Origin of the sequence: Paenibacillus sp. CF095 (assembly GCF_900101225.1) — a bacterium.
Classification (GTDB): domain Bacteria; phylum Bacillota; class Bacilli; order Paenibacillales; family Paenibacillaceae; genus Paenibacillus.
The window spans coordinates 1-57,671 of the sequence record NZ_FMZN01000001.1 but is presented as its reverse complement, the minus strand read 5'-3'; the positions used below and the strand labels follow the sequence as shown (position 1 = coordinate 57,671).

Here is a 57,671-nt window from a genome sequence, read left to right as displayed (position 1 = left end):
AGTCCATAGGCCTGTCCACCGATATAAACGGCATCTGCACCGTAATGGATCGCAAATTTCAGTTTTTCCAGATTACCCGCCGGAGCTAGCAACTCCGGTTTGTCCAGACGGTTACGTTTACCCGAGAACTTCCGCTGTACCGCCACTGTTTCCATTCTGTTCACCTCGTCTATTAATACACTTGTTCTTTATAGAAAAATCCAAACGACAATTCACGTTCAGGGTCCTGTAACTTCCGTACCTCAGCGAGCCACTCTTCAGAGAACGCATATGCATCAGCATCGGCTACATAACTGTCAATCGCTGTCCGATATGCACGTACAACAGCTTCATTGTAGGTAAGTGATTTTAACATACCTTCAATTTTGAAACTGTGCACACCCGCTTCCATCAACAGATGAAGATCTTCGAGGATACATATATCCTCAGAACTCATAATGTGCGTGCCGTTAATGTCCTCATAGATCGGAAACTTCTCATCCCGGCGTTCAGCCTCGATCAGGAACAATCCCCGTTCTTTGCCCAGATGTCCCTCAACCGGCCGCCCTTGATGAGCCATGTAACTTTGCACCAGACTGCGCTTGGAATGATAAATATTCGTCATACCATGCACCTGAACCTGAGCTTCCACCTTCAAAAAAGGAACCATTTCGGTCAACTCGTCCATATTCAACTCACGGGCAAGCACAACACGACTCGCTCCCTTAGTTCCCCAATAGTTGGCTGTCGCATAGTTCGTTGAAGTCATCTCCGCATTCCAGTGCAGCTTCACATGTGGCGCGTATTCCTTCATGGTAGCCAGCACGGATGGATCATTAAACTCCACACCATCAATACCGATTCTGCCAAGTGCTTGAACATATTCAGGCAATTCTTTTAACAATTCGTTGGACATCAGATTAGTCATGGATACATACACACGCGCCTGATGTTTGGCTGCAATGGCAACCACCTCTGCTGTCTCTTCCACGCTAAAGCTGCCTGGAAGACGCATGCCGAATCGATCATCTCCAATAACCAGAGCATCTGCTCCCGCCTGGAGCAGCACTTCTGCCTCTTTCACATTCGCCGCTGTAACAAGCAGTTCATGTTTCTTACTCATATAATCCCCTCCGCTTATTGCGCAGCCTTACTTTTGGCTATATTTTGCTGGTGTTCCTTATACGTTTTGGCAAATAGATGTCCAGATGAGCCATCCTTTTTTGTCACATAGAACAGATACTCCGAAGCTTCCGGATTTAGCGCTGCCTCAATGGACGGAAGACTTGGACTGGCAATTGGACCTGGTGGCAAGCCTTTGTTCAGATACGTATTATAGGGACTTTTCACCTTTAGATCCTTGAAAAACAATCGTTCCTTCGGTTTGTCGAGCAGATATTGCACAGTAGCATCAATCTCCAGCTTCATATCCTGATTGATCCGATTGTAGATTACACCTGCAACCAGAGCACGTTCCTCATCCACCACAACTTCTTTCTCCACAAGTGACGCAATCGTCAGCAGTTCATGCAGAGAAAGGTTCTTTTCCTTAAGCTTGGCTTCCAAATCAGGAATGGAATTAATCTTGGTCTGGAATTCTTCCAGCATCCGTTGCATCACATCATGTGTGGAACTTCCCTTTTTCAGCTCGTAGGTCTCCGGGAATAGATACCCTTCCAATCCGTAGCGAAGTTCTTCATCCACTGGAATATCTTTGATGATATCTACATCAAAGGCCGAAGGATCATTGGCCAACTTGATGAATTCATCCCGATCTACAACATGCTCATAAGAAAGCTTACCCGCCATTTGCAGAACGTTATAACCCTCCGGAATCGTAAATTTCACCATTTCCTCCGGTACAACTTCTCCACTGCTCAGCTTGCTAACAATCTCGTCATATGTCACGCCAGGATTCATAGAATATGTACCCGCCATGAAATTAGAACCTAGTTTCTTCCACTTTAAATACCCTTTGAAGGTTAACCCACTTCGAATAAGGCCTTCTTCTTGAAGCTGATCCGCGATTTTCGAAGTTCCCGATCCGCTCTTAATCTCGAATACGACAGGTTCTGTAGAAGCTTCCACAGGACGCATCATACTCCATACGTAACCGCCTGCGCCTCCGACAAGAACTACAATGATAAGCAGTATGACTACTATTGCTTTCCCTTTCAAAAAAGAAACAACTCCTTTACACAACCAAAAAGAGCGGACTTCTCCGCCCTCCCGGTTTTTTCAATTTGAAGCTGATTTAATCTTCGTCAATGGGGAGAGTACATTCATCATACAGTTCCGAGATGTTCTCCCACTCATCATCATCGTCGATCGTAACTAACTCTGGCATGATCTGGTCTTCACTTCCAGGCGATACTCGCAGAAGTTCAACCTCGTCATAAGGTCGCAACGAACTGCGGAGCACCGCGTACTGCTGACCGTTCACTTCGAACTCAGCCAACAAGTCATACGGTTGTGATTTACCGTTCTCTTCCTCGAGCTCAACATGAGCACCGAATGCCAGACGCAGTGAATCTGTCCATTTCAGGTCTTTGCGGCTATATTCCGTCATTTAGTTCGCTTCCTCTTCATCTTCAGCAAGAAATGTATTAAACGTCTCCTCGACGATATCCCATTCGGCATCATCTTGGATGACGAAAAGTTTAATATCGTCGCCCTCTTCTTCATAACGGAATGCATATACATCCGTTTCGCCATCTTCAGGTTCAACCGGAGCAACCATCATGTACTTGGCCTCCGAACCATCTACTTCAAACTTCATGATGACTTCAAATTCCTCTTCATTACCCTCGTCATCCGCAATGTAAATAATTTCCGCTTCTTCTTCCATACCCAGTTGATCTTCAGCCATTGTTGATCCCCCTCACCTTCTACTATTGGCATCCAAATAATTTTGCAAAATCAAGCTTGCGGCCATTTTGTCCACAACCTGCTTGCGTTTTTTCCGACTGACATCCGCTTCGATCAGCGTACGTTCTGCTGCCATGGTTGTCAGCCGTTCATCCCAAAGGTGAACAGGTAAATTCAGTTCATCCCGCAGGCGTTCGGCAAAAGCAATGCATATCTCACCGCGCGGTCCTACGGTGCCGTTCATGTTTTTGGGAAGTCCGACTACGATCTCACTAATCTCATGCTCACGCACAAGTTCGGCAATCCGAGCGAACTCGCCTTCATCACGGCGGCGTTCTAGCACTTCCAATCCCTGGGCAGTCCAACCGAAGGCGTCACTCGCGGCAACTCCGATTCTTCGGTCCCCATAGTCCAAACCTAATATTTTCATCCATGCTCTCCCATCCTGGGGCCTGCTCAGGTCGACTCAACATCGCCTTCTCAAGCTTCAGGCTGTCTTCTGTCGGTTCATTTCCCGCTGCCTGCATGGCTGCAACACAGCGGAAGCGGCGTACATTACCGATGATTGGCCAGATAGGAACGTACAAGCTCTTCAATCAGCTCATCGCGCTCCTTTTTACGGACCAGACTACGTGCGTTGTTGTGACGAGGAATGTATGCCGGGTCTCCGGAAATCAGATACCCAACAATCTGGTTGATCGGATTATACTCCTTATCGACCAATGCATCATATACCGTGAGAAGAATCTCTTTGGATGATGCTTCCTGTTCGTCACCTTTCACATTAAATTTAACCGTCTTATCCATGGAGTCCATTGATGACACCTCGCTCCTGCATGAACATGGGGACCATGTCCTGCCGAATTGATTTCTGTTTATATAATAACATATTCTGACTGCCACAAGTAAACAAAGGATAAGGCAATTGTGTTTTTTGCTTGTCCTTTACTGGCTTCAGCATATTGCATCAGTCGATTCCACTCGCTCTCAGGTACAAAAGTTGGACGGGAAGAAGCATCCCGATCCAACCTCCGTATAAAGAACAGAACCTTTCGAACTATATTTTGGCCTTTGAAAGCCCTCGTTCGATTTATGCAGTATGCCCGCTAACCAGCGAAACCGCCAGTTTCAGCGCTTCATCCAGCTTGGTCGCATCCTTGCCTCCGGCTTGCGCCATATCTGGACGTCCACCGCCACCGCCGCCGCATACTGCTGCGACTTCTTTGACGATTTTACCAGCGTGCAGTCCTTGTTTTACTTGTTCAGCAGGTACAGCTACAACAAAATTCACTTTGCCGTCCGCTGGAGCACCCAATACGAGTACCGCGTTAGGCAATTTTACTTTCAACTCATCTGCCACTGTACGCAGCGCATCCATGTTCGGAGCATCTACGCGTGCTGCAAGCAATTGTGTATTTCCTGCTTGTACCACTTGATCGGTCAATTGACCAGCTTCCATAGCACTCAGCTTGCTTTGCAGGGATTCAGTCTCTCTGGCTGCTTCTTTCAGTTGTTGGTTCAGACCTTCAATCCGTTTAGGTACATCAGCCACATTTGCTTTGAGCAGTGCTGCTGATTGTTTGAGCAGTTCCAACTGGCTTTCCACATACAGATATGCGCCGCGGCCAGTTACAGCTTCGATCCGGCGTACGCCGGAGCCAATTCCGCTCTCGCTCACCAGTTTGAAGATTCCAATCTCTGAAGTATTATTTACGTGACAGCCGCCACAAAGTTCCAAACTGTAGTCTCCGACTTGAACAACACGTACAATATCTCCATATTTTTCGCCAAACAGGGCCATTGCACCCATTTCTTTAGCTTCATCAATAGCTTTCAGCTCGATGTTCACGTTCAGACGATTCCAGATCTGTTCGTTCACCTGACGCTCAATTTCTGTCAACTCTTCCGGCGTAATGCTGCCGAAGTGAGAGAAGTCAAACCGCAGACGCTGTGGCTCTACGAGCGATCCTGCCTGGTTTACGTGTGTGCCGAGCACATCTTTGAGTGCCTTGTGCAGCAAGTGGGTTGCCGTATGGTTTTTGATAATGTCGCCACGTTTCGCTGAGTCTACTTCGGCGTTGATCACATCACCTACACGCAGTTCACCGGACTCCACAGTCACCAGATGTACATGTTGTCCGAGTGGAGCTTTGAACAAACCTTGTACTTTCGCTGTTACACCAGCACCGCGCAGCAAGCCTTGATCACTCACTTGACCGCCACTTTCCGCGTAGAACGGAGTCTTGTCCAAAACAACCTGACACGTCTGTCCTTCGCCTACAGATTCAACAAGGGCGTCACCAGCTACGATGGCTACCACTTTTGCTTCCGTCAACAGGTCAGTATAACCAACAAACTCGCTTTTAACCTCCAGATCAGCAAGTGGTCCGCCTTGAACTTTCATACTCTCGTTCTCTTGACGCCCAGCCCGTCCAAGCTCACGTTGTTTCTGCATGGAAGCATCAAAACCTTCACGGTCCACAGTCAGACCATGCTCTGCAGCATAATCTTCTGTCAGGTCAAACGGGAAACCGTACGTATCATATAGTTTGAAAGCTTCAGGTCCGCTAATAACCGTGCGTCCTTCGGATTTGGCTGTGCCGCTGATATCAGCCAGAATAGCCAGACCATCTGTGAGTGTCTCGTGGAAACGCTCTTCTTCAGTTTTAATCACTTTGGCGATGAATTCCTGTTTGTCCACTACCTCAGGGTAGTACATTCCCATCACTTCACCAACGGTTGTAGTCAGTTCATACAAGAATGGACGGTCAAGTCCAAGCACTTTTCCATATCGAACTGCACGACGAAGCAAGCGACGGATGACATATCCACGTCCTTCATTACTTGGCAGAACGCCATCACCTACTGCAAAGGCAACCGTACGAATATGATCGGCAATGACTTTCAGTGCAACATCAATCTCTACGCTGTCGTTATATTTCACACCCGCAAGAGCGGCTGTTCTTTGAATCATCGGTTGGAACAGGTCTGTGTCGAAGTTGGAATCCACATTTTGCAGAATGGAAGCAAAACGCTCCAAACCTGCACCTGTATCAATGTTTTTGTTAGGAAGCGGTGTGTAGCTGCCATCTTTGTTATGGTTGAACTGGGAGAATACCAGATTCCATACTTCCAGATAACGTTCGTTTTCCCCACCTGGATACATTTCAGGATCACTCATGTCGTTTCCATAAGCTTCGCCGCGGTCATAGAAGATCTCGGTACAAGGTCCACATGGGCCTTCGCCGATATCCCAGAAGTTTTCATCCAATTTAATGATACGCTCAGCAGGTAGCCCCACTTTTTCGTTCCACAGTTTGAATGCTTCTTCATCTTCCGGATATACCGTTACGGAAAGACGCTCCGGATCGAATCCGATCCACTCTTTGCTGGTCAAGAATTCCCACGCCCATGTTACGGTCTCTTCCTTGAAGTAATCTCCAATAGAGAAGTTGCCGAGCATTTCGAAGAACGTATGGTGACGACGCGTTTTACCAACATTCTCAATATCATTGGTACGGATACATTTTTGGGAGTTCGCAAGACGCGGGTTCTCCGGCTTTTCACGTCCGTCAAAATATGGTTTGAGCGGTGCCATACCCGCATTGATCCACAGAAGGGAAGGATCGTTGTGAGGTACGAGCGATGCGCTCGGCTCGATTTTGTGACCTTTACTTGCAAAAAACTCTATCCATTTGGACCGGATTTCACTGGCTTTCATACTGGATGCCCCCATTAAATTATAATAGTCCGTTGCGTATTCGCTCCGGTTGGTCAACATTGATTTTGTAAAAATAAACACAAAAAACGCCCCTGAATAATCAGGGACGATGTTATCGCGGTACCACCCTGGTTATTGCTGTTCATCCCTTGCTGCCCGGACAAACAAACAATCTCCTCGTTCATGCGAAATAACGGTCGCTCCCGGCAGGGTTGTCCTGCACTCCGAAATTAGCTTTCCGCCGCTTCATCTTTCAAGACTCTTCCAGCCATCAGTTCAGGCTCACCCTGATCCGAAGAAGTCTATTCTCTGAGGAAAGGAACCCTCGGCGTACTTTATTTCATCATCGATTTCATGTTCTAAACATACACACTCATTATATCGGTAGCACAAGCGGGTGTCAACGCGGCCGCGTTGATGTTTTAACCCTGTTATTTAGTCGGTCCTTCGTTTGATATAATAGGCGAAAAAGTGTTGCACAATCACCTTCAGCACGGCAAAAACAGGTACTGCCAGAATTAAACCTACAATGCCTGCCAGTTCACCTCCGACGAGCAGTGCAAATATAATCGACAGTGGATGCAGATGCAACGTACGTCCCACCACCTGAGGAGAAATAACGTTACTCTCCAACACCTGGCACAGTGTGTTCACAATGACAACAAGTAGCACCATTTTAAACGATACGGTTGATGCCATGACCACAGCAGGAGCAGCTCCAAGGAACGGCCCCAAGTAGGGCACAATGTTAAACACTGCTACAATGCTTGCAAGCAGCAGGGCATACGGCATATCAATGATGATATAACCAATGTAGGCAAAGATACCAACAATGACACAGACAATAAACTGTCCCCGAATGTAGTTCCCCAGTGCAGTATCGATCTCTTTCATCACCGAGACAATCGCTTTACGACGTGAACGCGGAAGATACGCCACAATGGTGCGCTCGAATACCTCAAAGTCTTTTAACATGTAAAAGATCAGAAATGGCACGATAAACACATTGAATAACACATTAATGGTCGCCCCGATATTGTCCATGAGCACGGTAATTCCCTGAGTTAGTCGATCCTCCATCTGAAAAAACCAACTGTTCATGCCTGTTCGCACACTTGGCGGCATTAATTTGTGATCCATATTGTTCATCAGGCTCTGGGCACGCATGGACAGTTCCGGCATATGCTCGTTGAGTTCCCCCAGCTGTTCAATCAATACCGGAATGACATTCATCAGAATGACACCAAGGCAGGTCAGGAAAAAGGCATATATGAGTAGTACCGCAATCGTACGCGGCACCTTGCGCCCTCCCAACATGCTGACAATCGGATTGAGTACATAAGATATGATAAGAGCTACGATAAAGGGCGCCAACACTGTTTTCAGGAACGCATATATGTGAAGCAGTAAAGGCCGCAGCAGCCATATAAAATATAAAATAATCAATCCGAGCAGCAGCCAGATCGCGTAACGGAACAGCTTGTTTTTGGTTAATTGCTCCACTTGCATCTCTCCTTTTGGACTGGCTCTGAGAGTCAGTATATGTAGGAAAGGTAATATTTATTAACACAGCGCAGAAGTGGAAAGAGCAATCCTAACTTTTTTTCTTAAACCCAAAAAACGCCTCCTTCATCAGAGAAGGAAGCGCATTTTGCAGTACAGGTTAGCATATAATCATACATACACCAGCCGAACCACTATGTAACCGCATCTATATACATCTGCCAACAATTAACGACAGCCTCCCATGACAGACATTGTCATGAAACCGCATATAGAGGAAGTTATTCTGCTTATTAAGAAGAAGCGTGAATATGAGGGAAGTCTTGTGGCAGCTCGTCCCCGAAGAACAAATCATCCAGGGAGCTCAGCGTACCGTCTTCTTCCACCTGATATACAGACATTTTCTCACCGTTCACCGTTAATTCGATAAAGCATCCCCAGCAATAAAACTGGTGGGAACCAATTTTCCCGATATCTTTGGAACTACAGTTTGGACATTTCATATTCATTCACCTATCCATTAACAGAATGAATGGCATTTTCCAAGCGTTGTTCACTCAGAGACGGCACCATAATGGCACTTTCCCCGATGGACATATCGCTTGTACATGGCAGCCATTTGCGGCCCTCGATCAGATCGGACACAAAACCGTCCGTAATTTCAATCCCTATTATTGTATTTCCCAACTCTTGGTCAAAATAAACATCGGAGACACGCCCAAGCAGCAAACCTTCTTCGGTGAGCACGGACATCTCCTTCAATTTAGACCGACCGAGGAGGTACGTGTATTTTATGTCGTCGGCTCCCGTCTTGCGGACAGCCTGTTGATTACGGATCATGACGGCATCTTCGCCGTAGGCAACGATATCTTGCCACTGCACGATTTTGACATGATTGGTAAACAGACCTTTGTTCTCAAGCTCAATGCCTTCGATCTCCCAATCATCATTCACAATGAAATCCTGGATTTTACCGACCTGCTTCCCGTCCTCAACATCAAAAACGGCAAGTCCGATCATTTCCTGAAGCTTCATCGCTGGGTCCCCCTCATCTTCTTATCATTAAATAGGCGCGGCGCTATTGCTAGGTATGCCCAAAGTTGATGAGTGGCAATCAGACGCCGATCATCAAAACCGCTTCTATCCAACCGATGAAATGGAACTTCTTCCCTCCTTCTGTTCCATGTGTAAAGTTCCCCTTAGGGTCTATTACGCAGTCGTCCAAGAATGGTTCCAATTTTTTCGGCGGTTATCATGATTTCTTCCGTAGTATTACCCAATCCCCAGCTAAATCGAATCGCAGAGTGTAAAAATGTTTCAGGCAATTTCATCGCTTTGAGCACATGAGAGACTTCAAGTGAACCGGAAGTGCAGGCAGAACCGCTTGCAACAGCAATCCCTTCCATATCCAGATTCATTAACATCGTCTCTGTGGACACTTCCGGAAAGCTGATATTCAGGATGTTTGGCAGCGTATGCTCCAGGTGTCCATTCACGTGAAAGTGCTCCGTCCCCACATGAATTTCAAGCTGTTCCAACAAAAGTTTACGCAATTCCAAATCATGCTGCCAATGCGCCTCCGTTTGTGCTGATGCAATCTTGAGCGCCTCTGCAAATCCGGTAATACCTGCGATATTTTCCGTACCAGCGCGACGCTGACGCTCTTGCAACCCACCGTGAGCTCTTGCTTCCAGCACAATTCCTCGCCGTACATAGAGTGCACCCACGCCCTGAGGTCCATTGATTTTATGCGCTGAGAAGCTGATCAGGTCCACAGGCAGTTCCTTACAGGAAATATTCTGGCTGCCCAGAGCCTGAACTGCATCGGTATGGAAAAGGATATTATGCTGACGGGCAAGCTCACCTACCTCGCGGATCGGCTGAATCGTGCCTACTTCATTGTTGGCATACATCATGGTGATTAACACCGTATCCGGTCGAATGGCCTCTTGCAACTCATCCAAATTTATTCGTCCATAACGATCCACAGATAGATAGGTTACTTCATAACCTTGCCGCTCCAATTCCTGACACGTATGCAAGACAGCATGGTGCTCAATTGCAGTCGTAATGACGTGTTTCCCCTTATCCTGCCTGGATGAGACTACTCCAAAGATTGCCAGATTGTCGCTCTCCGTGCCGCCTCCGGTGAATACCAATTCGTCCGGGAAACAGCCCAAAGACGCCGCAATGACATCCCTTGCTCCGCTGACAGTCCGTTTGGCCTCACGCCCAAAGGCATGGATACTTGATGCATTGCCAAATTGTCCTGTCATGACGTTCATCATCGCTTCTGCGACTTGTGGATGCATAGGTGTCGATGCGGCGTGATCCAAATAAATTCGTTTCATTTATCTTCACCCCGTTATATGTTAAATTTCTATCTGATGGCAAACTGTCAAAATTGGAAACTGAAACGGATGCTCTGTTGTCACATCTTCGTGTATAATGTTATATATCCATTTCAAAAAGGAGAGAGACATGAGTGATCCCATTCTCGGGCAGATTCTGAATCAGCTTCAACAAATGGACAAACGATTCGACAGTATCGACGTACGTCTTGAAAAGATGGAAGACAGACTGAATACCATGGATAGCAGACTGGACACCATAGAGGAACAAACTAAAAACATTCCGCTTCTTCAAGAAGCTGTTCTGGAAACATTGACCGTTACGAAACGTCTTGACGCTTCCCAATCCGCCTCTGAACGCAAAGTAACTACCGAATTGAATACCCATCAGCACAGCATTGATATTTTGAATCGCCGTCAGTTACGCATGGAAGCTGATATAGAAACCTTAAAAAGTCGCTGATTTACAAGTGATCCAGTTAAGTTCACACTTGACCAGCTTGTAAATCCCGCGGCTGAATACATAGCCCTGCTCAATTAAAATAATCCGTAGAAATTGAAGAACAGAACAAAGTATCCATTGGATGTCTAAAGCCCCCAAGTTGGGGGCTTTATTGTGTCTTCTGTGATGCGAATTAATGATCTTAAATGTAAAACATGTAGCTATCTTTTTTGTCCTGATCCTGAAAGGTAATCAGGTCTTTCAGTGTTGTAGAATCCAACACTTCCGCAATCCCGTCACGAATACGCAACCACAGATCACGTTTCGCCGGATCATCTTCCTCCGTGAAGTCTACTGGAGAGATTGGCCCTTCCAGTACACGGATTACATCGCCTGCAGTCACGGTTGCAGGATCACCCGCAAGGATATAACCGCCGTAAGCACCTCTAATGCTCTTCACCAGTCCTGCATTACGTAGTGGAGCAATCAGCTGCTCCAGGTAATGCTCCGAGAGCTGGTTGCGCTCGGCAATGCTTTTAAGTGATGTAGGGCCTTCGCCTGTTCTGGCAGCAAGCTCCATCATGATTGTGAGGCCGTAACGGCCTTTTGTCGATATTTTCAAAGGAGTCACCTCTTTCAATTTTCAGAAACGATTGGAAACTTTATATTTTATCCTGTGGTCCACGACCTTTTCTTTCACGATCTGTCCACAGCAGAGATTCATAGAACTAATCTTTAACCTTCTAATCCTCCGTATTCCGATCATAACCCTCAGCTAATGTTAACATATCTGCATGCTTTATGGAAAAGAAAGATTGACGATATTCAAAAATGTGCGTCTGTGGTGGACACTATCCAAAATTGGCCGGGTGTATCGTATCTTGAGTCCGGTTATGCTAGAATAAGAAACGAAACACATTTATATATAGAAATGGTGATAACGATGTCCAAAACAATTGAAAATACACGGGTCGTCGTTGGCATGTCCGGAGGTGTCGATTCTTCCGTTACCGCACTGCTGCTGAAAGAGCAAGGGTACGATGTCATCGGCATTTTCATGAAAAACTGGGATGACACCGACGAGTTCGGCCACTGTACCGCTGAAGAAGATTCAGAGGATGTACGCCGCGTATGTGAACAGATCGGCATTCCTTACTACACTGTCAACTTCGAGAAAGAGTATTTTGATAAAGTATTTACCTATTTCCTTGATGAATATAAGTCGGGTCGCACGCCAAATCCGGATGTCATGTGTAATCGTGAGATCAAATTTGGTGAATTCCTGAACAAAGCTCTGGATCTCGGCGCAGATTATGTAGCTACAGGACACTATGCTCGTCTGATTGAAGAAGATGGCACACTTAAGTTGCTTCGTGGTGTGGATAACAATAAGGATCAAACGTATTTCCTTAACGCACTCAATCAGAACCAGCTGTCCAAAGCCATGTTCCCGATTGGTCATCTGCCCAAACCGGAAGTACGCAAAATCGCAGAAGCGGCTGGTTTGTATACTGCCAAGAAAAAAGACAGCACAGGTGTCTGCTTCATCGGTGAGCGTAATTTCAAAGAGTTCCTGAGTAACTATCTGCCTGCCAAAGGTGGAGACATGGTTGATATCGCAACTGGTGAAGTCAAAGGTCGTCATGATGGTCTGATGTACTACACACTTGGACAACGCCAAGGTCTTGGCATTGGCGGTTCCGGCAATGGTGAACCCTGGTTCGTTGCAGACAAGAATCTGGAGAAGAATCAACTGCTTGTTGTTCAGGGCGATGCCCATGCAAGCTTGTACTCCACGGGTCTAATCGCAACGGGTGTGAACTGGATTGCTGGTGAAGAGCACATGCCTAATGTGCCATTCCGTTGTACTGCCAAATTCCGCTATCGTCAGCCGGATCAAGGTGTTACATTGACCTGGCAGGAAGATGGAAGTGTAGATGTACAATTTGATCAGCAGCAAAAAGCCATTACGCCAGGACAAGCCGTTGTTTTCTACGACGGAGAGGTCTGCCTGGGTGGGGGTACGATCGATCAGGTGCAAAAAGTACCTGTACCTGCAATGCAATAATAGAGCTTGTCCATTAAAATGCGGATTATACACAATACCGTGTATCCCTATTAAAAAAGCCGTCTTTCATGTATACCATGAAGGATGGCTTTTTTCCTGCTTTTCTTTGCAAAAAAAATAAAATTAGTTCGTTATGCAGTCAACCAGACTCCTGCCAAGGAGGCCAACACCCCAACTACAACCGAACTGACGACGTAGAGCGCCGCGCTTGCGTATCGTTGTCGACCCATAAGTCCTAACGTTTCATAGCCAAAGGTGGAGAACGTGGTGTACGCACCGCAGAACCCGGTTCCCCAGATCACCCAGATTCCATCTGAGATCATTGCAGATTGATGCCACCCGTATAACAGCCCAAGCAGCAGTGAACCACTGATGTTGATGATCCATGTTCCCCATGGAAAAGCCGTTCCCAGCAAGCCAGAGACCCATTTTCCCAGACTGAAACGCAGTACCGCACCCAGCACACCTGCAAAACCAATCCACAGGATCATGAGGCATCACCCTCTTGTCTTGGTGCTCCCAACATACGATGTCCAAGGCTCATTCCCAGCGCACAGAGCAACAACCCTGCCAACAGACTTACGATCATATAAGTAGCGGCACTGATCCATTCGCCCCCTTCGGATAAACGAACAATATCCAGTGTAAACGTGGAGAATGTTGTAAATGCGCCAGTAAAACCTGTGCCAATCGCCAGTCGAAGTTGTGGTGTTATTTTGCCTGGAACAGCTATGGTAAAGAACCACCCTAAAAAAAGACTGCCCATCGCATTGATTAACAGCACTGCCCAAGGGACCCCCCCATGGACAGTTGGTATCGCCAACTGTATGGAATATCGGGTCACTGTTCCGAGAAATCCACCTGCCCCTATATACAAAAGCTCTTTCATGTTATGTGCATCTCCCGAGTGATCTGACTGATCTTACAAATCCCTACGCCGCTGTTGGTTTAACCTAATCTTCGATTCGTTCCCTTGCTCCGTGGCCTCATAGAATACTCTCCGTGAGAGCTGCTTCGGCAAATATTCTTGTTTCACGTAATGCCCCGGATAGTTGTGTGGATATTGATAACCCTCATGTCCAAGCTTCACGGCACCCGAGTAATGCGTATCTCGCAAGTGAAGCGGAACTTCTGCCGATTTTACCTCATCAATGGCGTTCATGGCTTTGGAAATGGCGGTATACACCGCATTGGATTTTGGACTTTCGACCGCAAACAGAATCGCTTGTGCAATGTTCAGCTTGGCTTCGGGCCAGCCGTTATTTCGGTACGCATCAAGTGCTCCAATTGCCTGAGTCATAGCTTGCGGGTTCGCAAGTCCAATATCTTCACTGCTCGCTGCAATCAGACGCCGAATGAAGGTCATCGGGTCCATGCCGAGCTTCTCCACCGCGTATAGAAACCAGAACAAAGCCGCATCACTGGAACCCCGAATACTCTTGTGAAATGCAGACAGCACATCATACTGTGTGGATTCATCTGCCTTCACAATGGGGCGCCGAATAGACTCTTCTGCTACACCAAGCGTAATATGAATGGATCCATCCTTCTCCGGTGGCGTCGTCAACGCAGCCAGTTCAAGCGCGTTAAGCGCACGTCGAATATCCCCATTGGCCATCGTAGCAATATGCTCAAGCGCCTCATCGTCCGCCTGCAGTTCCATGAACCCCAGACCTTTGTCCGCATCACTCAATGCTCTGCGCATTGCAATTAGGGAATGATCCTTATTTAGCGATTCTAGCTGGAACAGAGTGGATCGGCTCATCAAGGCTCCATTGACATAATGAAAGGGATTCTCTGTTGTCGCGCCGATAAAAATAATCGTGCCCTTCTCTACCGCTGGTAATAGCGCGTCCTGACGTGAACTGTTAAACCGGTGTACCTCATCGAGGAACAGAATAGTTTTGGTTCCATACAGCTGTTTGTTCGTTTGCGCCTGTTCGATGACTTCACGCACATCCTTGACGGAAGCTTCTACTGCATTCAGACGTACGAACTGTCCTTGCGTTTGCTGGGAAATAATATGTGCCAAGGTTGTCTTGCCGCATCCTGGAGGGCCGTATAACAAGATCGACGAAATCTGATCGGCCTCGATGGCGCGCCGGAGTAATTTCCCCGGTCCAATAATATGTTCCTGTCCAATATATTCATCCAGATGCTCTGGCCGCATGCGGTCCGCGAGCAATCTAGCTTGTGGTTTTGAGTCTTGTTGAAACGAAAATAAATCCATTGCTCATCACTTCCTTAACGGATTGCCTTGCCTTGAATACAATTACACTTCTGATGGTTCTCCACTCTCTATCATATCATACTCTCGCGGTAACATAGTCATAAATGCATGAAGTGCACTGCTGACAAAGGCATCCTTGCGAGTAATAAAATGAGTCATCATGCGATTCATACCTACGGGGAGTGTATGCGTGCGCAGTAATCCATTTTTGATCTGATGTCTAATCACAATCTCTGGTAATAAGGAAATTCCCATGCCTGATGTAACCCCACTAATAATCGCTTCAAGGGTTCCAAATTCCATAATTACTGGGCGGGTAACACCACCCACCTCTAACCATTCCTCCAAAATCTGACGATAGGAACACCCCATACTGTATACAAGAATGGGTTTACTCTTAAGATCTTCTTCCGTAGGACCCATACCAGAATAGACAACAAATAGTTCTTCATCAAATATGGGAATAGAAACGATGTCGGGATGATCACAGGGACAACCAATGAAAGCCCCTTCCAATTCATACCCAATCACCTGATCCATAAGCATCTGCGAATTGCCAGTAACCAGTGACAAGGAGACATCTGGATACTGTTTATAATATCTGACGAAAAGTTCAGGTAGTCGCACGGCCGCAGCGGTTTGTGTAGACCCTATTCGCATTGGACCCGATGGTGTGCTCGTCGCCCGAAGCGCCTTGGAAGCATCATTCAGCAAACCGATAATTTTATCTGCATAGGTCAGCAACATTTCTCCGGCTGGAGATAACGTCATGCCTCGGTTATGACGAATGAACAACGTTGTACCTACTTCTGCTTCCAGATGCCGGATTCGTGCCGTTACGTTCGATTGAACATACCCCAGTTTAGAAGCAGCTTTGGTCAGATTCCCTTCCTGTGCAACACACTGAAATATTCTAAGATCCCCGCTCTCCATGGTCCCCCCACTCTGACATCATTCAAAATGATATCCGTTTCATTACCAATCATTATACTTCATGTGTAAACCGGACTACAATTCATGTAGATCCCAAACCAGTCATCTGACTGGATGATGATAAGGAGTGTTCAGCATGACATACTGGAAAAATAGAGTTGCTCTGATCACAGGTGGTGGAACAGGTATAGGACGTGCTGTAAGTGAGATGCTCGCTGAACGCGGAGCCTTGGTCGCTGTTAACTATTCCCGCTCACAAGAGGCAGCAAGAGAGACTGTTCAACACATTTTGGATACGGGAGGCCATGCAATCGCCGTTCAAGCCAATGTTGCCAATGATCTTGATGTCCGGCGGATGGTCACTACAATAACTGAAACCTATGGCCCGATCACTGCACTTGTAAATAACGCCGGAATCACGCGTCATATCCCCATGCACGATCTGGAGTCTGTTAAAGATGACGTCTGGAATGAGCTGCTTGATGTGAATGTGAAAGGCATGTTTCATTGCGCTCGTGCAGTGACGGAAGGCATGAGACAGGCTGGCGGTGGTTCTATCGTAAATCTGGGCAGCATCGCAGGCAGTACGGGCTCGGGCTCCTCCCTCCCTTACGCCGTCTCCAAAGCGGCAGTTCATGGTCTGACCTTGTCACTTGCGCACGCACTCTCACCACACATTCGGGTGAATGCTATCGTCCCGGGCGCAGTTGCTACAAGGTGGTGGGCTGGAAACGAGGAGCGAATGTATCGTCTCGGCGGAGAAGTGTTATTACAACATATTGCCTCACCTGAAGATATCGCACACATGATCTGTGCTGCGCTGGAACAGCAATCCATGACCGGGCAGCTAATTACTGTAGATAGCGGACAGACGTTATGAGCTCCAGTCATGATAAAGATACCCGGGTCATCAAACCACTGAAATATACACTATTGATCATTTTGACAACGCTAATCATGGGTACTTCTTTTCCAGTTGGCAAGATCGGCATGTTATATGCCCCACCTTTCCTGCTCATGGGCATACGTTATATACTGGCAGGTGGCTTGATGGCCTTGTTCCTTCGTAAACGTCCTTTACCTAATGGATGGCAGTCATGGTTGAAAATAACCCTCATTGGCTTGTTCCAATCCGCAGGAGTGATGGGCTGTGCCTACTACAGCATGAACTGGATTACATCCGGTGAATCCGCCATTATTACGTTTACCAATCCGCTACTGGTCATTATCCTCAGTGCTCTCTTATATAGAGTGACCTACCGTTTCAGTCAGTGGATCGGTGTTATACTCGGTTTCATCGGGATAATGTTAACTTTTGGGTGGCAGATGAGCTTTAGCCCCGGAACCTGGATTGGATTTGGTGGAGCGATTTCCTTTGCCGTGTCCACATTGCTCATCAAACGCTGGGGTAATGGCTATGATACTTTTGTCTTAACAGCCTATCAGATGCTTGCTGGAGGTGCTGCGTTGCTTCTGCTGAGCGTATGGACTGAACAGCCTCACTTTATGGTCAATACCACCTCGGTTATGGCGCTGCTCTGGTTAACGCTTGTTTGCTCCATCATTCAGTTTTCACTCTGGTTTTACCTGCTGCAGAATAGTGACCCAGCCCAAACCAGTTCGTATCTGTTTCTGGCACCATTCTTTGGTGTACTATCGAGTTGGATTTTGCTGGGAGAGCACGTTCAGTGGTTTGCATTAGCAGGCGGTTTATTTATTGGTGTTGGTATATTCCTGGTGAACCGTCGCTCATCCAGAATGAGAAATAGAGTAACATAAACTTGAACTCCCCGCGTTCTTCCTTAGGAGATTAATCATTTCACGTACAAAAGCAAAAAAGGCATGCGCTTATGGGACTTTCCCATGAACGTCATGCCTTTTGTTGTATAGCAAACTTTATCTAGCCAAGCTCTGGCCAACCCTGAATGGTTACCGGCTCGCCTTCGGGATTATGTGTTGCAGCCGCATAGATCGGCAGTTCACCATCATGGAACAACCACAATTCGTGTAAGGCCCGTGTACAACCAACGTACAACAGCTTTGCATCACCTGCATTCGGCAGATAATGCTTCTGGTCTACGTCTGCCACAATAACAGCATCAAACTCCAACCCTTTGGACAGATAGACAGGCAAAACGGAGTGCCCACCTGTGTACTGCTTTTTGCCACCATCAATCAGGTTTAAATCCCAGCCCGCGGCCTGAAGTTCACCGTGAAGTTCCTCTGCTTCATGCAGTGTACGGGTCAGGATGGAGACGGTTCGGTAGTCTTTGACCGTTAACACCTTCAAAGCCTGCTCCAGACTCGCCGTCCGCCCTTCTCCTCCATAAGCCAACGTCCGAACCGGATCACCACTCCGGAAAACAGGAATCGCCGTAATCCCGCTCTTGACGCCACGTTCCAGAATTGTATTGGCATAATCGATAATTTCCATCGTTGAACGATAACTTCGGGTCAATGCAAAGTATGCATTCTGTTCCTCAGGAAATAGAGAACTCATCTCTTCCCACGCATGAACACCACGGTACTCATGAATGCCTTGAGACAAGTCGCCCAGTATGGTGAAGGAATGCCCTTTGACGAACTGATCCAATAACGCCACATGAAAAGGAGAAAAGTCCTGTGCTTCATCAATCACGACATGATCGAACCGCTCCGAACCCTCAATATCATGGACCAATGTATGAATGTATACCAATGCAGGCAGATCCTCTTCACGGACGATATCCTGCTTCAGATCTGCTGCCGTTTGTTTCATGACTAGTTTTGGAATAAGCCCGCTGAGCGAGGCTGGCACAGAGCCACCCTTTGCAGCTTTGAACAGCTGTTTGTATAACGTAAGCGGCTCGTATTGAGGCCATTTTTTGGCATAGGCTTTCTCACGAGTAGACGCTTTTTTCTTGCGTTCTTTGCGCACAGCTTCTGGCATCGGTTTCTTAAGTTCCATCTCAATCCAGCGATGAACTCGCGCCATGACCCGTTCTTTGCGTTTGGCCAGCGGATAATGTTTGTATTCCTCACCGAACCAGTTCTCGATCTCCGTCTTGCTGAGCACCTTACCATCCCATGGACTGAAGTCCATATCCGGTACGGAATCCGCTTCCATCCCCGAGAGCCACTCTCGAATAAGCTCCATGAAACGGATCGATCCTTTGTAACGTCCAGGTACATCATCATTCAACTCAGGTCGTGCATCAGGTGTTTCAAACCATGTGTTCAATGTATCCGACGTATTCGCCAAAGGCATTTCCAGCCCCAGCAGATTCATCGCCCAATCCGGGAATGTCCGCTGCTGAATATCCCCTACTCCGAGTTCCGGAAGCACATCCGAGATGTAATCCAGGAACATGTGGTTGGGCGCAAAAATAACCATTTTTTCCGCAGATACCTGCTCCTTGTACTGATACAGCAAAAAGGCAAGCCGATGCAGGGCAACCGTTGTTTTCCCGGATCCAGCTACACCCTGAATGATCAATGCGGTGTTTCTCGCCGCACGAATGATCAGATCCTGCTCCGCCTGAATCGTCGATACGATGTCACGGAGTTTGTTATCCTTGTTCTCTCCCAGACGATAAACGAGGAATTCATCAGATACCGCTGGCTGGTCGCTGTCACGGTTATATGTATCCGCCACACGTTCCAATATCCGCTGCCGAATGACAACGTTTCGTTTCAGGTACACCAGACCTTCAATAAGCCCTTCCGGGGCTTCATACGTAGCGGAGGCTTCGCCTCCGGTAAATGAGTAAAACAGGCTGGCGACAGGAGCACGCCAATCGATGACGAGCGGATGCTCTCCCACCTCTTCGCGGTCTACGCCGATTTTGCCAATATACAGCGGTTTCCGTGCACCACTGCCCTGTTCTTCGAAATCCAAGCGTCCGAAATAGGGTTGCTGCGCGCTCTTGGATAAGGCGGTGCGGCGCTCTTCGCGTCCAGCTTCCAGCACTTGTTCTGTGAAGTCGTGGCCGGTATACACCGGAATGTTCTGCAGTCGTTCCAGCTGACTGTCCACTTCCTCCATCGTTCGCTCTAACCTGTACTCTTCTTCTTGATAGGCACTTTGAAAGCTGTCTGACATGTTTCAGTTACCTCCTAAGAATATGTTTTGCTCTGCATCACCTAGATCTGGAAATACAAAAGGATACTTACTATATCACATAGGGCAATTGAAAGCCACATCCGTTTTGTTGGCTTACTTTTGTAAGACATGAGCTCATCTGAATTGATAATTAATGATGGCACTTACAAGCGCACAACAACCAAACAAAATAAACCACCAGGCCCACTTGTTTCTGGCCTGCCTGCGCCTGCCGTTCAATGCGCCGTAAATCCCAATTAGCAGTACGATGGAGGAAAAGCTAATTCCTACGATCCAACCAGCCATGATATCTGCCCCCTTTGTTTTCAGTACACGATCGGTGTCTCATTTCCTGGATTTCAGATGAAAAGCTCCTCCTCGAATATCCACTTGGAATTCACTTTTTCCACTTTTGTGTATTAGATTATTGCTGTCCCCATGAAGGGGAGTCAGATCAAATTCACTTTTTAATGCTCCTGATCTTTCTTTAAGTATAATTTGGAAACCTTCGTTATCTGGGATGGAAACCACTGCCTTTGCCCCTGTGGATACGGAATGTAATTTCTCTGGCATCTTGAGACAGTCCATATTTAATTTTCTGCCTATTGTGGTAATTTGCAAGTGACTAAACTCCCCCGAAATGTCGATCTTGGCTGAATGGGATTGAAGATTGAATTTATCTGCACTAAGGTGCTGCCCTTTCACTACGGATGCCAATGCGCACAGTTCAAGCTCATCCATCCTCCCTGATAGATCTACACGACCTGAGGTGACCTTACATTGACAGCGAGTGGCCAGAAGCCGATTCAACCGGAGGTGTCCTCCTGTCGAGATCAGCGAAATACTGTTAAAAACCCGAGCTGGTACATGAATCTTCAATGCTGTTCTACCTACATTTAACCCGATGAGTCCTCCCCTTTTTCTCCCGTCCACAATGCTTAAGGTATCCCCTCGTATGTTAACTTGCATCAGCCTTCGCTTGGAAAACCACGCATCCGCATATTGCATAACGTGAATGTGTTCATCCACACTCGGAAGAACTCTGATATCTCCTGACAACCAATTTAACTGTATATCATGAATGGGTTGATCAATGTCTATGCTCTTGCATATGGCAGGCTCACTACTTTTCAACATCTTCTCCCTCTCCATTTCAAACAATCAGGTATATGTTTGTTCCGCCTCCGCATAGCCTCCTGTGCTGGCATGGCGATTCGTAATTCGCTGAATGAGCTGTTCGCTAACGATATCTGCTCCCAAGAGCTTCATCATGTGTTGCAAAAACTTAAGCCTTTCCAATGTCTGCTCCTGATCTCTGCCAAATAGAAGAGGGTTGATCCAGATGTTGACGAGCAGCATGAAGATTTCAGCACACTCCAGCGGATATTCGACTGAAATGGACCCATCTTCCTTGCCTTGCTCCATAATGTCGGCAATAATTTGAGCATCCTTCAGAATACCTTTTCTTATGCCGCCAAGAACAAACTGCGGATTCTTGATCTGAGTGCTAAGAATCTGATCAATTGAGTTGGACTGAATTCCAGGATCAACGATAACATTTTCCAAAATACTGATGAGCTTCTGTCTGGCATTTGGAGCATGCGTGTTCTGGATGAGTTCCATAAACATGTCTTCTGCCCGCCCAAGCTCCTTCTCCATCACTGCACTAAGGATATCCTCCTTGGATTTGAAATGATGATATATTGCACCTTTGGACATACCTAATTCATCTATAATGTCTTGAATACTGGTCTTTTCATATCCCTTTTCGGTAAACATTTGAGTTGAGACTGTCAGAATCAGGTCCAGTGTCTGCTCAGGGTATTTATTTCTGGCCATAAGTCCCTCCTTATACATACCAACGGTCGGTATCTATAATATAGAGTATGTTGGTCTTATTGTAAATATTATGAATTTATAGAACTAGAAAAAGGATCCCCGTTAAATACCTCATGGGTATAACGGAGACCCTGCATTAATGAGAATTACTCTTCGTTTTGTACCGTAGCTGCATTTCCTTCCTGTGCCACAAACTGTTTTTGAGCTAATTCACGGTATACCGGATGATTGCTAATTAATTCCTTATGAGTTCCTGTTCCGGTAACATGTCCATGCTCCAATACAACAATCTGATCGGAGTCCACTACTGTGGACAACCGATGTGCTATCACAATCGTGGTTCTGCCTTCCATCAGGTTGGACAAAGCCTGTTGTACTTCATATTCCGAGGTACTGTCCAAACTGGATGTGGCTTCATCCAACATAAGAATATCCGGACTGCGCAGTAAGGCACGAGCAATAGCAATCCGCTGACGTTGGCCCCCGGATAACTTAATTCCTCTCTCGCCCACTTCCGTGTCATAACCCTGTGGCAGCTTGTCGATAAAGTCGGCAGAATAGGCCATCTCAGCAGCTCGCCGGATCTCATCCATCGTGGCCTCACGATCCAATCCGTACGTGATGTTGTCTTTGATCGTGCCCGCCATAAGTGGACTTTCCTGAGATACATACCCAATCTTGCTACGCCAGGAGGCCAAAGAATAATCTGTTATGGCTTGTCCCCCATACGAAATGTGGCCTGAATCGGGCATATAAAACTGCTCCATCAAAGAAAACAGTGTTGATTTACCGCTACCGCTTGGACCCACAATGGCTGTCACCTTGCGCGTGGGAACCGTCAGATTGATCCCGTGCAGCACTTCCTCACCTGTGACATAGGAAAAGTGCACATCATGGAATGTAATCGTCTCATTTCCTTTTGGCGCTACCTTGGTGCTGTCATGTGGCTCTTCCTCATCGGCAAGGATCGCTTGTATGCGCTCCGTTGCACCTACAACTTTTTGCAAACGGGAGTATAACGTCGTGAATTGTCCCATTGGCATAATGACCTGGAACAACAGCAAAATGAACGCAACCAGTTCACCAGGCGACAACAGTCCAGACGCTACACGCATTCCCCCCACACCCAGAATAACGACCAACACGGCAGTCATGACAAATGTAAACAAGGGACCGATCAGAGCGAGGATGCGTGCTTCCTGCAAGCCAAAAGCAAACATTTTACGAATCCGGGAATCTCCTGCTTCTGATTCCTGTTTCTCTGTTCCGTAGGCCTTCACCAAGCGGATCTCACCGATAACCTGACTAAGTACAGACGTAAGACCTGCCATCTCGTCCTGTTGTTTCTTGGAGATCTTGTACATCTTCTTACCCACCGGCAACAGGATCAACAGCGTAAGTGGCACCAGACTCAGAATAATGAGCGACATCACCCAGTCCAAATAGAACAGTAACGCCACGCCACCCACAACGGCAACGATGTTTGACACAAAAGAAACCAGATAATCCGCGATCAACGTCATGATCTGGCTTGTATCATTCGTAATTCGGCTCATGGTATCGCCAGTGCGGTTGCGATCGAAATACGGCATTCGCAGCGACAATACCTTGTTCCACAGCTTCGTGCGAAGCGTTGCGACCACACGTTGTCCTGCGTAATTTAACATATAAATGCTGATACCTGAGGCAATCGCCTGAATCACAAATGCCCCAAGCAATAACAAAATAACAGATTTGTTCAGTGCCGAAGTGGTAAGTCCATCAATCAGACCTTTGGTCATCAGTGGCACAATTAGTCCGGCCGTCGTTTGAATCAGGGTTAAAATGAGGGCCAGAATCAGGATCAATTTTGGCGGGTTCGTGGAAGCGATAAGCTTGACGAAATCCTTAAATCCCTTTTTTCCTACCTTCGGTTCATTCTGCCCTGCTTGTTGCTGCTCTTCCATTCCCGTTCCTCCCGTTCTCCATCTGCTCACCAGAGATCATACGTATGGACTTACACGACGTTGCCTTTTCTTATTACAAAACTCCATGCAACACAAAATTGGCTAAAAAGAGGATCGAAATGCCATACATGACCACAGGCACCTGTTTACCTTGACCTGCTGCCAGCTTCGCTAATGGATAGGCAATAAACCCAAACGCCATACCGTCCACAATGCTATATGTAAATGGAATCATGACCATGATTAGAAATGCTGGGAATGCCTCTGTGAAGTCACCAAAATCCATATCTTTCACACCTTGCACCATCAGGCCACCAATAATGATCAAAATGGGAGCAATGGCACTGTCCGGAATGTAACCGAGTAGCGGGATGAAGAAGAAAGTAGCCCCGAATAACACAGCTGTAACGAGTGGAGTCAAACCTGTGCGTCCACCTGCGGCAATTCCGGCTGTAGTCTCTGCTGCGGCAACTGGAGGACTGCTTCCGAATACACCTGCCAACACGGTGCTAATGGATAGGGCGCGCAGACTTCCTTTGAACCGCTCTGGACGACCAATCATCTGTGTCTGAGCGGTAATTAATCCGATATTTTCGAACACCACAATTAGCAGTAGCAAAAATACTGCGATCCAGAAGGCGACATCAGCCAGCTTCATCAAAGACAATTCGCCAAACAACCCACCGTATTGACGCAGCGCATCCATCGCTGATACGGATTCCCCCGGGTTCACTGCTCCAAGTACATAGGCAAGACCTGTCCCGACCAGAATACTGATCAGAAGTCCACCCTGTACGTTCCGTATAAATAAAATCAAGGCAAGCACCAGCGTAACGCAGGCTGTAATGACATTTGGATCATTGAAATGCCCAATCGCAACAAACGTGGTCTGGTGTGCGATAACGATTCCACTTTTTTGCAAACCGATAAATGTCAGAAACAAACCTATCCCGACCGTAATGCCATGCTGCAAATTTTTTGGAATTGCTTCGCTGATCATTTTGTATAGTGACGTAAACGCAACAATGGCAAACAGTATACCTGTAACGGTTACAACGGCCAGTGCTTCTTGCCAGCTTAATTTCATGGAATGTACGAGTGTATACGTAAAAAATGCATTAATCCCCATTCCGGGTACCACGATAATCGGTGATTTTCCGCCAAATGCCATGAGCAAACAGCCTGCAATAGATGTCAGCAAGGTTCCAACCATAGCTGCCTGCAATGGCATTCCGGCATCGGAAAGAATTGTAGCATTGACCATAACGATATAGACCACGGCAAAATAGGAAATGGCTCCCGCCACAACTTCCTTTTTCCACTGGTCTCCTGGTTCCATGCCAAGACGTTTGGTCATCCATCCGTGTTTCATTTCGTTTTATTCCCCTCTCTCTATATAGGCTGAATAACTGAGTATTTACACTCCACCACTACGCGGACAGAACAACCTTCCGATCGCTGTTATCCCCAGATTTTTTTGCATTTCCTTCTCCAAAGGGAAAATCCGGTGATAGCGTATGCTTCCGATGTAGCTTTCTTTCAGAAAGCTTTTAGGCGAACGCTCTGCTTCTTCAGGTTTCTTCTGTCCTCTTCGTTCTTGTGTAAATCTTATTCAGCTTATATGGCCGCAAAATCTTTATGTATGTATCATCATTTCGCGCAGCAGTGAATATCATACACGGTTTTGACTTTGAAGTACATGACGTAACTCTGACATTTGTCCGGGTATGCAGTTCGTCTATCATAGACGATTGACGTCCCATCCGCTCCGTCTTGCGAAGTATGATCACACCAAAAAGCGCAGATGCCTTATCAGCATCCACGCTTCTTCAGTTGGCAGCAAGTTACTGCTGCTTGTTCTCTGCAATTTCTAACAAATCCTTAATCGCAACACTGACCATAATCAGTCCGGCTACCGGAGGTACAAATGAGTTACTCGCAGGTGGCTGTTTAGCCTTGCGAATTTCCGGAGCATTCTCGGGAACGATTTTTTGTGTTACGTCCTCACGCGGTTTCATCGGCTTTTCAGTCGAGAAGACCACTTTCACACCTTTTTTGATGCCGTCTTTACGAAGTGTGGTACGCACAACACGGGCAATCGGGTCCATGGTCGTTTTCGAAATATCCGCAACCTGGAATTTCGTAGGGTCCATTTTATTCGCCGCACCCATGCTGGAAATCATCGGTATTTTACGTTTCAGGCACTCTTTAATGAGATGGATTTTGTAGATAATCGTGTCGGATGCATCCAGCACATAATCCAGTTCATATTTGAACAATTCCTCATACGTTTCTTCCGTGTAAAACATATTTAATGCAATTGCATCACATTCCGGATTGATCAGTTTCACACGTTCCACCATCAGGTCCGCTTTTTTCTGTCCCACTGTCGTGGTCAGCGCATGAATCTGGCGGTTTATGTTAGTGATGTCCACTACGTCTTTATCAATCAGGATGATGCGCCCAACGCCGCTACGGGCAAGAGCTTCTACAGCAATACCACCTACGCCGCCAATACCAAGCACAGCGACTGTACTATTCTTCAATGCGTCCAGACCTTCAGGTCCGATCGCAAGTTCTGTTCTTGAAAATTGATGGAGCATTGAGAATCGATGCCTCCTTTATTTCTTTTCCGCTACCGGTTTACGGGCTACGCGGATATGAAGTTGTTCCAATTGCGAGTCATCCACTTCGGAAGGTGCATTCATGAGCAGATCCGTTGCACTTGCCGTTTTCGGGAAAGCAATCGTTTCACGCAGATTCGTGCGGCCCGCCAGCAACATCACGAGGCGGTCCAGACCAAAGGCAATACCACCATGCGGTGGAGTTCCATATTCGAATGCTTCCAACAGATAGCCGAATTTCTCATTCGCTACTTCTGGTGAGAGTCCAAGGGCAGCAAACATTTTCTCCTGAACATCACGTTTGTAGATACGCATCGAACCGCCACCTACTTCATAACCATTGAGAACAAGGTCATAGGCTTGAGCGCGGATTGCACCCGGATCAGTGTCGAAGAGATGTACATCTTCATCTTTTGGACGTGTGAACGGATGGTGTTCTGCCACATAACGTTTCGCATCTTCATCATATCCGAGGAGTGGGAAGTCCACAACCCAAGCAAATTTAAATTTGCTGTCATCGATCAATCCAAGTTGACGGCCGATTTTCAGACGCAATGCGCCCAGAACGTCAGCAACCACTTTTTTCGTGTCTGCGGAGAAGAGCAACAAGTCGCCATCCTCAGCACCTGTACGTTCTTTGACAGCTTCGATTTCTTCAGGCGTGAAGAACTTCACGATTGGCCCTTTGAACTCGCCGTCTTTCACTTGAATCCAAGCCAGACCTTTCGCACCGTAACGTGCAGCAAATGGTCCAAGATCATCGATCTCTTTACGGCTCCATGTGCCACAGCCTTTAGCGTTCAGCACTTTCACTTCTCCACCTTTTTCGATGACAGAAGCAAATACTTTTACACCACTGTTTGCTACGATATCGTTCATTTCAACCAGTTCCATACCAAAGCGCAGATCTGGTTTGTCTGAACCGTATTTACCCATTGCATCTGCATACGTAATCCGTTGGAAAGGCAGTTCCAGCTCAATGCCTTTGGTTTCACGCAGCAATTTGGCCATCAGTTCTTCCATCATTGGCAGCAGGTCATCCTGTTGTAGGAAAGAAGTCTCGATGTCGACTTGAGTGAATTCTGGTTGACGGTCTGCACGCAGATCCTCATCCCGGAAACAACGAGCGATCTGATAATAACGCTCAAGTCCGCCGACCATCAGCAATTGTTTGTAAATTTGTGGGGATTGCGGCAGGGCGAAGAATTCACCTTCATGCACACGGCTTGGTACGAGATAATCACGCGCACCTTCCGGGGAGCTCTTAGTCAGGATCGGTGTTTCCACTTCAACGAACTCTTCTCCATCCAGGTAGTCACGGAACACTTTGGATGCTTTGGAACGCAGTTTCAGTGTTTCGAACATTTCCGGCCGACGCAGGTCCAGGTAACGATATTTCAAACGAAGGGATTCATCAACTTCGACACCATCTTCAATGAAGAATGGAGGTGTTTTTGCCGCGTTCAGCACTTCGATTTCAGTGATTTGAACTTCAATCTCGCCAGTAGGCAGGTTTTTATTAACTGTTTCTGCATCACGTTTAACAACTTTACCTGTTACAGCGATAACATACTCGCTACGTACGCGATCTGCGATTTGCAGAGCTTCACCGGAATAAGCCGGGTTAAAGACAACTTGTACAATCCCGCTGCGGTCACGCAGATCGATGAAGAGTACGCCCCCCAAGTCACGACGGGTCTGAACCCAACCGTTCAATGTTACTGTTTCACCGATGTGTGCGGGTGTTAATGCGCCGCAATGATGACTTCTTTTCATAACCAAACTCCTCATTATGTGAATTTCCGTTCTGTATGGGCAGTTAGTACCTGCTCTTCAACAGTCCGGTTACGTGTAGACCATGTATTCGAAAAGGCATGTTACCTCAGGCTCGCCAACTTCCGGTTAATTGGAATCGTCGGTGAACCTCAGTAATTTTGCCGGATCAATTGTTTTACTTGAATGTTTAAGACTTAAGGTAACAATTGGTGCTTATTTACCTTCGCGAATTGCTGTTACCAGATCATCAAGCTTCACGGTTTGTTGCTCACCCGTATCCATCGACTTGAGGGCGATCTCACCACGCTCCAGCTCGTCATCACCAAGGATGGCAGTATAGCGGGATTTGAAACGGTCAGCTGATTTCATCTGTGCTTTCATCTTGCGGCCCAGATAATCACGTTCCCCAGACAGTCCAGACTGACGAAGTTTGAACAACAGTCGGTTTACTTCACGATCAGCAGCCTCTCCCAGAGCAACAAAGTACACATCAAGTGGAGCCAGCGTAGTAACCTCAATATTTTGGTGCTCCAGAATCAGTTGAATACGCTCCAGACCAATACCGAAGCCGATGCCCGGCTGATCAGGTCCGCCGATATCACCAACAAGACCATTGTATCGACCACCGCCACCAACCGTATCAATCGCTCCAATACCTTGGGCTTTTAATTCAAACGCAGTCAGCGTGTAATAATCCAAACCCCGTACCAGACGATTGTTCACAGCATAATCCACTCCGAAATCATCCAGGTATGCCTGCAGCTTGGCAAAGTGATTCAAAGACTCTTCATCCAAGCTATCCAGTATGGACGGTGCCCCAACGAATTTTTCCTGATCGACTTTGCAGTCGAGCACACGCAGCGGATTACGCTCCATCCGGGACTGACAGTCCTTGCACAGGCTGTCTTTCATCGGTCTAAGGAATCCAAGTAACGTCTCACGATATTCTGCACGGCTGGTCGAGTTACCAACAGAGTTGATCTCCACTTTGACATCCTTCAAACCGAGCTCTACACACAACTGGTAGCCCAGTGCAATTACTTCGGCATCAATCGCCGGGTCCAGCGCACCGATGGCTTCTACACCAAACTGGTGGAACTGACGCTGACGGCCCGCCTGCGGACGCTCGTACCGGAACATCGGACCGATATAATACAGCTTGCTCACATCCGGTTCGCCGTAGATTTTATTCTCTACATACGCCCGGACAACCCCCGCTGTTCCCTCCGGACGAAGGGTCATGCTGCGATTGCCTTTGTCATCAAAGGTATACATTTCTTTCTCAACGATATCGGTAGTCTCTCCTACACCGCGTACAAATAAAGAAGTCTGTTCGAAGATCGGTGTACGAATCTCACGGTAATTAAACCGTCGACACAGATCTCGTGCTTTTTCTTCTACGTACTGCCATTTCTCGACAACTCCAGGCAGTAAGTCCTGCGTTCCAGTCGGTTTTTGAAAAGCCATCTTGATCCCTCCAGCATTGATTTTTTCCTCTAAAAGTTAAAAAATTCTAAACGTGATCACTGCGCGGGCAGAACAACCTTACAATCGCTGTTATCCCCAGATTTTTTTAATTTTCATTTTAAATGTGGAAATCCGGTGATAAAGGCGAACGCTTCGCTTTTACAGGTTTTTTCTGCCCTCTCCGTTTTCGTGTATTTCTTTTAAATCAACTTATATAACAAAAAAATCCCTCGCCCTGTCGCTGTGTATACAGCAAACAAGGGACGAGAGATTGTGTAATATACATTCACCCGTGGTACCACCCACATTCCGGAAACCTGACACTTTAGCCGTTCAGGTGATCTCTGGTGATTCAGGATTGCCTAGGGCACCCTGATCAAGCAGATATTCCGCTCTACGTGTAACGCACGTCCTGCGCAGGCCGGCTACTGGTCAACAGATCATTTCTGGTGTGTTCGCCGTCTGTTCTCGGGGAAGTCATTCGTCCGCTCATCAAGAGAATCCTTACAGCCTTGGGATTCCTCTCTGGTCATGTGGGCACGGAGTACTTGGTCCCGTCATCAAATCAGTAATATAGTTTAAAAATCGACTTGTATTGACTATAGTCAACGTATTATTTTCTGATTGTAATGAACCGCAGTGCTAAAGTCAAGGGTTAACACAAAAAGATAGCTCTAAAAAATTTGCTCACACGCTGCACCGGATGGGGGAGTCACAGAAATCACGGATAATAGAAGCTGGATTCATCTATGAATTCCAACTTCTATTCGCTTCTTATTCCTCTATTGTTTCAGCATCCACTTCAACAGATCCGGCGCGCTCGCCCATAAACGGGAATGCATAATGACATATGCAATCGCTTCGTCTGAGTCGCCCATTCCGACAAAGTCAGGGAGGTTATGCGGCAGCCGTTTCAAACCCAACAGGTAATCAGGCACATGTTTGTTCACACCTCGGGCCACACGGTATAGCATTTTAAGCTGGGAGGTGATTCCGTTTTTCTTATACTCCAGAATGATCTGGTCATAGGCAAAGGCCGTTGCAGCGTCACCTTTTCCATACTCCTCCAGCAATTGCTCTGCCTGATCCAATTGGTTGCTGTACAAATACACAGCAGCGAGCAGGTAACGTGCTCCGGTATTATCTTCCGTATTAAGCTCTAGAATATGCTCCAGGATTTGTGCCGCTTCTTTGGCATCTCCACCAAACCAACAGGATTCGGCGTAGCTTTTGCATATCCGGATATAGGGACGAGACTCATGAAGCCCCCAGAAGTCCCCTTTGTTCTCTTCAAAGAAAAGTTCGCCCAGTTCACGTTTGCCAGCAGCGATTCCTTCCTTGAGGTAAGATCGTGCATCACTCTCATTGTCGGATTCCTCAGCCAAAATGAGATACGCATCAGAACTGTCAGGATACATCTCCAGCGCTGTTTCCGCCAGCTGTACTCTCCGTTTGGAAGAACTGGCTTCCCTCGCCTTATCCAGCAGAGCCTGTGCTTTGTCTTTCGATGTGCCTGGGCCGTTCAGCATCAATAGCTCATCCGTTTCACCGCCCATGCCGTATTCTTCGATGTAACTATTCATCTCCTTAACCTTCCGGGAGATCGTGCCTGTCGTTACCTCATATTTATCAGCCAGCTCAGCCTTTGAGACATTGAAGCCGTATTCCTCGGACAGCAAATACTCAATTGCAGCAGAGAACGAGCCTGTCTTCTTCACAGTAGGGCGGGTCTGACGGGAGTAGCCGTTCCATAACACCAGAGCTTCCAAAATTACCTCTGGCTCGTATTGTTTCCTCATGTTCTCAATAGTCTGCAGGGCCAGCTGTTCGTGAGCCGGATGCTCCCATTTCAAATCGCTTGCCACCATTTTTTTCAGCTTGGTCAAGGTCAGTTTGCTCTCAGGCTGAATGGAGGCTTCCCGAACCGGTTGCTCCGTTGATATTATCCCCAGTATGGATTCTACTGCAGAGGACTCCTTGTTCAGACAACATTTCTTATATTTTTTCCCACTACCGCATGGGCATAAATCATTTCTTCCAACCTTACTCAAAACTAATTCCCCCTTAAATCTGTCTCTAGCCATTCGCATGAGAACTCTGTTGCTTTAGCATTGTAGGTGTCATTTCTCAAACGAGGCATTCTATATAACTTTCAAATTCCATCGATCAAGCAGAAACGGCTGCCCCGTACTTATATAAAAAGGCGGGGCCGTTTCAGCGAGTATATGTTCATCTGGAATATGACGGATCACTCTGGCGATGAATTCCTCATACTCTTTGTCATAGGATTGGATTCGCCTGAACCCAATCGCTGGAGCTAGATTTACCGTCCAATGTAGCCCAACTATGAAAACAATTCGCTGTAGAATATATAAACCCATCTCTCTATTCTAGCAAAAATTGAATAAAGGGGTAAGCTCTGCCCAAAACATACACATTCTCAGTTCAAAAAAAATAGCCTGCACACGGTGTGCAGGCTCAAAGGATATATAAAAAAAGGGGGTCATGTGTGTTATTATAAGCCCACTATGTTAAAGGCTTATGTAACTAATATTACAGTAATATTACAAAAATGATAGCGCTTTATAATTGTGTTTTTTAATATATTTATAATTGAAAAACCCTTGCACATTACCCGACTCTGTAGTCAAGCAGTGCAAGGGCCAAGAAGTATCTACACGTTAGTTCAACTCTTCCACATAGGCATGGTTGGAACGAAGCTTATGAACAATCTCGTCATAATCCTCATCCCTTACTTTGGCAGACAGAACATAATGCAGATCATCATAATCGGCCGAAGACACATCCGCAGCATTCAGCATGTCTCCATCCTCATTCACTCTGTCACGAGTATCCCGTTCTGCATCACGATCCACATTGGCTACCACGGGGATCACATTTTCACTGGCTGGAACGCCTGGGGCTGCACCTACACCCATTGCTCCGTTAGTGCCTACGCCACCCGCCGTATTATATGGCACCAGTGGTACCATAACACGCGTGTCTCTACCTACCGCACTATCGAGTTGACCTACTTCCAAATGCTCTGTACGGAACGTCTGAAGTGAAGTTCTTGCTCCCTCTGCCTCGTCTTCGGTTCGAAAATACGCCTGAATATGTTTTGTCATGTCAAACCCTCCTTTTTCGGAATGAAATGCAACGTGAAGTTTCGTAACCCCACGATGTAACGTAGTTAAGATACATCAATATATGTCAGTTGCACTAGCTGAAGTTATATAACTTTTAGCAGTTCACGTACAAACGCTGGCTCATCTTCAGGCGTACGGGATGTAATATAGTTTCCATCCACAACCGCCTCATGATCCTTGAACTCTGCTCCTGCGTTTACCATGTCATCCTTAAGTGGTGGATAGGATGTAATGGTGCGGCCTTTCAACAGACCGGCACTAGCCAAAATTTGCGGACCATGGCAGATCGCTGCGATTGGTTTCTTCGCACTGTTGATCTCGGTGACAAACTTCAAGATGTGCGCATCACTTCGCAAATTCTCAGGGGATGATCCACCTGGAATCACGACTGCATCATAATCTGAAGCGGATGCCTCAGCGATTGCCTTATCTGTAGTGTAGGAGGCCTTTCCTCCTTTACCTTTAAGGGTCTCACCGGCTTTTAACCCGATAATCTCCACTTTATGTCCAGCTTTTTTTACTTCGTCATACGGAACCTGCATCTCCGAATCTTCAAAGTCATTCGCCAATAAAAAAGCAACTTTACTCATAACGTATGTTCTCCTTTCCGTGTTCGAACTTTCTTTATAAAATCGGGTCTTGCAGTACATTGGCACTCCGTTGTGCCTCGTTTTGTTATTACCCTCACCAGAGCAATTTATAACAATTTGATGTAATTTCATTTTGTAACGAAGTCGTCAAACAAATACTTAAAAAGTTCTACTCACGAAAAAAAGTCCTGATTCGGGAAGGAATCAGGACTTTTCAGAATCTGGATAATCCAAATATCGGATATTTATATACCTGTGTAAACATTCAAGATCGCGGAAGATGACTCTGCTTCCCTTTGTCCGAATCCTGAAGTGCCCAGATCGTTGCAACATAATCAGCAGCCGAACGGGCAAGGTGCAATGATTCATACAGGTTGCCAGGGAGTAACAAAGGTTCTGAACGGGTACGTGTTTCTTTCGCAGATTGGCGCATAATTGGATGGATACTCCTTTGATCATGAAATAGTCATCAACGAATTATCCCTTATTATGGCCTGAACCCCATGAAATTATGCACGTGGTTCCTGACGAACCGGACTTTCAAGCATCAAAGTCACGGGTCCCCAGTTGGTAAATGTTACATCCATCATCGCTCCGAAACGCCCGGTTTCAACCTGAATACCTTTATTCCGTAGTAGTTGATTAAACGTTTCATATAACCGTTCCGCCGCTTCAGGTCGGGCCGCAGCCGCAAAGCTCGGACGCTTTCCTTTGCGACAATCTCCGTACAGGGTGAACTGGGAAACAGACAATACAGCACCGCCTACATCAAGCAGGCTGAGATTCATCTTCTCCTGATCATCCTCAAATATCCGCAACCCACTAACTTTGTCAGCCAGATACTGGGCATCCTTCTCGGTGTCCTCATGGGTAATGCCTACGAGCAGCATTAATCCGGATTCGATCTTACCTGTCAGCTCGTCTCCCACGGTCACCTGAGCCTCTTTACAGCGTTGTACAAGCACCCTCATCTTACAGGCTCCTTACTGCATAATCCGATGCACCGAGTAGACATCTTTCACCCGTTTGATCCGTTCTACAACGGATTGCAGATGATCCGTATTACGAATCAGTATTGTGACGTGCACCAATGCTAATTTATTTTTGTCTGTCCGTCCTGTAACGGCAGATATATTGGTTTTACTTTCGGATACAGCCTGAAGTACCTCGTTGAGCAAGCCATTCCGATCATGACCTGTAATCTCAATATCCACACTGTAACTCGCTTCGATATTCTCTTCCCACTCGACCTCAATCACACGTGCTGCTTCTTCTCCGTCTGCACTTGTCGGGATATTTGGACAGTCACTACGGTGAACGGAAACGCCGCGTCCGCGTGTAACATATCCGATAATGTCATCCCCAGGTACAGGATTACAGCATCGTGCGAAACGAACAAGCAGATTATCGATGCCTTTGACACGAATACCGTTGGTTGGTCGATTTCTCCGCTCAGGTGCAGGTTTCAGCTCGCGCATCTCGGAATTTAATTCCAACAAACTGGACTCTTCCTGCTCTTTACGCAGTTTTTCGGTTGCTTTGGTTACAATCTGTGCAGCAGTAATCCCACCGAATCCAACAGCCGCAAGCATGTCATCAATATCGTTAAACGCATATTTTTTGGCAGCTTCCATCAACTTGTCATCCGTCATCCACGCAGAAGGATCAAGCCCCATGCGTTTCAGTTCACGCTCACAGCTCTCTCGACCTTTTTCAACGTTTTCTTCACGGCGTTCCTTCTTGAACCATTGCTTGATCTTCGCACGTGCATGAGAAGATTTCGCAATCTTCAACCAGTCCTGGCTCGGTCCGTAAGAATGTTTGGACGTCAAAATTTCGATGATATCGCCTGTCTTCAGATGGTAATCGAGCGGAACAATTCGACCGTTCACTTTGGCTCCAATGGTGCGATTACCTACCTCCGTATGGATTCGATAAGCAAAATCCAAAGGAACAGATCCAATTGGCAATTCGATGACTTCTCCTTTTGGCGTAAATACAAATACCAGATCGGAGAAGAAATCCATTTTGAGTGACTCGACGAATTCCGAAGCATCCTGTGCTTCGTTTTGAAGTTCAAGAATTTCACGGAAGAACGTAATCTTATCTTCAAAATGATTTCCGTTCGCAGCGCCTTCTTTGTAGGCCCAGTGGGCAGCAATACCAAATTCAGCAGTCCGGTGCATATCCCATGTCCGGATCTGTACTTCCGTTGGTTCGCCATTGGGACCAACTACCGTTGTATGGAGCGATTGATACATATTCGCCTTCGGCATCGCAATGTAGTCTTTAAAGCGTCCAGGCATCGGTTTCCATAACGTGTGTATAATTCCCAAGGTAGCATAACAATCCTTGATATTATCCACAATAATACGAATGGCAAGCAGATCGTAAATTTCGTTAAACTGCTTGTTTTTGGTGGTCATTTTCTTGAACACGCTGTAGATATGTTTCGGGCGGCCCGAAAGGTCTGCCTGAATTCCCATCTCATCGAGTTTGTTCGTAATCCCATCCATAACCGTATCAATATATTGCTCACGTTCCGCACGCTTTTTGTGCATCAGGTTTGCAATTCGATAGTACTGCTGCGGATTCAAATAACGGAGGGCGATGTCCTCCATTTCCCATTTGATCGCAGAGATACCCAAACGGTTCGCAATCGGACAGAAAATTTCCAGCGTCTCATATGAGATCCGGCGCTGGCTTTCTTCCGACTGAAACTTGAGTGTCCGCATATTATGCAGACGGTCAGCCAATTTAATCACGATGACACGGATGTCCTGCGCCATGGCGATGAACATTTTGCGGTAGTTCTCGTTCTGCTGTTCTTCCTTGGAGCGAAACTGAATACGTTCCAGCTTCGTCAAGCCGTCAACAAGCATGGCACACGTATTGCCGAAATGATTGCGGATCTCTTCAAGTGAGACCGTAGTATCCTCTACTACATCATGAAGAAGCGCTGCTATGATGGAGATGGTGTCCATCTGCATGTTCACAACAATGTCGGCAACCGCAAGCGGATGCAGAATATACGGTTCTCCCGATTTTCGCGTCTGTCCATGGTGGGCCTGATCAGCAAATTCGTAAGCTTCTCGTATGCGCACCAGATCGGGTTCTTTGATATATGCCCCGGCCTTCTCGAGTAATTGCTCTATGCCCATTCTGATCTGTTCCGTGTCCTTTCTATACCAAATGGAACCCGTGACAGTGCTGCAACACAGGTTCCCCGTAAAAGTAATTTCCTATAATTATGACGCTTCGCCCGTTTCCCGTCAACTGCTGACGAATAAGAGCGCTTATCCAATTTTTATATTCGTGATCTGAATTACTTCTAACCCATTTCCCTATGACTCACAGGGGATTGAATGTATTTCTTATTTCTTATGTATTATTGCCGTTATTTGCTGAAATAGAAGGAAAATTCATGAAAATATAAATTCCATCGCTCTGCTACGTCAAAAATGTTATTGCTTAATTAAGAGAAACTCTGTAATCTATTGAAAGTTTGTGTTTCGGAAAAGGAGATGAAATTCATTGCAACGCGAAATTCAGGTTAATCAAAAGATGCCACTTGGCTCAGGTTCACTGCTTAGCCTTCAGCATTTGTTCGCCATGTTTGGCAGTACGGTGCTTGTACCTAACCTGTTCGGTGTCGATCCAAGTATGATCCTGTTGATGAACGGAATTGGAACATTGTTGTACATACTGATGTGTAAAGGAAAGATCCCCGCATACCTTGGGTCCAGTTTTGCCTTTATTGCTCCTGTCACTTCGGTATTGAAAACACATCCAGAGAACGGTTATTCCATGGCACTTGGTGCTTTTATTATAACTGGACTTGTTTTCTGCCTAGTGGCTTTAATTATCAAATATGCCGGGACAGGATGGATCAACGTTGTATTCCCACCAGCAGTTATGGGTGCCATCGTTGCTCTGATCGGCCTGGAGCTTGTACCTGTTGCAGCGCAAATGGCTGGTTTGATTAATTCTGATCCTGCTGCTAACCCCAACTGGGTGCCTCAAGCCAAACCCATTATTTTATCCATGGCCACACTCGGTATCACTGTCATTGGAGCCGTAACGTTCCGTGGATTCCCCAAAATCATTCATATTCTAATCGGTATTGTAGTGGGTTATATCCTTGGCTATTCTATGGGTCTGGTTGATAAACAGGCTATTGGAAACGCTGATTTTCTCTCACTGCCAACCGTAACCACTCCTACATTTGACTGGTCTGTTGTCTTCACCATTTTACCTGTAGCACTCGTGGTTATTGTAGAACATATTGGACATTTGCTTGTAACGAGCAGCATTGTGGGTAAAGATCTTTCGAAAGACCCTGGCCTTCATCGTTCCCTACTTGGTAATGGGGTCTCCACCATTTTGTCCGGGTTTGTAGGATCTACTCCCAATACAACCTATGGTGAGAACATCGGTGTTATGGCACTGACTCGCGTATACTCCACATATGTCATTGGTGGCGCAGCAGTCATTGCAATTGTACTCTCCTTCTCAGGAACATTCTCTGCGCTTGTAGCTAACATTCCTGTGCCTGTTATGGGTGGGGTATCCCTGCTTCTGTTCGGAGTTATTGCTGCATCCGGTCTGCGTATTCTGGTTGAACAGAAAGTCGATTTTGCCAAACCGACCAATCTGCTGCTTACTACACTTGTATTGGTCATCGGACTGAGTGGTACAGAAGTTACCTTCTACGGCGTTCATCTGAAAGGGATGGCATTGGCAACCATCGTCGGAATCCTGATGAGCTTGTTGTTCAAACTGTTTGAAGTCCTGGGTTGGTTAAATGACGATTCGCAAAAACAGCCTATTACTGAAAAAACGCCCGATTAATTTTCATCGTATACACATCAAAAAGCCTGTTCTCCCTAACCTTTAGGTTGGAAGAACAGGCTTTTTGATAATCATTAATGCTGTATATTATTTCCCGGGAAAAGGGAAAAGCAATTCAGGTTTTAATCACAACACTCCAAGTGGAGATTTTAAACTTAGTAGTTCATCAATGTGAATACATCGATTTTCTCTGGCAATTTAGCACGACCATTCAGATCAGACAGCTCGATCAGGAAGGCTGCACCAACAACGTTCCCACCCAATTGTTCAATCAAGTTGATGGAAGTTGCAATCGTTCCACCCGTTGCGAGCAAATCATCTGCGATCAGGACATTTTGACCTTTTTCAATCGCATCTGTGTGCATTGCGAGTGTATCCTTGCCATACTCGAGATCATAACCAACTTCAATCGTCTCTCCAGGCAGTTTTCCACTTTTGCGAATCGGAGCAAAACCGACACCAAGAGCGTATGCCAGAGGGGCGCCCACAACGAATCCACGTGCTTCAGGTCCAGCAATAACGTCAATTTTAAGATCAGAAACCATCACTTTCAGTTCATTGATCGCATTGCGGTACATTTCTCCATCCTTCAACAATGTTGTAATGTCCTTAAAGCTGATTCCCGGTTGTGGAAAGTCAGGAATGACACGAATATAATCTTTAAAATCCAAAATAATCTCCTCCTAAAATAAATACACAAACTTCCATCTAAGATACGCCCTTCATCCGGGATATCATCCATTGTGTCAGTTGCGGTGTGGCTGCATCCAGCATCACCTGTTCTATCTCGGCCATATTTTCGAGCGCCTGATAGTGACGTGAAGCGGTTAGTTCACGCTTAGGCGGGTTATCCACAAACGCAATTTTGCCGTTATCACGGGTAATGAAGGATAACTCTTCGAATACATCCAACATCATCGTAATCATGCGCGGCGAACAACCACACTGACGACTGAGCACAGGAGTAATCTCTTGTTCCTCCACGGGTTCAGCTTTCCATTTCAACACCTGCATATAAATACGCTTAAAGAGTTCTCTGGAAGGCATCTGAAGGCGATCTCGGCGGTTGCCTGATCCGTGCAGAAGGATGATATTCTCAGCTCCACTGAACAAAGCCAGCATGGCATTAAGTTGTTCCGGGGTTTCCGGCGTATCAAACACAAATAACGTCCGGACTTGTTCCTGTCCATAATGCTGTGCAGCAGCATTACACGGAAATAACCCGACCTTTCTATCATATACCCAAAGGCAAGGTTCATACAATGAATTTCCCTCGGAAACGTCTGTTTCTTTCCGAACAATAGCACCAACAGAACCAGATTTATATCGAAGATGTACCTCAAGTGAGCTCAAGAAATGTTTCATCGCATTTAATGGCTCGGCATTACCGCGCAAATCAAACACTTGGACCTGAGGAACATGAATGTCTTGAAGCATCAATTGAGGTTTTCTCACCCCATTCCATTCATTGATAGACAGTTCTCCCATCACATCAATAACGGAACCTGGGAGAAGAAACTCTGCTAACGCTCCCTTGCCAAAAGCGACGGTTTCCAGTTGCTGACCATCCTGTTCCAGAACCAGTTTCAGATGGCGTTTCTCTCGTCCCATTGTTCTGGTTTCCTTCACAGTCACACTTCTCAATACAAACCGCGGCGAAGGATTGCTCATCCCAAAAGGCTGCAATCTGTCGATCTCCTGGATCACTTTCAGCGGAACATCACTGATTCTGCATTCATCATCCGCGAGACGTTGAGGTACAAAGTCCTCTTCAGTCAATACAGATGCAGCAAACTTATTCAAACCAGCCTCAAGGTCTTCCAGCTGATCCCGATGCAAGGTCATACCTGCTGCAGCAGGATGTCCCCCATAATGGTCCATAGTGTGTTTATTGACTGTGAGTGCCTCATAGATATCCAAGCCCTCAATGGAGCGCGCAGAGCCCTTGCAGACACCGCTCTCTGGATCGATCCCAAGGATAAGTGTAGGTCGGTAATAACGCTCCAGCAATTTGGAAGCCACGATACCAACCACTCCGACGTTCCAGCCCTCCCCAGCCAATACGATTACATCTGGAACGGATCCTGAACGAAGCTGTATCTTTTGTTCCAACTGTGCTGTTGCTTCTTGTAATATGCCCTCTACGACTTGCTGCCGTTCCCGATTCAATAGATCAAGCTGGCCCGCAAGCGTATGAGCTTCATCCAGATTCTCGGTGGTGAGAAGTGATACGGCTCTCCCAGCATGATCCAAACGTCCACTGGCATTAATACGAGGTGCCATGGCAAAGGCAATATTAATTGAAGTCACCTGACTCTGATCCACACCACTGATTTCCAGCAATGCACTTACACCGGGAAGACGTGAACCACGCATCGATTCTATTCCATAACTGACGATAACCCGGTTCTCCCCTTCCAAAGGCATCAGATCGGCAACGGTACCGATGGCGGCAATCTCCATCCATTCACCGGGCACTTCCCCGATTAATGCCTGAGCGAGCTTCAAGGCTACTCCTGCTCCTGCCAAACCTTTAAAAGGATACGGGCATCCCGGAAGTTTCGGATTAATAAGTGTAAAGGCTTCGGGCAAAATTTCAGGCGGCTCATGGTGATCTGTCACAATGACTTCGATGCCCAGCGTTGCCGCATAGGCAATCTGTTCAACAGCACTGATTCCGGTGTCCACGGTAATAATCAATGAAACGCCTTGTTGATGGGCCCAATCCAACGCATGGTTGTGCAATCCATACCCTTCATTCGAGCGATGAGGGATATATATATCGTACGAAGCCCCAAGATGACGCATCAAATGGATCATGAGCGATGTGCTGGATACGCCATCAGCGTCATAATCCCCGTAGATCAAAATATGTTCTTCCCGTTCCAATGCCAGCTTGATACGTGGCACAGCTTCATTCATGCCGAGGAGCAGATAGGGATCATGCATCTGATTAAGGTCAGGATGCAAAAAACGTTCGGCCTCCTTCTCATTGTGCACTCCTCGACTCACAAGCAAACGTCCAACAAGGGGTGAAACGGAAAGCGCCTGCGAGAGTCCCGCAGCCGCCTCCAAATCGATATTCGGTGTATTCCACCGGTATTGCGAATAAAGCAATGATAACGCTCCTTTCCTGATCTACTGGACCCGCGCTTCACTACTGAATTAATGTCGCTTCGTGATCGGGCAGTTCATGATTGGATTTATAAGGATAACCTGGATCATAAGGTATCGCTTGAATCTGTACTTCTTTCACATGACTGAACCGAGTTAGCAGTAGTGTCTTGGCCCGATTCGCAATCTCCTGTGCTTCCAGTATTGAGATTCTTGGATTCACACTAATGACCAGCTCAATCGTAACGTCATGTTCCTGTTCACGTGCAACCAAATGCTCAATGGTAATGATGCCATATACTCGCTGTACAGTCTCTTTGAAATCGGACGCTTCTTCCTGTTCCAGTTCCTGAACAAGTGAACCATACACCGTGTCCACAATCATTCGGTAACCCTTGTGAAGCACAAAACAGGAAGCAATCAACGCAGCCGTGGGGTCCAGGTAGAGCAACATGCTCAAGCCCGTCTCTTCACCAGCCATCGAACCGATAATACCGATTAATACGGTGAGCGAGCAATAGAGTGCACGGCGATGTTGCTGTGCATAAGCCAGCGCCTGAGACTGATTTCGTTTACGGAAATATCTGTACTGAAATTGAAAAATCGCTTCTTTCACAGCCAGAGCTGCAACAGCCACCAAAAGTACCGACTTGCCGGGTGCTTCCGGATCACTTCCGGAGAGACTACCCAATGCGGAGATGGCAAGCTGTAATCCACCCATAAGGATTAGCACAGATAACAATACTGAGATTCCGGGTCTAGCAACACTTGAATGTTCTTTAAACCGTCCCCTGCGAGCCTTGCTCTTATCGCGTACAGACTTGGAGGGAAAGAGACCAGCCAGGGCAGAACCAGCTTCAGAAGCAGAATACAAGCCGTCAGCGAGCAATGATTTGCTGTTTGCCATATAACCGACTCCCGCTTTGATCACCGCAAGTCCCATATTACCGGCAATACCGCTCCATGTGGCAGCCTGAGCAGATGGGATATGTTCTCTGGTCATGAATATTCCCCCTTAATTCTGTACATAAAGTTGCAAAACCGCGCCTGGCAGACGCGGCTTCACAATAAGATGTTTAGTTAGATTCTTTAGCTACTGTTTTTGGCTTTTCCACTTGTTTACCTTTGAGCATCAGCCATAGTGGAGCGGCGATATAGATTGAAGAATATGCGCCGAACAGTGTTCCGATAACCATCGCAAGCGAGAACATGCGAATGGATTCTCCACCAAATATGAACAAACAGATTGAAGCTGCAAACACGGTGAATGTTGTATTCAGGGAACGTGTCATCGTTTGAGCCAAACTGCGGTTGACTACCTCACGCAAGTCGGCTTTGGTTGTCTTTTTGGCAAAACGCAGATTCTCACGAATTCGGTCAAAGATAACGATCGTATCGTTGATCGAGAACCCGACAATGGTTAATACTGCAGTAATAAAGGTCAGATCGACTTCCAAACGGAAGATAGAGAACACACTTATTACAACAAATGCGTCATGGAAGAGTGCGATAACCGCAGCCAAACCAAAGCGCCACTCAAATCGGATCGCAACATAGATCATGATCCCGATACTTGCAATGAGTACCGCGTAGATCGCGTTGCGCTCCAATTCTTTGGCCATCTCTGGATCGACGGTATTTACTTCATAGGAAGCCGATGCATCCAATTTGGTAAATTCCTGTTTAAATTTGCTCTCTTGAGTCTCATCCAATTCATTGGAGAAACGAACATTTACACGGTCAGCCCCCGGTGTAATGGTAACATCACCCTCATCAACACCGATGTCCTTAACGATAGGTTTAATCTGCTCCGCTGTGATTGCTTTGGATACCGAGATATCCACATTCGATCCAGCACGGAAATCAACCGCATAATTCAAACCCAAAGCCAGAATGCTGATAATCCCCGTAATCGTCAGAATAATCGAGAAGATATAGGCAATCTTACTACCTTTAACATAATCAAAATTCCAATTAAAGCGCACGAATTTCACTCTCCTTCACTCCGAAGTACTTAGGCTTCTTCAACACGTTACCCCGTACAAGCAGGGTCAACAGGAAGCGGGAGAAGAAAATATTCGTGATAATACTGGTGACAATATCAAAAATCAGCACGAGTGCAAAACCTTTAACCGCACCTGTTCCCAAGAAGAACATAACAGCCGCAGCAATAATGGTTGTGATGTTGGAGTCAATGATTGTTCGGAAGGAATGTTTACCACCCGCTTTAACCGAAGACAAAATCGACTTACCACTGCGCATCTCTTCTTTAATCCGTTCGTACGTGATGATATTGGCATCCACCGCCATCCCTATACCCAGGATAAATGCCGCAATACCTGGAAGGGTAAGCACGAATTCTCCTAAATAGAAGATTGCAAGTACCAGCCACGTATGTGTGATCAAGGCAAAACTCGCGATAATACCAGGAATGCGATAAAGCCCAATCATGAACACTAGAATAATAACGGAACCAATCAATCCCGCTTTAATGGTCTGATCCAGAGAAAGCTTACCAAGTGTTGCACCAACACTTTGTGAATACTTCTCTGTAAGTTTCAGCGGCAATGCACCCAGGTTAATGGTGTCACGAAGCTGGTTTGCTTCGTCACGTGTGTAAGCACCCGAAATCTGAGCGGAACCATCTGTCAACTGTTGTCTAACGGTTGGAGCAGAGAGCAACTCATCGTCCAAATAAATGGCGAGAGGTTGTCCGATCAAACGTTTGGTAATCTCGGAAAATTTAGCTTTGTCTTTCACTTGAATGTCAATCATAGGCTCATTCAATTGAGTGAACACAACTTTGGCTGCATTCTCAACAAATTCATTTCCGCGAAGCTCAATTTTGGTGTATTCGCCTTCCTTGTCGTTCTCAGCTTTACTACGGAAGGTCAAAACAGCCGGTTCTTTCATTTTGGCTCTAACTTCAGCCTCATCCGTAACCCCTGCCAACTTCAATCGAATCCGGTTGCTTCCTTCAGTGGTTACCTCCGGTTCGCTTGTTCCGAGCGCGTTGGCGCGGCTTTCAAGACTTTTGGCCGTTTGCACCAAAGATGCTTTGGTGACTTGTTGACCTGCTTCGAGCGGCTCTGCTTCATATAAGATCTCGTAGCCTCCCTTTAAATCAAGGCCCAAGCGTATATTTTTGAGCAGTTCCGGGCTTGTCCCCACCATTACCCCTGTGGTGACAAGCACGACCAGAATGAAACTGATAATTCTTTTCATGCCGTTCCTAGATCCCCTTTCGTTCTCAATATTCCTATTATAGCGATGCCGTAAAAAGCAGTCAATTTTCAACAAAAAAGATCCCTTTCGTCTAGAAAGAGGACCCCCGGTATGCAGACACGGTCATAAAGTTCATAAAGCTTGTTGCTTTCAGTGACAAAATGTCGTTCACCAGCTGGTGAAGCGGTGGAATGCCCTGTTTTTCATATTTATGACTGACGCAATTCCAGACATCTTTGCTGGTGACATATTCGTAACCGACAAGCCTTAATTCCTCCGCTTTGCTACGGCAGAGCATCTCTATTGACTGTTCCAACTCCACATCATTCATTTCTTCCAACGGGGAGCCTCCCTTCGTACATCCAAGCCTTTATGCGGCATCAATATTACATGATTCGACTTCGCCTGATCATATTCCTTCTTGCTGATTATGGTTCTTTTTGTTAATCGTGTCCAAGTTGTCATGAGAAGATAAAGGACTGGCATAGGATGAAGAACAACGGCTTTGTCCCGTTTATGTTGATAGCCTGTACTTTCAACCGGGAAAGAGGGGTAGTCTTGAAGAAACAGACATTTATCCAGGGGGCCATGATCCTGCTCGCGGCAGGCATAATTAATCGAATACTTGGTTTCATTCCGCGCATTGCGCTGCCACGAGTCATTGGTGCAGAAGGTGTTGGCATCTACCAATTGAGCTATCCCTTTTTTATCGTACTGGTGACATTAATTACGGGTGGTATTCCGCTCGCCGTAGCCAAGCTCGTAGCCGAAGCTGATACCGGTGCCAATCGTTATTCCCCCCAGCGAATCCTGCAAGTAAGCTTAAGCTTTACGTTAACCCTGGGTGTTGTATTCATGTTTTTATGCATTCTATTTGCGCCCTGGGTTACCAAGTACGTGCTCACAGATGAGCGGGTGTACCATACGTTCGTTAGTATGAGCCCCATGATTGCCATTATCGCAGTATCTGCTGTCTACAGAGGGTATTTCCAAGGTAAGCAAAACATGATGCCTACTGCCATTTCATCCATTGTTGAAACCATCATTCGTATCGTCTGTGTCATTTGGTTTGCCTGGCTTCTCCTCCCCCACGGTATTGCCCAAGCTGCTGCTGGTGCCATGCTGGGCGCGCTCGTTGGAGAATTCGGCGGTATGCTTGTACTCTTGTGGAAGTATAACAGGCAGAAGAAAGAGTTACCGCTCGCTAAGCAACAGAACATGTCTAATCTCACAACCAAACCTTCAGCCAAACCTTTAAACCCAATACCTTCAGTTCTGAAAGAAACGGGTACTCCACAGCCCGGATTAATCCGGCGTTTGCTTGCAATCTCTATTCCTGTTACAGCAGGCCGATTGGTTGGCTCCTTATCCTATTTGGCCGAAACCATCGTTACTGCCCAGAGTCTGGCTCTGGCAGGCATATCCAAAGGGCTCGCTACAGCACAATATGGTGCATTACAAGGTATGATTATTCCTTTGCTGCTGCTGCCGGGGGCACTAACCTCTTCGCTCGCGACATCACTTGTGCCTTCACTGTCCGAAGCTTCTGCTCAGGGAGATCGCGCACTGATTCACAAAAGAATGCATCAGGCCTTACGTTTGGCACTTGTGACAGGTGCTCCGTTTTCTGTGTTTATGTATGTGCTTGCCGAACCGATGTGTCTTGTTCTGTATAATGATGCATCGATCGGAAGCATGCTGAAACTAATGGCTCCTTTTGCTTTGTTCATTTATATTCAAGCTCCTCTTCAAGCTGCATTACAAGCTCTTGACCGTCCGGGTAAAGCATTGCTGAATACGTTTATCGGTGCTGTTATCAAAATCACGTTGATTTTAACGCTTGCTTCCCGGCCTGAATATGGCATCTTCGGTGCAGTCATCGCCATCTGTGTGAATTCTACGGTAGTTACCCTGTTACATGCCCAAAGCGTACGTAGCCTGCTACAGTTCCGCTTCAAAATGATGGATTGGGTCAAGACGGGTGCAGGAATGTTTATCATGGGAGCAGCGACCCTACTCGTATACGAAGAGACTGCCATGATATTGCCTTTTTGGGTCAGGATGCTTCTCGCTCCTTTTGTCGGGCTTATCGTGTATTTCATCGTCATGGGCTGGACCAAAATGATTGACTTTCATGATCTGTCCCGTGCTCCTTTGATTGGTTCATGGTTCAAGCGCCGCTCAGGCAAATGATTTTCATTTTTTATCATCTTTTGGACTGACATATATCTTCCCATTGTGATCAATGGAGCATATAAATACATCCTTAAAATCCAGAATTCCGTTATGTTGAATTTGATTTTTCAGCCAAAATCTCGTTTTCTGAATGATCTCCAAATTCTGATCCTGGACCTTTCCGTCCATAATTAAGGGTAGTGGCAGACCTTCATATTTAATATTTGGAAATTTGATATTTGGAGATCCGTCAATCTGGTTTTTTCCCGTTTTGGATTTACTGGAGGAAGAATCTTCTGAGTCAGAACCGGAAGAATTGCTATCGTTAGAAGTATTCTCATCCTTGGGAAAAACGGTCAGCTTGCCTGTTGTCTCCAAAATAGCGAAATCAACCTCACCGATACTGTCTACATTCTGTTCACGGAGTTGTTGCAATAGATCATCCAGATTATATCGTTGCTTCCGCATCTCATCCCGGTGAAGAACACCTTTGGAGATCAAAACAGTAGGTTTGCCATCAATTATCAGGCGAAGACGCCGACTTTTAAGACCTATAAAGGCCATTCCGATCTGTACAATAATCAAGGTAAGCATGGGGGCAATCCCATGAGAGAGCGGTTTATCAATATCTTCAATGACAAAAGCAGCCATTTCAGCAAGCATAATGGAGACAACAAGATCAAACATGGATAGCTTACCAATCTCACGTTTACCCATAACCCTCATTGCACAGTACACCAGAAAGTACATGAGAATGGTTCGAAAGATATGTGATCCGACATCTGGGAAGTTCACAACAAGGGTCCTCCTTCGAAACTGAGTTTTTAACAGTTAGCTGGGTAGTGCAATCCCTATTTTGACCTGAACCTTACATGCTCATGCAGAAATAATCCGTTCATTTAATGGAAAACAGTTCATAAGTCCGAAGGCTTGACCATACACTGTATTAACTTATAACTTGTACAAGGGGGTTGCTTCATGCAATTGATCCGCCGCTTGGTTTCGTTTCGAGTGTCCAATCCGATTCTGTCAGGCCTCTGTCAGGCTTTTGTATGGATGTTTATCGGGGCATTAATTCTCTCCTTGTTTCTCTGGATGAGCGGAATGCGGGAACAGGACCTCTCGTTGTATACCTATGTTGTTCATGGGTTGTCATTATTGATCGGTGGTTTTGTCGCAGGCAAACGTTCTGGTGAAAAAGGATGGTACTACGGAGGAATTACCGGAATTATATATGGACTCCTTGTGCTACTGATCGGATTTCTCGCGCTGGATGCTTCGTTTAATTGGAAAGATAGTTTACAACTGCTTAGCGCTTTCTTCATTTCAGCTCTCGGTGGCATGTTCGGTGTTAATACGCATCGCTCCTAACTGACTGGTAAAGAACATCGACCTTCCCTCATAAATCAAAAAAGAGAACCGGGTCTCCAAGGGATCCGGTTCTCTAATAGGGAATACGCCACAAACGCACCCTCGTTATTCTATGTTACAGTAACTATTCAACAGCCGTATCACGAGCTACAGCCGTGCTGATTGCGTTACGGTCAAATGTAAGCTTAGTTACATCGTTTACACGCAATACAACCACATCGTCCGTAATCTCAGCGATCGTACCGTGAAGGCCACCAATCGTTACAATTTTATCGCCCTTTTTCAATTGGCTAAGCATCGAATTCCGTTGCTTTTGCTTTTTGTTCTGTGGACGAATCATCAAGAAGTAGAAAATTGCAACCATGAGTACCAAAGGTACAATCAAAGATACAATGCCTCCGCCTGCTTGTGTTCCTGCTAGAGTCATTCCCTGAAACATTCAAACTCCCCCTTATCGACTATACATACAGATATTGCTTGTTAAGCCGGTTCCCTTAAAACCTCAATCAGAAACCTTTGTCATTGTCATGAAGACCATATTGATCGAAAAATTCATCCCGGAAATCAAGCAAACGATCTTCCATAATGGCTTTACGTACATTACGCATCAAATTCTGCAAGAAATGAAGATTATGGATCGTTGTCAAACGCAAGCCAAATGTTTCATCTGCTTTGATCAAATGACGCAGATAAGCTCTGGAATAGTTGCGACAAGTGTAGCAATCACATTCAGGATCTAATGGTCCAAAATCAGTTGCAAACTTGGCATTACGAACTACCAGACGTCCTTGACTGGTCATCGTTGTTCCGTTACGGGCAATCCGAGTAGGCAGAACACAATCGAACATGTCCACTCCACGAATCGATCCCTCAATCAACGCATCGGGCGAACCTACCCCCATCAAATAACGTGGTTTATTGGACGGCAACAAAGGTAACGTATAATCCAATACACCATACATCAAATGTTTCGGTTCTCCAACACTCAGTCCACCAATAGCATACCCCGGGAAATCCATGGAAGTCAAATCTGCGGCGCTCTGACGGCGAAGATCTTCATGCATGCCTCCCTGTACGATGGCAAACAGACCTTGGTCATGCGGACGAGCGTGACTTTCGAGACAACGTTCTGCCCAGCGGCTTGTTCTTTCGAGTGATTTTTTTACATATTCATATTCAGCCGGATACGGTGGGCATTCGTCAAATGCCATCATAATATCGGAGCCAAGTGCATTCTGGATTTCCATTGCCACTTCAGGAGAAAGGAACTTTTTGTCTCCATTCAGATGAGAACGGAAGTTAACGCCTTCTTCCGTAATTTTGCGCATCTCGCTGAGAGAAAACACTTGGAATCCGCCGCTGTCCGTCAGGATTGGACGATCCCAGTTCATGAATTTGTGCAATCCGCCAGCTTCACGGATGATTTCATGTCCTGGTCTCAGAAACAGGTGATAGGTATTACTCAAAATAATCTGAGCATCCATTTCTTTCAATTCTTCAGGGCTCATTGTTTTGACAGTCGCCTGTGTACCTACAGGCATAAAGGTTGGTGTCTCAATAATACCGTGAGGTGTATGTACACGTCCCAGACGTGCACCGGATTGTTTGCAAGTTTTGATATGTTCATACGTAATTGCTGCCATTGGTTTTAATCATCCTCTAAAAGTTAATCGTTATACCGTTATACTAATATATCAACATGGCATCGCCGAAGCTGAAGAACCGGTATTTCTCTTGGATGGCTTCCTCATATGCCTGCATAATATGTTCCCTGCCTGCTAGTGCACTAACCAACATAACCAACGTGGATTTCGGGAGATGAAAATTCGTAAGCATCCCATCAATCACTTTGAAGGAATAGCCCGGATAGATGAAAATGCTGGTCCATCCGCTGCTTGCTTGCAGTATTCCATTTTCAAATTTGCTGCCTACCGTTTCCAAAGTCCGGCAACTCGTTGTCCCAACCGCAAAAACACGGTGTCCATTCTCTTTGGTCTGGTTAATCAGATCTGCCGTTTCTTGTGACAAGGAGTAATACTCTTCATGCATAACATGATCTTCAACAACGTCAACCGACATCGGTCTGAATGTTCCCAGTCCTACATGAAGCGTGATGAAGGCCACATTAACACCTTTGGCACGAATCTGATCCAACAATTCATCCGTAAAGTGCAGTCCCGCTGTAGGTGCAGCCGCCGATCCTTCATGCTTGGCATACACGGTCTGATACCGTTCGCGGTCATCCAATGTCTCCTTAATATAAGGTGGCAACGGCATCTCACCCAGACGGTCCAGAATCTCCTGAAAGATTCCATCATACGTAAACGTAAGTGTACGTGCCCCCATCTCGCCCTCTTCTTCAATGATTGCCTTCAGTTCCTCACCGAATACAATGACCGAACCGGCTTTCAGCTTTTTACCCGGCTTAACCAGTGCTTCCCACTTGTCGCCTTCCACATTTTTAAGCAATAACACTTCCGCTTTTGCTCCGGTATCTTCTTTTGTACCGAACAGACGGGCTGGTAGAACACGTGTATCATTCAGAATCAATGTATCGCCGGGATTCAGAAAATCGATAATATCGGGAAACGTTTGATGATTAATCTCACCACTATCTTTGTTCAAGGTAAGCAAACGGGATGCCGTGCGATCAAGCAACGGCGTCTGTGCTATCAATTGCTCTGGTAATTCAAAATCATATAAGTTCACATTCATTTAGTTTCATTCCTTAACAATAGTCGCATTTTGATAATAGTGTTTCAATATTGCCTGGTAATCATACCCTTCATCTGCCATGCCTTTGGCTCCCCATTGGGACAAGCCCAAACCGTGGCCATTGCCCTGACCGATGAACATGAAGGTCTGACCCTGCGTTACCGCTCTCGCTTGACCATCACCACTCATAACGACAAGTGCATTACCGGATGATGTTCCTGCGCCAGAAGAAGACAATACAGAGGCACCATTTGAGCCGGTTTTACTGGCTGTTTTGCCGTCAGCGCCTAATACAGTATAACTTCCGGTCCCTGCAATATCAAATAAAGTGCTCGGTAATCCACCGAGTGCAGAGCGGTATGTATCGGCATATTTCACCGTCATAGCCTGTCCGTTGGCAGTGATTTCAAGTGCTCTTCCGGAAGGTCCACGCTTGGTCACTTCCAAGGTTGAGATTGAAGCAGGAACAGACGCTGTTGTTTTACCCTGAAGGGATTTAACCAACTGAGCAGACGTGAAAGGTCCTCTCACCCAAGCATAATCGTTGGATTGAGCCACTTTTGCCAACACAACAGCTTCGTTGCCTGGATTCATTTTAGCTACAGGTTCAACGGTGGATTGAATTAACGGAACGGCACGCACATTGGTGTTCTGAGCCGTTACCGTTACTTCTGCCAGTCCTGCATTGGTCTTGGTCGTTAATTCTTTGATGTTATCCTCACGAATGTACCCGCTAACGCCTGAACTGAGCAGCACATGGTACCACGTATGTAATCCTGCCTGGGCTGATGTATCTCCCGAGCTAACCACATTGGTGAACACACCTGCTCCGCCGTTCCATACCTCAGAAGGATGAGCCGTCTGGCCGCCAGCATTGGAGGAGAATACAGCTTCAATGATTTTCCCACCGCTCTTGACCACTTCTCCAGCAGTTGCATCCACTGCACTGGTTACTTTATCGTTCTCCGAACCAATCCCGTTATAGGCTTGGCTGAGCGTTGTATCCACGACATTCGCAATTTTGAATCGTTCACCCTGTTGAAGCGCGTAGGATCGAGCAGCTACAGCTTGAACTTTCAGAGCTTCAGCAGGCCAGGAGGAATACACCTCTGCCCCTACGACAGAGTACAGGTATTGCTCCAGTGGAACGACGTTGACCAACGCCAGATCACCACTTACGATGCTGATTTCCATATCTCCACGATACGTTCGCTGAGAACGTTCCACTACTTTGATCCCATTGCCATTCCCTTGTACCAATGCTTTGGATTCAGTACCTGCAATGGTGTAATGCGGAGCTGTTTTGATTGCATCCGTACTTAATCCTGCATCTTGGCGGATGATGAGTCCTGCACTATTGTTGACAGGTGAAAGGCTTACCCCTGGAGCTTTGGCTTCCACACTGTTCTTCAATGCGGTTAATTCCGCATCCGTTGAAGCTTCACCCACCCATACCGTATATGCTTGGCTTCCTCCACTCAGTTGAAGGACTGGATAGACACTACTAACTCCTGCTGATAAAAGGTTGGCTTGTGCTGCCTCTGCTTCCTGAATCGAACCATAGGTTCCAGCAGACAGGCGTTTACTTCCTGTTACAGCTGGCTTTTGACCAGCCAATTGAGCTGCTGCTACCTTTTGTACTCGTGTAACAGCTTGTCCTGCCAGTGCCTCCGTTGCATAGTTGCCTGTGTAGAGCTGGTAAATGGCATTTCCATTCACAGACGTTGTGAACAGCAACGGTTTATCTGCGGTTGCCTGCAACAATTTTGCTGCTGCAGATGCTGCCTTAAAGTCTGTTGTTTCCAACACCTTCACTCGGAATCCATCTGCACTGAAACGGACCTGCCCTGCCGGAAGGCTTATATTTGCGCCGCTCTCCGATTGGATGCTCCATTGTCCTGTCGATTCAAGCGTAATAAGTGGTGTAGTTGATTTATACGTACTGCCCAGATTCGCAAACATGGCTACCCGGATCGTCTGTCCATCATTTCCTGCTGCATATGCAGGCACTTGCAGACAACCCACTGTCAAAAGAGCTGCCGCCAGTACCTTCAATCGACGACTCCACTTCTTCGTTCGTATTGCTTTTCCCACAATCAGACTCCTCTCCATGCATTTCTTTCACTTTATATCGGGTTAACACGTGATTATTTCAATGTTTATGATGAATGTTCAACAGATTTGATTATTTACCGTCTCTTGGTGGAACAGGTAGACCCAAATGATGATAGGCGAGATCTGTTACGATCCTGCCCCTTGGTGTACGCTGAATCATACCAATCTGAAGCAGATACGGTTCATAGACATCCTCTATCGTCTGACTTTCTTCACCAATCGTAGCAGCAATTGTATCCAGCCCTACCGGGCCTCCCCGGAAGCTATTGATCATCGATTTGAGCATCTTGTGATCAATCTCATCCAGGCCACGCGGATCAATCTGGAGACGTTGCAGTGCTTCTTCCGCCAGTGTCTGCGTTATAATCCCATCACCACGCACCTGTGCAAAGTCGCGTACTCGTTTTAACAAACGGTTCGCGATCCTTGGTGTCCCACGTGAGCGCAATGCAATCTCTTGCGCAGCATCTCCCACAATCTCCACACCCAAAATTTCGGTAGAGCGTGAGACGATATAAGCCAGCTCATCAACCGTATAGAATTCCAAGCGACTGATAACACCAAATCGGTCTCGAAGTGGAGCAGACAGCAAGCCAGCACGCGTTGTAGCCCCAATCAGAGTGAATGGCGGCAGATCCAGCCGAACGGAACGTGCACTTGGACCTTTACCAATCATAATGTCCAATGCGGAATCTTCCATAGCGGGGTACATGACTTCTTCAACCGTACGATGCAAACGATGAATTTCATCAATAAACAAGACATCGCCTTCCTGCAGATTGGTTAACAATGCTGCAAGATCACCCGGGCGTTCAATAGCCGGTCCTGACGTAGTTCGTAAATTAACACCCAATTCGTTGGCAATAATGTTGGCAAGTGTTGTTTTACCCAGTCCAGGTGGGCCATATAACAAAACGTGATCCAATGCCTCATTACGGAATTTGGCAGCTTCAATATATATCTTTAAATTTTCCTTCACCTGATTCTGCCCGATATATTCATTCAGATACCGGGGACGAAGACTCAATTCAACATTTTGGTCCTCCATCATCAGGTTCGCGGAAATAATCCGATCATCCATGTTCATCCCTACCTTTTTTTGCAGGCTACAGCTATATTATAATATGCAATTTGTATTATCCCGTAAACAGCATTTGCAGCGCCTTTTTCATCAACACATCAACGGAATCTGCTGTAGTAACATCCTTTCTCAATTTGAGCCATACTTTATCAAGCTCACTGTCAGTATACCCAAGTGCTTTGAGACCTTCACGTGCCTCATCCCAGGCTGAACCACTTCCCGACTCTTCCGATGGAGGAGCGAACAACCCTGTTGCATACGCTGCCGCGCCGAAGCTATCCAGCTTATCCTTGAGATCCAGAATCATGCGTTGTGCAGTCTTCTTGCCGATGCCTGGCAATTTGGTCAAGAACGTAAGATTCTCCTGGTAAATCGCCGTAACCACATGTTCTGGTGTACCTCCAGCAAGTATGCCCAGAGCTACTTTTGGACCGATACCGGATACTTCAATCAGTTTACGGAACAAACGTTGCTCATCCCGTGTAACAAATCCAAACAGCAACATCGCATCCTCACGCACATGATGGTGCGTGTACACGGTAATTTCGCCTTCTTGCTTCGCAAACGCAAATGGATTTGGACAGAATACGCGATACCCTACACCATGAACATCCAGCACAATATAATCATTCTCTACATGAATGAACTGTCCTCTTAGAAAATCAATCATTTTCGCAATACCTCATTCAACTTGGAATTTAATGTATAAGAGTGTGCGTGGCACACGGCTACAGCCAATGCATCCGCTACGTCATCCGGCTTAGGAACGACCTGAAGACGCAAGAACATTTTGACCATCTCCTGTACTTGCTTCTTCTCCGCTTTACCGTACCCCACAACGGCCTGCTTGATCTGCATTGGCGTATACTCTGCAATAGGCAAACCCTTCTGTGCGGCAGCGAGTACCATGACGCCTCTAGCCTGACTGACAGACATCGCTGTTGTAACGTTCCGATTGAAAAAAAGTTTCTCCAGCGCTACTGCGTCCGGTTTGTATTTATCAATCAATTGCACCATACCTTCATATACGTGAAGCAACCGTTCCTCTTCAGGGGTATGAGCTTCCGTCTGAATACATCCATATTGTACGGGTACTACCTTACTGCCGATTTTATCCACAAAACCAAAACCAACAATCGCAATCCCCGGGTCAATTCCCAAAAAACGCAAAACCATCTCTCCCTCACAAAAGCGAACATATGTATCGTTCATTTCATTATAACAAAAGATAGACCCTGCGGCAGGAAAAACTTTGTCTAACTGATTACTCGTCTTTATTCGCGGATTTTTTACATGTTTATTCGTATTTCCAACTATTTCAGTTCAAACGACAAAAAGGACATCTCTTCGATGTCCTTCATCATATTCCACATATTTTTGGGTCTATCGCTTGATTCCCTAAACCACCATTGTTATTGCTATTGCCATCATCGTTTCAGTACGTAACAATCTTAATACTGTAGGTGAGGACGTTTGGATTACCCGCCATTGCGGATTAAATGATGATCTTCATCCACGGCATAGTCACTGAACGTAGAGATCACGCTATCATACTCATCCTTGTCCTGAATCCGAATACCCTGCTGCAATTGCTCCAGTACGCCTTCAGGCAAAGAACTCTCCAACGTCCCAACATCCAACTGAAAGAACGTACGAATAACCTTCTCATCTGTAGGCTTACCTTCGTACAAATTAAGGTTCCCTACAGCATCTATGCTGATATAAGCCTGCTGTTTACAAAGCGGTGAAAGGTCATCTACACGTTGCTTCAAATGCAACTCATCTGATGTTCCAACGGTAGCATCCCATTCCGGATGTTGAGCCAGCAGCATCTTCAACTGCGGTCTAGCCATCTTGCCTAACTGCTCTGTCTCCACTCCGCAGATGTACTGTGTTTCCAAAACCACACTTGTTAAATGATCCGGATCAGAATCAAGTTGCTCTACTAACGCCTGAATCTCCTGTTCAGATCTTGTTTCCTGCGTAACAGGGCCCATCACACTGGTTGCCTCACTAAAATTAGTTGTCAACAAACGCTCTATGGCCGATGAGATAGACAACCCGCTGTAAGCCAATATCGTAACTGCAAGCAAAGCCGCCGTCATCCATACTGTTCGTTTCCACCGTCGCCACCGTCTCTTGAATTGTTTTTTAAAGTTAAACGTGTTCACATGAACCCCTTCTATCACTTTTTAAACCTATTGTGACCTAAAGATTGAGGCTTTATGCACAACTAGCTTATCGTCTGAAGAAGGAACACACATGTGTTAGGTTAGAGAACTTGTCATAGTGAATACCGGAACCTGCATTTATAGAATCTTATATAGATAAATATAAAAAAGCACTATCTATAATTAGATAGTGCTTTTTAGAGATCGGGATGACACGATTTGAACATGCGACCCCCTGGTCCCAAACCAGGTGCTCTACCAAGCTGAGCTACATCCCGTTATATATACCGGCGAGAGGACTCGAACCTCCACGGTTTCCCACTCGATTTTGAGTCGAGCGCGTCTGCCATTCCGCCACGCCGGCAAATTTGAAGTTATAATGGCGCGCCCTGAGAGATTCGAACTCCCGGCCTTTTGATTCGTAGTCAAACGCTCTATCCAGCTGAGCTAAGGGCGCAAATATTGGAGCGGAAGACGGGAATCGAACCCGCGACCCTCGCCTTGGCAAGGCGATGCTCTACCGCTGAGCCACTTCCGCACACGGTATTATTAATATAAAAATGGCGGAACCGACGGGATTCGAACCCGCGATCTCCTGCGTGACAGGCAGGCATGTTAGGCCAACTACACCACGGTTCCAGATCACTTTCGCAAAGGAAAGTATAATTGCGGGGGCAGGATTTGAACCTGCGGCCTTCGGGTTATGAGCCCGACGAGCTACCGGGCTGCTCCACCCCGCGTCGTTATAAAGTTTATATGGTGGAGGCTGAGGGGATCGAACCCCCGACCCTCTGCTTGTAAGGCAGATGCTCTCCCAGCTGAGCTAAGCCTCCATCTATATGACCCGTAGGGGATACTCTCACTTCGTTCGAGACTGCGATGCAGTTGCTAACGAGGTATATCCTCCGCCGAACCTTTGGGATTCTCTTCCCTTGTTGAAGCTATAAATATAGCTATGACCCGTAGGGGATTCGAACCCCTGTTACCTCCGTGAAAGGGAGGTGTCTTAACCCCTTGACCAACGGGCCTTAATGGCTCCCCGAACAGGGCTCGAACCTGTGACAACTCGATTAACAGTCGAGTGCTCTACCAACTGAGCTATCAGGGAATATATGCATTTGCAGTGCAAATGCAATTCATCGTACAACATCAACATGCAGAGCCTGTTTTCTATGTATGATGAAAGAGTTCGCTTGGCGGCGTCCTACTCTCCCAGGACCCTGCGGTCCAAGTACCATCGGCGCTAGAGGGCTTAACGGTCGTGTTCGGGATGGGTACGTGTGGAA

54 protein-coding genes, 9 tRNA genes and 1 rRNA gene (1 of these 64 running past the window's edge) are annotated in these 57,671 nt (G+C 46.5%); 7 read left to right on the top strand and 57 right to left on the bottom strand.

What is annotated here, in order from left to right; all coding sequences use genetic code 11:
* From BLS69_RS00315 to BLS69_RS00260, 12 genes are all read right to left on the bottom strand, one after another.
* Positions 1-155: the start of a peptidase U32 family protein gene (locus BLS69_RS00315; RefSeq protein ID WP_091027680.1), read on the bottom strand. The gene continues 1,174 nt to the left of window position 1, outside the view; the window shows 155 of its 1,329 coding nt (coding positions 1-155); the start codon lies at positions 153-155; the stop codon falls past the left edge of the window.
* Positions 156-172: 17 nt separating this feature from the next.
* Positions 173-1,102, bottom strand: a complete 930-nt coding sequence (locus tag BLS69_RS00310; RefSeq protein ID WP_036616959.1) for a peptidase U32 family protein — start codon at positions 1,100-1,102, stop codon at positions 173-175.
* Between the two features lie 14 nt (positions 1,103-1,116).
* Entirely contained in the window at positions 1,117-2,157 is a 1,041-nt protein-coding gene (gene mltG / locus BLS69_RS00305; protein WP_256332185.1) for an endolytic transglycosylase MltG, read from the bottom strand.
* 76 nt (positions 2,158-2,233) lie between these two features.
* Positions 2,234-2,548: a DUF1292 domain-containing protein gene (locus BLS69_RS00300; protein WP_047844066.1), complete on the bottom strand. Its 315-nt coding sequence runs from the start codon at positions 2,546-2,548 to the stop codon at positions 2,234-2,236.
* On the bottom strand, positions 2,549-2,848 hold the full coding sequence (locus tag BLS69_RS00295; protein ID WP_017686820.1) for a DUF1292 domain-containing protein: 300 nt from the start codon (positions 2,846-2,848) through the stop codon (positions 2,549-2,551).
* A 12-nt stretch (positions 2,849-2,860) separates the two neighbouring features.
* On the bottom strand, positions 2,861-3,277 hold the full coding sequence (gene ruvX, locus BLS69_RS00290) for a Holliday junction resolvase RuvX (RefSeq protein WP_062835871.1): 417 nt from the start codon (positions 3,275-3,277) through the stop codon (positions 2,861-2,863).
* A 125-nt stretch (positions 3,278-3,402) separates the two neighbouring features.
* Positions 3,403-3,663 carry an IreB family regulatory phosphoprotein gene (locus tag BLS69_RS00285; RefSeq protein WP_036616950.1) on the bottom strand — a complete coding sequence of 87 codons (261 nt, stop codon included), beginning with the start codon at positions 3,661-3,663 and terminating at the stop codon, positions 3,403-3,405.
* Positions 3,664-3,937: 274 nt separating this feature from the next.
* Positions 3,938-6,568: an alanine--tRNA ligase gene (alaS, locus tag BLS69_RS00280; protein ID WP_091027678.1), complete on the bottom strand. Its 2,631-nt coding sequence runs from the start codon at positions 6,566-6,568 to the stop codon at positions 3,938-3,940.
* A 435-nt stretch (positions 6,569-7,003) separates the two neighbouring features.
* Positions 7,004-8,071 (bottom strand): AI-2E family transporter, encoded by a 1,068-nt coding sequence (locus BLS69_RS00275; protein WP_091027676.1) that lies wholly within the window; start codon positions 8,069-8,071, stop codon positions 7,004-7,006.
* Between the two features lie 293 nt (positions 8,072-8,364).
* A complete protein-coding gene (locus BLS69_RS00270; RefSeq protein WP_091027674.1) occupies positions 8,365-8,574 on the bottom strand; it encodes a hypothetical protein in 210 nt (69 codons plus the stop codon).
* A 10-nt stretch (positions 8,575-8,584) separates the two neighbouring features.
* Complete coding sequence (locus BLS69_RS00265) at positions 8,585-9,106, bottom strand: PRC-barrel domain-containing protein (protein WP_017686814.1); 522 nt, start codon at positions 9,104-9,106, stop codon at positions 8,585-8,587.
* A 164-nt stretch (positions 9,107-9,270) separates the two neighbouring features.
* On the bottom strand, positions 9,271-10,422 hold the full coding sequence (locus BLS69_RS00260; RefSeq protein WP_091027671.1) for a cysteine desulfurase family protein: 1,152 nt from the start codon (positions 10,420-10,422) through the stop codon (positions 9,271-9,273).
* 130 nt (positions 10,423-10,552) lie between these two features.
* On the opposite strand from BLS69_RS00260, the gene BLS69_RS00255 reads away from it, so the two are divergent.
* The gene (locus tag BLS69_RS00255) at positions 10,553-10,885 is read left to right on the top strand and encodes a hypothetical protein (RefSeq protein ID WP_091027670.1); all 333 of its coding nucleotides are present in this window, start codon (positions 10,553-10,555) and stop codon (positions 10,883-10,885) included.
* 181 nt (positions 10,886-11,066) lie between these two features.
* Here the strand turns inward: BLS69_RS00255 and cymR are convergent, their stop codons facing one another.
* Positions 11,067-11,486, bottom strand: a complete 420-nt coding sequence (cymR, locus tag BLS69_RS00250; RefSeq protein ID WP_076212458.1) for a cysteine metabolism transcriptional regulator CymR — start codon at positions 11,484-11,486, stop codon at positions 11,067-11,069.
* Between the two features lie 321 nt (positions 11,487-11,807).
* Between cymR and mnmA the strand changes: the two genes are divergently transcribed.
* Complete coding sequence (mnmA, locus tag BLS69_RS00245; protein WP_143023545.1) at positions 11,808-12,932, top strand: tRNA 2-thiouridine(34) synthase MnmA; 1,125 nt, start codon at positions 11,808-11,810, stop codon at positions 12,930-12,932.
* A 131-nt stretch (positions 12,933-13,063) separates the two neighbouring features.
* Here mnmA and crcB read toward each other — a convergent pair whose 3' ends face one another.
* Genes crcB through BLS69_RS00225 form a run of 4 tightly spaced genes read right to left on the bottom strand, consistent with a single transcriptional unit; the run spans position 13,064 to position 16,095 of the window.
* Positions 13,064-13,423: a fluoride efflux transporter CrcB gene (gene crcB / locus BLS69_RS00240; RefSeq protein WP_091027667.1), complete on the bottom strand. Its 360-nt coding sequence runs from the start codon at positions 13,421-13,423 to the stop codon at positions 13,064-13,066.
* Positions 13,420-13,821, bottom strand: a complete 402-nt coding sequence (locus BLS69_RS00235) for a fluoride efflux transporter FluC (RefSeq protein WP_091027665.1) — start codon at positions 13,819-13,821, stop codon at positions 13,420-13,422. Before BLS69_RS00235 ends, crcB begins: the two co-directional genes overlap by 4 nt.
* Positions 13,822-13,854: 33 nt before the next feature.
* Positions 13,855-15,162, bottom strand: coding sequence for a replication-associated recombination protein A (locus BLS69_RS00230; protein ID WP_091027662.1), 1,308 nt, complete (start codon positions 15,160-15,162; stop codon positions 13,855-13,857).
* Between the two features lie 42 nt (positions 15,163-15,204).
* A complete protein-coding gene (locus BLS69_RS00225) occupies positions 15,205-16,095 on the bottom strand; it encodes a LysR family transcriptional regulator (protein ID WP_091027661.1) in 891 nt (296 codons plus the stop codon).
* A 136-nt stretch (positions 16,096-16,231) separates the two neighbouring features.
* On the opposite strand from BLS69_RS00225, the gene BLS69_RS00220 reads away from it, so the two are divergent.
* Positions 16,232-16,975, top strand: coding sequence for an SDR family NAD(P)-dependent oxidoreductase (locus tag BLS69_RS00220; protein ID WP_091027658.1), 744 nt, complete (start codon positions 16,232-16,234; stop codon positions 16,973-16,975).
* Positions 16,972-17,874 (top strand): DMT family transporter, encoded by a 903-nt coding sequence (locus BLS69_RS00215; protein WP_091027657.1) that lies wholly within the window; start codon positions 16,972-16,974, stop codon positions 17,872-17,874. The genes BLS69_RS00220 and BLS69_RS00215 overlap by 4 nt, the downstream gene beginning before the upstream one ends.
* Positions 17,875-17,995: 121 nt before the next feature.
* Here the strand turns inward: BLS69_RS00215 and BLS69_RS00210 are convergent, their stop codons facing one another.
* The 15 genes from BLS69_RS00210 to BLS69_RS00145 all read right to left on the bottom strand — a co-directional run bounded on the left by BLS69_RS00210 (position 17,996) and on the right by BLS69_RS00145 (position 36,728).
* Positions 17,996-20,176 (bottom strand): HelD family protein, encoded by a 2,181-nt coding sequence (locus BLS69_RS00210; protein ID WP_091027654.1) that lies wholly within the window; start codon positions 20,174-20,176, stop codon positions 17,996-17,998.
* Between the two features lie 135 nt (positions 20,177-20,311).
* Positions 20,312-20,482: a hypothetical protein gene (locus tag BLS69_RS32020; protein WP_176872515.1), complete on the bottom strand. Its 171-nt coding sequence runs from the start codon at positions 20,480-20,482 to the stop codon at positions 20,312-20,314.
* A 39-nt stretch (positions 20,483-20,521) separates the two neighbouring features.
* The gene (locus tag BLS69_RS00205) at positions 20,522-21,313 is read right to left on the bottom strand and encodes a DUF4097 family beta strand repeat-containing protein (RefSeq protein ID WP_176872513.1); all 792 of its coding nucleotides are present in this window, start codon (positions 21,311-21,313) and stop codon (positions 20,522-20,524) included.
* A 24-nt stretch (positions 21,314-21,337) separates the two neighbouring features.
* Positions 21,338-22,015 carry a TetR/AcrR family transcriptional regulator gene (locus BLS69_RS00200; protein ID WP_091027651.1) on the bottom strand — a complete coding sequence of 226 codons (678 nt, stop codon included), beginning with the start codon at positions 22,013-22,015 and terminating at the stop codon, positions 21,338-21,340.
* A 146-nt stretch (positions 22,016-22,161) separates the two neighbouring features.
* Positions 22,162-23,961 carry an ABC transporter ATP-binding protein gene (locus BLS69_RS00195; RefSeq protein WP_091027649.1) on the bottom strand — a complete coding sequence of 600 codons (1,800 nt, stop codon included), beginning with the start codon at positions 23,959-23,961 and terminating at the stop codon, positions 22,162-22,164.
* Positions 23,962-24,034: 73 nt separating this feature from the next.
* Positions 24,035-25,333, bottom strand: coding sequence for an NCS2 family permease (locus BLS69_RS00190; RefSeq protein ID WP_091027647.1), 1,299 nt, complete (start codon positions 25,331-25,333; stop codon positions 24,035-24,037).
* A gap of 472 nt (positions 25,334-25,805) precedes the next feature.
* The gene (locus tag BLS69_RS00185) at positions 25,806-26,564 is read right to left on the bottom strand and encodes a tRNA threonylcarbamoyladenosine dehydratase (protein WP_091020457.1); all 759 of its coding nucleotides are present in this window, start codon (positions 26,562-26,564) and stop codon (positions 25,806-25,808) included.
* Positions 26,565-26,582: 18 nt separating this feature from the next.
* A complete protein-coding gene (gene aspS / locus BLS69_RS00180) occupies positions 26,583-28,361 on the bottom strand; it encodes an aspartate--tRNA ligase (protein WP_091027644.1) in 1,779 nt (592 codons plus the stop codon).
* A gap of 213 nt (positions 28,362-28,574) precedes the next feature.
* On the bottom strand, positions 28,575-29,828 hold the full coding sequence (hisS, locus tag BLS69_RS00175) for a histidine--tRNA ligase (protein WP_091027641.1): 1,254 nt from the start codon (positions 29,826-29,828) through the stop codon (positions 28,575-28,577).
* 782 nt (positions 29,829-30,610) lie between these two features.
* A complete protein-coding gene (locus BLS69_RS00170) occupies positions 30,611-31,879 on the bottom strand; it encodes an SEC-C metal-binding domain-containing protein (protein WP_091027638.1) in 1,269 nt (422 codons plus the stop codon).
* A 630-nt stretch (positions 31,880-32,509) separates the two neighbouring features.
* Positions 32,510-32,956, bottom strand: a complete 447-nt coding sequence (locus BLS69_RS00160) for a hypothetical protein (protein ID WP_091027632.1) — start codon at positions 32,954-32,956, stop codon at positions 32,510-32,512.
* 104 nt (positions 32,957-33,060) lie between these two features.
* Positions 33,061-33,567 (bottom strand): type 1 glutamine amidotransferase domain-containing protein, encoded by a 507-nt coding sequence (locus tag BLS69_RS00155; RefSeq protein ID WP_091027629.1) that lies wholly within the window; start codon positions 33,565-33,567, stop codon positions 33,061-33,063.
* Between the two features lie 265 nt (positions 33,568-33,832).
* Positions 33,833-34,000 carry a hypothetical protein gene (locus BLS69_RS32015; protein ID WP_165980258.1) on the bottom strand — a complete coding sequence of 56 codons (168 nt, stop codon included), beginning with the start codon at positions 33,998-34,000 and terminating at the stop codon, positions 33,833-33,835.
* A gap of 76 nt (positions 34,001-34,076) precedes the next feature.
* Complete coding sequence (gene dtd, locus BLS69_RS00150; protein ID WP_091027626.1) at positions 34,077-34,538, bottom strand: D-aminoacyl-tRNA deacylase; 462 nt, start codon at positions 34,536-34,538, stop codon at positions 34,077-34,079.
* Positions 34,539-34,550: 12 nt separating this feature from the next.
* Positions 34,551-36,728 carry a RelA/SpoT family protein gene (locus BLS69_RS00145; RefSeq protein WP_091027624.1) on the bottom strand — a complete coding sequence of 726 codons (2,178 nt, stop codon included), beginning with the start codon at positions 36,726-36,728 and terminating at the stop codon, positions 34,551-34,553.
* A 373-nt stretch (positions 36,729-37,101) separates the two neighbouring features.
* Between BLS69_RS00145 and uraA the strand changes: the two genes are divergently transcribed.
* Positions 37,102-38,418, top strand: a complete 1,317-nt coding sequence (uraA, locus tag BLS69_RS00140; protein ID WP_091027621.1) for a uracil permease — start codon at positions 37,102-37,104, stop codon at positions 38,416-38,418.
* A gap of 155 nt (positions 38,419-38,573) precedes the next feature.
* Here the strand turns inward: uraA and BLS69_RS00135 are convergent, their stop codons facing one another.
* The 6 genes from BLS69_RS00135 to BLS69_RS00110 form a co-directional block, all read right to left on the bottom strand.
* Positions 38,574-39,089 carry an adenine phosphoribosyltransferase gene (locus tag BLS69_RS00135; protein WP_091020472.1) on the bottom strand — a complete coding sequence of 172 codons (516 nt, stop codon included), beginning with the start codon at positions 39,087-39,089 and terminating at the stop codon, positions 38,574-38,576.
* Positions 39,090-39,126: 37 nt separating this feature from the next.
* A complete protein-coding gene (gene recJ / locus BLS69_RS00130) occupies positions 39,127-41,535 on the bottom strand; it encodes a single-stranded-DNA-specific exonuclease RecJ (protein ID WP_091027619.1) in 2,409 nt (802 codons plus the stop codon).
* Between the two features lie 40 nt (positions 41,536-41,575).
* The gene (locus BLS69_RS00125; protein ID WP_091027617.1) at positions 41,576-42,535 is read right to left on the bottom strand and encodes a cation diffusion facilitator family transporter; all 960 of its coding nucleotides are present in this window, start codon (positions 42,533-42,535) and stop codon (positions 41,576-41,578) included.
* Positions 42,536-42,608: 73 nt separating this feature from the next.
* Positions 42,609-43,517 carry a protein translocase subunit SecF gene (secF, locus tag BLS69_RS00120; RefSeq protein WP_091027615.1) on the bottom strand — a complete coding sequence of 303 codons (909 nt, stop codon included), beginning with the start codon at positions 43,515-43,517 and terminating at the stop codon, positions 42,609-42,611.
* Complete coding sequence (gene secD / locus BLS69_RS00115) at positions 43,507-44,757, bottom strand: protein translocase subunit SecD (protein ID WP_051447453.1); 1,251 nt, start codon at positions 44,755-44,757, stop codon at positions 43,507-43,509. Before secD ends, secF begins: the two co-directional genes overlap by 11 nt.
* 91 nt (positions 44,758-44,848) lie before the next feature.
* Positions 44,849-45,088, bottom strand: coding sequence for a post-transcriptional regulator (locus BLS69_RS00110; RefSeq protein ID WP_036617497.1), 240 nt, complete (start codon positions 45,086-45,088; stop codon positions 44,849-44,851).
* 227 nt (positions 45,089-45,315) lie between these two features.
* Here BLS69_RS00110 and spoVB point away from each other — a divergent pair, with 227 nt between their 5' ends.
* On the top strand, positions 45,316-46,950 hold the full coding sequence (spoVB, locus tag BLS69_RS00105) for a stage V sporulation protein B (RefSeq protein WP_091027613.1): 1,635 nt from the start codon (positions 45,316-45,318) through the stop codon (positions 46,948-46,950).
* Positions 46,951-46,953: 3 nt separating this feature from the next.
* Here the strand turns inward: spoVB and BLS69_RS00100 are convergent, their stop codons facing one another.
* Positions 46,954-47,727, bottom strand: coding sequence for a YetF domain-containing protein (locus BLS69_RS00100; RefSeq protein WP_240768093.1), 774 nt, complete (start codon positions 47,725-47,727; stop codon positions 46,954-46,956).
* Between the two features lie 183 nt (positions 47,728-47,910).
* On the opposite strand from BLS69_RS00100, the gene BLS69_RS00095 reads away from it, so the two are divergent.
* Complete coding sequence (locus tag BLS69_RS00095; RefSeq protein ID WP_091027611.1) at positions 47,911-48,303, top strand: TIGR04086 family membrane protein; 393 nt, start codon at positions 47,911-47,913, stop codon at positions 48,301-48,303.
* A 124-nt stretch (positions 48,304-48,427) separates the two neighbouring features.
* On the opposite strand, the gene yajC is transcribed toward BLS69_RS00095, so the two are convergent.
* The 18 genes from yajC to rrf form a co-directional block, all read right to left on the bottom strand.
* Positions 48,428-48,742 carry a preprotein translocase subunit YajC gene (gene yajC, locus BLS69_RS00090; RefSeq protein WP_091027608.1) on the bottom strand — a complete coding sequence of 105 codons (315 nt, stop codon included), beginning with the start codon at positions 48,740-48,742 and terminating at the stop codon, positions 48,428-48,430.
* 67 nt (positions 48,743-48,809) lie between these two features.
* Positions 48,810-49,946 carry a tRNA guanosine(34) transglycosylase Tgt gene (gene tgt, locus BLS69_RS00085; protein ID WP_036616872.1) on the bottom strand — a complete coding sequence of 379 codons (1,137 nt, stop codon included), beginning with the start codon at positions 49,944-49,946 and terminating at the stop codon, positions 48,810-48,812.
* Between the two features lie 43 nt (positions 49,947-49,989).
* A complete protein-coding gene (queA, locus tag BLS69_RS00080; RefSeq protein ID WP_091027605.1) occupies positions 49,990-51,018 on the bottom strand; it encodes a tRNA preQ1(34) S-adenosylmethionine ribosyltransferase-isomerase QueA in 1,029 nt (342 codons plus the stop codon).
* Positions 51,019-51,024: 6 nt separating this feature from the next.
* Entirely contained in the window at positions 51,025-53,130 is a 2,106-nt protein-coding gene (locus BLS69_RS00075) for a SpoIID/LytB domain-containing protein (protein WP_371129026.1), read from the bottom strand.
* A gap of 73 nt (positions 53,131-53,203) precedes the next feature.
* Positions 53,204-54,214 (bottom strand): Holliday junction branch migration DNA helicase RuvB, encoded by a 1,011-nt coding sequence (gene ruvB / locus BLS69_RS00070; RefSeq protein WP_091020485.1) that lies wholly within the window; start codon positions 54,212-54,214, stop codon positions 53,204-53,206.
* Positions 54,215-54,269: 55 nt separating this feature from the next.
* Entirely contained in the window at positions 54,270-54,884 is a 615-nt protein-coding gene (gene ruvA / locus BLS69_RS00065) for a Holliday junction branch migration protein RuvA (protein ID WP_091027601.1), read from the bottom strand.
* The gene (gene ruvC / locus BLS69_RS00060; protein ID WP_017686765.1) at positions 54,881-55,384 is read right to left on the bottom strand and encodes a crossover junction endodeoxyribonuclease RuvC; all 504 of its coding nucleotides are present in this window, start codon (positions 55,382-55,384) and stop codon (positions 54,881-54,883) included. Before ruvC ends, ruvA begins: the two co-directional genes overlap by 4 nt.
* Before the next feature lie 308 nt (positions 55,385-55,692).
* Positions 55,693-56,385: a BofC C-terminal domain-containing protein gene (locus BLS69_RS00055; RefSeq protein ID WP_091027599.1), complete on the bottom strand. Its 693-nt coding sequence runs from the start codon at positions 56,383-56,385 to the stop codon at positions 55,693-55,695.
* Positions 56,386-56,589: 204 nt separating this feature from the next.
* Positions 56,590-56,663: transfer RNA gene (locus BLS69_RS00050), tRNA-Pro, on the bottom strand.
* 7 nt (positions 56,664-56,670) lie between these two features.
* Positions 56,671-56,749: transfer RNA gene (locus BLS69_RS00045), tRNA-Leu, on the bottom strand.
* 16 nt (positions 56,750-56,765) lie between these two features.
* Positions 56,766-56,842 (bottom strand) — tRNA-Arg (locus tag BLS69_RS00040).
* Between the two features lie 6 nt (positions 56,843-56,848).
* Positions 56,849-56,923: transfer RNA gene (locus BLS69_RS00035), tRNA-Gly, on the bottom strand.
* 23 nt (positions 56,924-56,946) lie between these two features.
* A tRNA-Asp gene (locus BLS69_RS00030) sits at positions 56,947-57,024 on the bottom strand.
* Between the two features lie 27 nt (positions 57,025-57,051).
* Positions 57,052-57,125: transfer RNA gene (locus BLS69_RS00025), tRNA-Met, on the bottom strand.
* A 17-nt stretch (positions 57,126-57,142) separates the two neighbouring features.
* A tRNA-Val gene (locus BLS69_RS00020) sits at positions 57,143-57,218 on the bottom strand.
* A gap of 123 nt (positions 57,219-57,341) precedes the next feature.
* A tRNA-Glu gene (locus BLS69_RS00015) sits at positions 57,342-57,413 on the bottom strand.
* 4 nt (positions 57,414-57,417) lie between these two features.
* Positions 57,418-57,493, bottom strand: a tRNA-Asn gene (locus BLS69_RS00010).
* 83 nt (positions 57,494-57,576) lie between these two features.
* Positions 57,577-57,671, bottom strand: a 5S ribosomal RNA gene (rrf, locus tag BLS69_RS00005); the annotation flags it as partial.

What these genes read in the sequence shown, in the direction of transcription:
- BLS69_RS00230 (WP_091027662.1), bottom strand. Translation starts at nt 15,162, where the DNA reads ATGGATTTATTTTCGTTTCAACAAGACTCAAAACCACAAGCTAGATTG.
- BLS69_RS00125 (WP_091027617.1), bottom strand. Translation starts at nt 42,535, where the DNA reads ATGACCAGAGAACATATCCCATCTGCTCAGGCTGCCACATGGAGCGGT.
- BLS69_RS00215 (WP_091027657.1), top strand. Translation starts at nt 16,972, where the DNA reads ATGAGCTCCAGTCATGATAAAGATACCCGGGTCATCAAACCACTGAAA.
- BLS69_RS00185 (WP_091020457.1), bottom strand. Translation starts at nt 26,564, where the DNA reads ATGCTCCATCAATTTTCAAGAACAGAACTTGCGATCGGACCTGAAGGT.
- BLS69_RS00205 (WP_176872513.1), bottom strand. Translation starts at nt 21,313, where the DNA reads ATGTTGAAAAGTAGTGAGCCTGCCATATGCAAGAGCATAGACATTGAT.
- hisS (WP_091027641.1), bottom strand. Translation starts at nt 29,828, where the DNA reads ATGGCTTTTCAAAAACCGACTGGAACGCAGGACTTACTGCCTGGAGTT.
- BLS69_RS32020 (WP_176872515.1), bottom strand. Translation starts at nt 20,482, where the DNA reads ATGGCTGGTTGGATCGTAGGAATTAGCTTTTCCTCCATCGTACTGCTA.
- BLS69_RS00310 (WP_036616959.1), bottom strand. Translation starts at nt 1,102, where the DNA reads ATGAGTAAGAAACATGAACTGCTTGTTACAGCGGCGAATGTGAAAGAG.
- crcB (WP_091027667.1), bottom strand. Translation starts at nt 13,423, where the DNA reads ATGATCCTGTGGATTGGTTTTGCAGGTGTGCTGGGTGCGGTACTGCGT.
- BLS69_RS00200 (WP_091027651.1), bottom strand. Translation starts at nt 22,015, where the DNA reads ATGGCCAGAAATAAATACCCTGAGCAGACACTGGACCTGATTCTGACA.
- tgt (WP_036616872.1), bottom strand. Translation starts at nt 49,946, where the DNA reads ATGGCAGCAATTACGTATGAACATATCAAAACTTGCAAACAATCCGGT.
- aspS (WP_091027644.1), bottom strand. Translation starts at nt 28,361, where the DNA reads ATGAAAAGAAGTCATCATTGCGGCGCATTAACACCCGCACACATCGGT.
- BLS69_RS00220 (WP_091027658.1), top strand. Translation starts at nt 16,232, where the DNA reads ATGACATACTGGAAAAATAGAGTTGCTCTGATCACAGGTGGTGGAACA.
- alaS (WP_091027678.1), bottom strand. Translation starts at nt 6,568, where the DNA reads ATGAAAGCCAGTGAAATCCGGTCCAAATGGATAGAGTTTTTTGCAAGT.
- BLS69_RS00210 (WP_091027654.1), bottom strand. Translation starts at nt 20,176, where the DNA reads ATGTCAGACAGCTTTCAAAGTGCCTATCAAGAAGAAGAGTACAGGTTA.
- BLS69_RS00285 (WP_036616950.1), bottom strand. Translation starts at nt 3,663, where the DNA reads ATGGACTCCATGGATAAGACGGTTAAATTTAATGTGAAAGGTGACGAA.
- BLS69_RS00300 (WP_047844066.1), bottom strand. Translation starts at nt 2,548, where the DNA reads ATGACGGAATATAGCCGCAAAGACCTGAAATGGACAGATTCACTGCGT.
- mnmA (WP_143023545.1), top strand. Translation starts at nt 11,808, where the DNA reads ATGTCCAAAACAATTGAAAATACACGGGTCGTCGTTGGCATGTCCGGA.
- yajC (WP_091027608.1), bottom strand. Translation starts at nt 48,742, where the DNA reads ATGTTTCAGGGAATGACTCTAGCAGGAACACAAGCAGGCGGAGGCATT.
- BLS69_RS00155 (WP_091027629.1), bottom strand. Translation starts at nt 33,567, where the DNA reads ATGAGTAAAGTTGCTTTTTTATTGGCGAATGACTTTGAAGATTCGGAG.
- BLS69_RS00235 (WP_091027665.1), bottom strand. Translation starts at nt 13,821, where the DNA reads ATGAAAGAGCTTTTGTATATAGGGGCAGGTGGATTTCTCGGAACAGTG.
- BLS69_RS00095 (WP_091027611.1), top strand. Translation starts at nt 47,911, where the DNA reads ATGCAATTGATCCGCCGCTTGGTTTCGTTTCGAGTGTCCAATCCGATT.
- BLS69_RS00075 (WP_371129026.1), bottom strand. Translation starts at nt 53,130, where the DNA reads ATGGAGAGGAGTCTGATTGTGGGAAAAGCAATACGAACGAAGAAGTGG.
- BLS69_RS00195 (WP_091027649.1), bottom strand. Translation starts at nt 23,961, where the DNA reads ATGGAAGAGCAGCAACAAGCAGGGCAGAATGAACCGAAGGTAGGAAAA.
- BLS69_RS00190 (WP_091027647.1), bottom strand. Translation starts at nt 25,333, where the DNA reads ATGAAACACGGATGGATGACCAAACGTCTTGGCATGGAACCAGGAGAC.
- BLS69_RS00265 (WP_017686814.1), bottom strand. Translation starts at nt 9,106, where the DNA reads ATGAAGCTTCAGGAAATGATCGGACTTGCCGTTTTTGATGTTGAGGAC.
- secD (WP_051447453.1), bottom strand. Translation starts at nt 44,757, where the DNA reads ATGAAAAGAATTATCAGTTTCATTCTGGTCGTGCTTGTCACCACAGGG.
- BLS69_RS00110 (WP_036617497.1), bottom strand. Translation starts at nt 45,088, where the DNA reads ATGAATGATGTGGAGTTGGAACAGTCAATAGAGATGCTCTGCCGTAGC.
- ruvB (WP_091020485.1), bottom strand. Translation starts at nt 54,214, where the DNA reads ATGGATGATCGGATTATTTCCGCGAACCTGATGATGGAGGACCAAAAT.
- BLS69_RS00145 (WP_091027624.1), bottom strand. Translation starts at nt 36,728, where the DNA reads ATGGGCATAGAGCAATTACTCGAGAAGGCCGGGGCATATATCAAAGAA.
- queA (WP_091027605.1), bottom strand. Translation starts at nt 51,018, where the DNA reads ATGAATGTGAACTTATATGATTTTGAATTACCAGAGCAATTGATAGCA.
- BLS69_RS00270 (WP_091027674.1), bottom strand. Translation starts at nt 8,574, where the DNA reads ATGAAATGTCCAAACTGTAGTTCCAAAGATATCGGGAAAATTGGTTCC.
- BLS69_RS00295 (WP_017686820.1), bottom strand. Translation starts at nt 2,848, where the DNA reads ATGGCTGAAGATCAACTGGGTATGGAAGAAGAAGCGGAAATTATTTAC.
- ruvA (WP_091027601.1), bottom strand. Translation starts at nt 54,884, where the DNA reads ATGATTGATTTTCTAAGAGGACAGTTCATTCATGTAGAGAATGATTAT.
- BLS69_RS00225 (WP_091027661.1), bottom strand. Translation starts at nt 16,095, where the DNA reads ATGGAGAGCGGGGATCTTAGAATATTTCAGTGTGTTGCACAGGAAGGG.
- BLS69_RS00160 (WP_091027632.1), bottom strand. Translation starts at nt 32,956, where the DNA reads ATGACAAAACATATTCAGGCGTATTTTCGAACCGAAGACGAGGCAGAG.
- dtd (WP_091027626.1), bottom strand. Translation starts at nt 34,538, where the DNA reads ATGAGGGTGCTTGTACAACGCTGTAAAGAGGCTCAGGTGACCGTGGGA.
- BLS69_RS00255 (WP_091027670.1), top strand. Translation starts at nt 10,553, where the DNA reads ATGAGTGATCCCATTCTCGGGCAGATTCTGAATCAGCTTCAACAAATG.
- ruvX (WP_062835871.1), bottom strand. Translation starts at nt 3,277, where the DNA reads ATGAAAATATTAGGTTTGGACTATGGGGACCGAAGAATCGGAGTTGCC.
- BLS69_RS00260 (WP_091027671.1), bottom strand. Translation starts at nt 10,422, where the DNA reads ATGAAACGAATTTATTTGGATCACGCCGCATCGACACCTATGCATCCA.
- BLS69_RS32015 (WP_165980258.1), bottom strand. Translation starts at nt 34,000, where the DNA reads ATGCGCCAATCTGCGAAAGAAACACGTACCCGTTCAGAACCTTTGTTA.